We start from the raw sequence: 57,671 nt of genomic DNA on the forward strand, positions 1-57,671 counted from the left end.
CAGAAGTGCACCTACGCATAGCGCGAACGCCGCCGCGGGCGCCCGAAGGTGCAGAAGTGCACCATATGTGAGTGGAAATGACGGGACAGACGCAATAAGGTGCAAAAGTGCACCATATTCGTGTGCGCATGTCGCGCCGGGCACAATAAGGTGCAGAAGTGCACCATATGTGAGTGGAAATGGTGGGACAGACGCAATAAGGTGCAGAAGTGCACCATATTCGTGTGCGCATGCCGCTCCGGGCGCAATATGGTGCAGAAGTGCACCATATTCGCGCAAACATGCCGCTCCGGGCGCCCGAAGGTGCAGAAGTGCACCTATGCATAGCGCGAACGCCGCCGTGAGCACCCGAAGGTGCACTTCTGCACCTACGCACTGCACTGCGAGCGGCACGCCGCGCATCCAGCCTACGGCAAGCACCGCACCCAGCCTACGGCTGGACGCAAAAACACCCCCTGCCAATTCACCTTGGCAGGGGGTGTTCTCACTTACACCGGTTTCACCGTAAACCGCAGGCTGTACGTGCGGTTCGCCGGCAGCGTGTACTCCGCGTGCGTCGGAGCGCCCCAGCTGTCGTCGCCGCCAACGCCCATTTGCTTGTCGTTGACGCGGATGATCGTGTGCTGCGACACTGGCAGCTTGTAGCCGTGGTCAGCCGCTTCGAGCTCTTCCGGCGTCCATGGGAGCGCGCTCCACTCCATGAGACCTGCGCTGTCGAAGAGCAGACCGGCACCGTTCGCACCCGTTACGGAAGCGAAGCGTACGTCCGTCTTGTTGCCGCACTCTTGCGGCTTCAAGTAAGGGACGTACTGCGAACCGACCGTGCCGGCGAAGAGACCGAGACGCGCGCTCTTCTTGCGGTCCCAATGGTTCTCGTGCGGCCCGCGGCCATACCATTCGATCGCATCCAGACCGCCGTCCAGCACGAACAACATGCCGAACTCCGGCAAGTCAGGCAGCTTATCGCTGCCTGGCAGCAGATCCTGCTGCACCACGATAGAACCGTCAGGACGAATATCATATTGAACGGTTACTGTCGATGCCGGCACGGTTGCAACCGTAAGCACGGCCGTCACGACGCAGTGACCGCCATCCATCCGCCAAGCGAACTCGACGAGCTGCTGCGAGTTAGACGCCTCTTTCCATACCGCACAGCGCTCCGGCATTTTGTTGCCGCGGTCGTTGTCCGTCGGCGCACGCCAGAAGTTCGGACGAACTGGCGCGAACAGGCGCTCTTGACCGGCAGCCGAGCGATACGATACGAGCTGCCCCGTCGAGCGATTGAACGCAACGGTCAGCAGCTCGCCAGCTACCGTCAGCAAACCGCCATCTTCCACTACGCGAAGCGCTGCATTTGCATTTCCTGCACTGCCCGCAGCCTCGATGCCAGCACCAGGACGCACAACCGTCGAACGCGGCGCCACAACAAACTGCTCCCAAGCAACTTCATGCCCAGCTTCCGCCCAAGTCGTCGCCGAACGAAGCACGAGCGACACCGTCAATACCGCTTCACGTCCAGCACGCTCTGCAGCATCAATCGCTGCCAATGGAACCACGGCTTCAACCTCTTCACCAGGCGCAGCCGAGACAACGAACTGTCCTTTCTGCACGACTGTGCCCTCCAGCTCAACCTTCCAAGCCAGATCATATACGCCAAGATCGGTGAACAGGTTCTTGTTCTTCAGCCGAATGCGGCCAGAAGCCGGATCAACCGCTGTGAAATCAACGTTCTGGTAGCAGCGCTTCACTTCATCCAGCTTCGGCGTAACCGTCCGGTCACCGAACAGGAGGCCGTTGCCGCTAAAGTTGCCGTCATGCGGCGATTCGCCGAAGTCGCCGCCATACGCGAGGTATTCGACGCCGTCTGCCGTCTTGGTACGGATCGCTTGATCGACCCAGTCCCAGATGAAGCCGCCCTGGATGATCGGATACTTGTCGAACAACTCCGTGTACTTATGCAGTCCGCCGCACGAGTTGCCCATTGCATGGGAGTATTCACACAGAATGTATGGCTTCTTCGGATTGTTTCGTGCGTATCTCTCAACATCAACCGCTCTAACATACATCGTCGATTCGATATCGGATGCCGCTTCCGATGCGCGCCAGTGGAAGATGCCCTCGTAGTGCACCAGACGCGTAGGATCGACCTCGTGCAAATAATCGTGCATCGCGACAAAATTGTCTCCGCCGAACGCTTCATTGCCGAGCGACCAGATAATGACGGAAGGGTGATTCTTATCCCGCTGGAACATCGAGTTGCAGCGATCGATAACGTTCGCTCGCCATTCCGGATGGCTCGCCGGCACGTTGTGCGGCAGCAATTCCTTCTGACCATACGACCAGGAACCATGCGTCTCCAGATTCGTCTCGTCGATGACATACAAACCGTATTCATCGCACAGCTCGTACCAGATCGGCTGGTTCGGATAGTGCGAGGTGCGGACCGCGTTTATGTTGTAGCTCTTCATCAACTTGATGTCGCGAATCATATCCTCGACGCCAAGCGCACGGCCTGTCTCGCAGCTGAACTCGTGGCGGTTCGTACCTTTGAATACGATCCGTTTACCGTTGATGTGCATGATGCCATCCTTGAGCTCGAACGTGCGGAAGCCGACGCGGCAGCTAACGGTTTCAACCAGTTCGCCAGCAGCATCCCTTATCGAAATGACCAGCGTATACAGATTCGGCGTCTCTGCGCTCCATTTCAACGGATTGCTGACCGCGGCAGCAAGCTTCAGTTCAATCTCGCCTGCATCACCGATAACTCCCTCGCTCGAGATCGCCTCTGTCAGTACAGTCGAACCAGCCGCATCATACAGCTGCGCCTCCAGCTTGAAGTCGCCGCCCGCATGCTCCCAGTAGCGCTCGACGCGAACGTCCAGCTCCAGATTAGCGTCCGCATAATCCGCATCCAGCTGCGTGCGCACGAAGAAGTCCGCTACGTGCAGCTGCGGCGTCGAGTACAAATACACATCGCGGAAGATGCCGCTCAGCCGCCAGAAGTCCTGATCCTCCAGCCAGCTGGCGTCGCACCAGCGATACACTTCAACGGCCAGCTTGTTCTCGCCTTCGATCAAGTATGGCGTCAGATCGAACTCCGCCGGCGTGAAGGTATCCTCGCTATAGCCGACGAGTTCGCCGTTCAGCCAGACGTAGAAAGCGGCTTCAACGCCTTGGAAGCTGATGTACACCGGTTGTCCCGCCCATGCCGTCGGAACCGTGAATGTCCGGATGTAAGAGCCAACCGGGTTATAGACAGTCGGGGCAAAAGGAGGCTTGAGGTCCGGCTCGCGCTCTGCCCACGGATAACGTACGTTCGTATATTGCGGGTAGTCGAAGCCTTGGAACTGCCAATGCGACGGCACGGGCATGTCCACCCAGCCGCTGTAATCGAAGTCCGTCTCATAGAAGTTCGCAATCCGCTGCGAAGGCGTCTCGGCGAATGCGAATTTCCACACGCCGTTCAGCGACTTGTAATAAGGCGAGCTTGTATGTTTGCCCTCAAGCGCTTGTTCTAACGAAGGGAAAGGCATCAAGAAAGCATGCGCTTTCATACGATTCAATTCGAAAATTTCCGGGTTATTATTCCATTCCGGGTAGCCATTCGCAGGCGGTTCATATACCCATTTGGGACGCAATATGTATCTCTCCTTGTGTGAATGTTTAGTATTTCATACATACCTTCATTATATGACGTTGTTGTAAACGCGAATATATAAGATTTCAGTGGTTTTCTATCAAAAAATAAACCCAGCGGCGCATGAATCGCCGCTGGGTCATCACCATTATCGTTTCACAAGACGCAAACGCCGCTTCGGACGAGGCGCAATGACCGCAACGTTATTGTCCTGTTGATTAACGGTATACAGCTTGTTGCTCCGCATGTTCACAACGCCTGCAATGACGCCTTGGCCCGGCGACACCGTGTTAATGACGCGGTTCGTCCGTCCATTAATCGCGGTTACCGTCGTCGGCACGGCGTCCGATCCAAGCGTGGCGGAGAAGATCCGGTTCGTCTTGCGATCAATATAGATCTGAATCGGGAATATACCATCTGTAATTCTGGCAACGACCCGATTCGTCTTCGTATTGATAACATTCACAACGCGAGAAGAATCATCAGGTGCATAAATTCTGCTTGTGCGTGGATTGATGCCGAACACACCTACCTCGCCTATGCCCGTGATCGTCGTAACGATGCGATTCGTCTTCCCGTTGATGACAACCAAGCCTCTGCTTGTTGCAACATAGATCCTGTTCGTTCGACTATTCTGCTTAACTACAGTCGGGAAATCGCCAACGGTCAAGTTTTTGATCACCCGATTCGTGGCGCCATTGATGATCGTAACCGTCCTGCCGCCCGTACTAAGCACATAGATCCGGTTCGTCCGTTCATTGACCGCGATCGTGAAGCCGCCGCCGAAGTTCGGATTTTGTGCGCCGACCCGAACGGTCGCAATGACGCGAGCGCCTGCGCCGCTGATGACCGATAACGTATTGTTGTCATGATTCAGTACGTAAATGCGGTTCGTCCGCCGATTGACAGCCAGCCCAATCGGATTGGGGCCGACTTTCACGAGTGCGACCACTCGATTTAATGCTCCATTAATGACAGCGACTTGTTTCGTAAAAGAGGACACATAGATCATATTCGTGCGCGCGTTGACTGCTGCCTGCGCGGAGCCATCGGGAATCTTGATCGTCCGGATCACGCGATCCGTTGCACTGTTAATGACCGACACCGTGCTGGGGATGCTGGGCGTGCCATTGTTTACAACATAGATGCGCCTCGTTCGGACGTTGAAGACAGCATCCGTCGGATTGCGGCCAACGCGTATTTTCTTAATGACGCGATACACTTCTGATGTTTGTTTCGCTGCTATCGTTTTCATCGTGTCGAGTTCCGCACGCTCCTTCGCACTAGGTACACGACACTATATTCGAGGGAGATTGGACAATGAGACGGCACGTCTGCCTATTTCACATCCATAGCGTAACTAAATGAATCCGACATGCGTCTATGAGGTACGAGGTGATCAAGAATGAAACAAACCAAACGATGGACAGGTATAAGTCTGCTGCTAATGCTCGTATTTGCTTTAATGCTAGGGTCATGCGGGGATAAGAAGAAGAGCACGAACGCTGACGGCTCGCAAACACCGGCTAACCTGAATACGGACGCGGTACCGCAAGTCCAAGAAGTGAAGGAAGGCGACTTCGTCTATAGGCTTGTCGCCGAGACGGCAGAGGATCACGCTGCAGACAGCGTGAAGCTGTACGCAGAGCTCGAATATGTAGGGGATCAGGATGAAGTGACGATTACGCATGCGATGTCGCCGTTTTATTTTCCAATGAAAGAAACAACCAGAGGCTACGATATCGGTTATATGATGGAGGAACCGCTGATCACGACCGCCTTGAAGAAAGGCGAGCCGCTTCGGGAGGACTATTACCGTTCCGGCGGGTACTCCGCGGATCAAGATCCGGAGGCGTATATTGCGTTCATGAAAGAGTTCATGGAGAAGGGCTTCCTGCCAGGCCGTTATGAGGTCAACGGGTTCGCTGATTTCAACCTGCTTGTTGGCGAGAAACCTGAGCCTCATAAGCTGTCGGCGACCGTTGCATTCACGGTCAAATAGCAGTTGACTCGCAGGGCGCAATTGCGCTAATGTTACCACATAAGATTGAAGAGGTATTCGAGCCTCTCGAAAGGCCTCATTGCCTGATTAGAATATCGAAACAACAGCGCTGACCAAGGCCAGTCGTTCAATGATCGCAAGTCCAGAGAGGAAGCTCGCCGGCTGCAAGGCTTCCCGCAAGCGATCGAACGATTCTCCTACCTTGCGAGCTGCAGCATCGGCGATCCCGCCGATCAAGCTGCCGGCATTATGCCGTTATGGTAAGAAAGGATTGTAGAGAAGCGGCAGCATTGCTTCACTTACGGTCAAATGAAGGGTGGTACCACGACGCATTCGTCCCTGACGGATGCGTCTTTTTGTTGTTTCCGATCGTACTTTAAGGAGGATCCATTATGCGTCAAAATCAATTACTGCTATCCACTCTGCGCGAATCGCCAGGCGATGCAGAAGCAATCAGCCACCAGCTCATGCTGCGTGCAGGCTATATCCGTCAAGTAGCAGCGGGAATCTACACCTACATGCCGCTTGGGAGACGCGTGCTGCGTAAAGTAGAGGAGATCGTTCGCGAGGAGATGGATCGAGCAGGTGCGCAAGAGCTGCTCATGCCTGCGCTTCAGCCAGCCGAGCTGTGGAAGGAATCAGGCCGCTATGGCGTATACGGCCCAGAGCTGATGCGGCTGCAGGACCGTCATGAACGCGAGTTCGCGCTAGGACCGACGCATGAAGAAGTCATTACGACACTCGTGCGCAATGAGATCAGCAGCTACCGCCGTCTGCCTGTGACGCTGTACCAGATTCAGACGAAATTCCGCGATGAACGCCGCCCTCGTTTCGGGCTGCTGCGCGGACGCGAATTTCTCATGAAGGATGCTTACTCCTTCGACACCGATTGGGAAGGATTGGACGCTTCCTATCAGCAGATGTATAAGGCGTACCACCGCATCTTCGAACGGTGCGGACTGAACTTCCGTGCGGTCGAAGCGGATGCTGGCGCGATCGGCGGCGAAGGCGGCACGCATGAATTCATGGCACTGGCCGACATTGGCGAGGACACGATTGCGGCATGTACGTGCTGCGGTTATGCAGCGAATCTGGAGAAGGCGACATCCAGAGCGTCAGCTGGCGAAGACAGCCACGCTCATGACCAAGCGAAGGCTTCCACCCCAGCAATAGAGAAGTTCCATACGCCAAGCATCCGTACGATCGATCAACTGGTGCAGTCGGTTGGCGCTGCGGCTTCGGATATTTTGAAGACGGTCGTATTCGTTGCTGATGAGCAGGTTGTTGCTGTGGTCGTCCGCGGCGATCACGAAATCAACGAGCTGAAGGTGAAACACTACCTCGGCGCTGAAGACATTGCGATTGCGGATGCCGAGACGGTGCTTCGACTGACCGGCGTACCGACGGGTTTTATCGGACCAGTCGGATTGACGCTGAAAGTGCTTGTCGACCATGCGGCAGCCGCTCTGACGAACGGCATTGCGGGAGCTAACGAAGGCGATTATCACTATCGCAATGTGCAGCCAGGCCGCGACTTCGAGCTGACGCATACAGGCGACTTCCGTAATGCGGCAGAAGGCGACGGCTGTCCGAATTGCGCGGACGGAACGCTGCAATTCTATCGCGGCATCGAGGTCGGACATGTGTTCAAGCTTGGAACGAAGTACAGCGAGAAGCTTGGTGCGCAGTTCTTAGATAGCGCGGGCAAATCGCAGACGATGATTATGGGCTGCTACGGCATCGGCGTATCGCGTGTGCTGTCGGCTGTTGTGGAGCAGCATTACGATGCGAACGGCATCATCTGGCCGATGGGAATTGCGCCTTATCAGGTGCACCTAATTCCAATCGCAGTGAAGGACGAGGCACAGATGCAGGCGGCGCTAGAGCTGTATGAACGGTTGCAGGCGAACGGGGTTGAAGTGCTGCTGGACGATCGCGATGAACGCCCGGGCGTGAAGTTCAAGGATTCGGACCTTATCGGCATTCCGCTCCGCATTGTTGTCGGCCGCGATATCGCATCGGGCCAGGTTGAATATGTCGAGCGCCGAGCTGGCGAGAAGCAAGTGATCGGGACCGAAGAGGCAATCGAGCGCGTCCTGGCGGCAGTTAGAGGTCGGTAAGGTTTAGGCTGGCGTAAGCGGCAGCGTGCATGACGGATTCCATTTCTGGGAAAAATGGTTCCGAAACTTCTTCCGTTCTAATCGACAGATGTTTACAGCAGATCGCGACACAGGTATCATTTGGTACATCGGAGAGCAGAGTGACTTTGAGAAAGCGGAGTAACTTTGAGCCATGCGCTCAAAGATCCTGATGTCTCACTCAAAGATTCTGATGTAAGGAGGTTCACCATGAAATCGCGATATTTGGCTATTATGTCGCTTGTCGTTATGGCATGCGGATTTATCATCACGCTGCTGTTGAAGGAAACGACCCTTGTGAAGATATTGCAAGGCGGGTTCGAAGCGGGTCTCGTCGGCGGGCTTGCGGATTGGTTTGCGGTGACGGCGTTGTTCCGCCATCCGATGGGCATTCCGATTCCGCATACGTCGCTGCTGCTGCGCAATCGGGACAAAATCATCCGCTCGCTTATCTCTGCGCTCGAGAACGAGCTGCTCAACAAAGAGAGCATCGAGAACCGTCTGCGCAAGCTGAAGCCGCTGCAGATGGCCGGTCGGATGCTGACGCGGTTGTTCGCTCGGCGCAAAGTACGGACGATGATCGTCGAAGAGATGATTCCGATCGTGCAGCAGCTGCCGATGGAGAAGGCGGCGGAGCTCGCGCAGTCTGCTGTCGCGTCAGTCGTTCGCAACGTCGATCTGAAGGTGACTGCTGACAAGCTGCTGACGAAGGCGATGGAAGCGGGCTACGATGAGATGGCGCTCGACTATGTGCTGAAGGAAGCGCATAATTGGGCGAAGCGTCCAACGACGAAGCTGATGCTTGGCAAGATAGCTGCCGACAAACTTGCCGAAGTGAAGATGGGCGGGTTCATGGGCTTCGCGGTCCAAGCGTTCGCCGGCTTCATGGACGAGGACAAAATCGGCGGCATGCTGCAAGGCATGCTAGTCAACGGCATCGCCGGTCTGCAGGATCGCGACAATGCGTATCGCGACACGATCATGCGGGAGATTCGCGTCCGTCTGTTCCAATGGGCAGAGGATGAAGAGAGTCTCGACCGTGTGAAGGGTCGCGTGCTTGGCATGATCGAAGGCGGAGAGGGCAAGCTGTTCATGTTGGCTCGTCTCGAAGAACTGCGATCGCTTGCGCTCGAGAAGCTCGAAGAGCAGCGTCAGACCGGCGGCCGCGTGCTGTTCAAGCTGTATGCAAGCCTTGTGCGCAGCCTTAATCGCAATCCAGAGCGGATTGCGAGCTGGGAGAACAAGCTGCTCGCGTACGCGATTCATCTTGTCGAGACGAACCACTACCGCATTGGTCAGCTGGTGAAGGAGAATCTCGACCAGATGGACGATGCTGCACTTGTCCGCATGCTGGAAGAGAAGGTCGGCGGCGACCTGCAATGGATTCGCGTCAACGGTGCATTGTGCGGCTTCTTAGTCGGCATTGTGTTGTCGCTGTTCCAGTTGTAGTTATGATTGAATTAGGAATTGAAAATCAGGAGGGTAATGAACGAACATGTCTAACGAACAAGCGGATTACAATGAAGATGAGCTAATTGCGCATCTGGCGGAGAAAACAAAGGTAGCTGCAGGTACGATCAAGCTCGTGCTGAAGCACGAGCAGACGTTCATCGATAAAGCGAAACCGAACGCACAAGGCGAATACGATATCGACAGCGATGAGCTGGTCGATTACATTTTGGCACAGAAGGATGTTAAGCTGGACGAGCTGACGCTCGAGACGATTCTCGACGCGGAGATGCAGTACCTGCTCGAGAACGGCTACGCGGATTACGAGGACTAGACTCTCTCGGACACATTCGTACACAATGCAAGGAACCGAATAGGCATTATAAAATGACGCTCACCTGACAAAATCGGTGAGCGTCATTTTTCTGTACGATTTTCGTACAACCTCACTCAGGTAAGGAGCGACGCATCAGACAGTGCTGTACACTCACGGAACGCGAAATGCTTGCAGCCCTTGCACGTACCGATGTCAAGACGGGCGATGGCATAATCGATCGCATCACCCGTATGGTCAAAGAAATGCTCCTCTCCAATAACAGTATGCAGCTCGGTCTTCTTGAGAACCTCCAGCGGCTGCGGTTGTATTCCTGCGATCAGAACGGTTCCGCCTGACTTCTTGAAATCGTTGACCAATCGCGCCAGCTTGGACTCGCCCGTCATATCCACATAAGGAACCTTCGCCATACGCAAAATGACAAAATAAAGGCCGGGATGAAGCACGTCACTCATTGATTTCTCGAAAATATTGGCGGTGCCGAAGAACAAGGGGCCTTCCAAGTTGAAAATGCTGATTTGAGGACAATCGTGGTCTGCGCTAACCATATATGCCCTCACCCTCGCTCGTTGATCAGAAGAGTCGGGTAAAACCTTCGTTATCTTCAACAGTTCGCTCATTCGCTTAACGAAAAGAATCACCGATAAGGCTAAGCCAACCTCCACAGCGGTCGGTAAGCTCGTGAGTACAGTTAACGTGAACGTAATCAGCAGCACGATCGAGTCGCTTGTTCTCGTCTTGAGAATGTGTGCAAACTCCTTGCGTTCGCTCATATTCCACGCCACCAGCATCAGAATAGGAGCCATACTGGCCAGCGGGATATTCGTTGCATATGGGGCAAACAGAATAAGTACAAGGAGAACGACTATGCCATGTACGATGCCGGATATCGGTGATGAAGCACCATTCTTAATATTGGTTGCTGTCCGTGCAATGGCGCCAGTCGCCGGGATTCCTCCGAATAGAGGCGTCACGATGTTAGCGATGCCTTGCCCGATCAGCTCCCGATTGCTGTTATGTCGAGTGCCGGTCATGCCATCGGCCACCACTGCCGACAACAAGGATTCGATACTGCCCAGCATAGCGATAATAAATGCAGGTTGAAGAAGCATCTTGAGACGATCCCATGTCATTTGCGGCAAATGAAACTGGGGCAGCTCGCTCGGGATCGCCCCGAATGATGAACCGATCGTTGCAACGTGCCCTTTGAAGAATAAGGCTGCGACGACACTTGAAACGACGAGCCCTGTTAAGGAACCAGGAATTCTTGGTATCAGCTTCGGCGTTAGAAGGGCTGCCGCAAAACAGATCGCTGCGGTGAAGACGCTGTAGCTATTAATAGTTGCCAGATGCACTGCAATTTCTTTCATGTTCGGAATGAAATATTCGTGTTTCTTCATACCGTTCAGACCTAATAAATGCTGTATTTGTCCACTGAAAATGATGACGGCAATCCCGGCTGTGAAACCGATCGTTACAGGGCGAGGGATAAATTTGATCAGTGCCCCCAGCCTGAATAAGCCCATCAATACAAGCATAATCCCTGCTAATATTCCGGCTAGCAGCAAGTTGTCATACCCGTATTGCAGGACGATTGCGTAAAGGACGGGGATAAAAGCGCCTGTCGGACCGCCAATCTGAAATCTTGAGCCTCCGAGCAAAGAGATTAATATGCCGGCGATAATTGTTGTATAGATACCGTATTCGGGCTTGACCCCGGATGCAATGGCAAACGCCATCCCTAATGGTATGGCGATAATGCCAACGATGAGCCCTGAGATGATATCCTTACGAAAGGCAGCTGCGTGATAGCCTTTGTATCTCCCCGTCCATTTCATCAGCACAACCTTCTATTCTCATAATATTTGATTATTTGAATATATGGAAAATGTACCTCTGACCGCTGACATAGTCAAACGGTAGAATTCGGAGCGTTTCCCCGGAAATGCATGATTAAAAGCAAAAAAACAAGGTGTTCCTTGAGATTGCTCACGGATGCCCTTGTTTTTATGGATTATTGTATGGTTTATTGCTCATTGCGAATGACCTCAAGCAATGAAATAGCGTCGACGAGATGATTGTCAAAAATCTGCTTGGCGACGGCCAGTAAATCCTTGATCAGCGGATCCCGCAAGGAATAAATGACCGATGTTCCATCTTTTATGCCGCTCACTACATTTTTATTCCGCAGGACGGACAGCTGCTGCGAAACGGCAGAGCCTTCCGAGCCCAGAATGCTTTGCAATTCATTGACGTTTCGATCGCCTTCGCTTAGCGCTTCAAGTATTCGAATTCGCATGGGATGAGCTAATGCTTTAAAGAAGTCGGCTTTAAATTGCTGAATGGTGTGATGCTGATTCATAGCACATGCTCCTTAACACCAGAACTTTAGAATATAAAGCTATAATAGCACATTTTCGGATCATTCTTCGTGGATAATAGATGTATCAATCAATTGTTATTTGGATGGTTCTGCATTATAATGCTTGTTACATTCATACTTTTGAATATTTGATTTTTTAGTGAAGGCGGTGGACGGATGCCGAGCCTTATTCCCGGCGAACGATCGAAGCCCGGTTCGAAAGCCCGGCCCATGCGCATTCGCATGAGCAGACAAGCGGTCATTGAGATTGGCCTGAATGCACTGAACGAGCTGGGCTCCGACAACATATGCAAGGTCTGTATCAAGTATGGGGGCTCTTGCTGTATCGGCTGCCTCCACCTGGTCAATGGCACGGGATGTACATTACGCAATACGAGCTGCACGGCATGGTTGTGCGGAAATCTCAAATATCTGCTGTATGCAACTGGCCAACTAGAGGAATGGAATGCTTTCTGGAGACAGGTTCCGGGTCAATCCCATCGCGAAGACGATACGCCGGAATATTTTACAGTGGAGAAGCCGCTGCACCTGCAATCCATACGTAAGCTTGGCGAAGCATTGGCTGCGGATCTGCAGGAGCTCGCAACGAAGCACAAGGCAGCGGGATTCATATCTGAGCTGAGGGATAAAATAGACAAAAACATTGATCAATTGAATCACTGTAAGAATGATCCGAAAAGGCGGACGAGAGTAGAGAAGAACATAAAGGCACTGACAAGTCCGTTTCATCGTTTGCAGTTGGAATTACAAGAGTACCGTCTAAGAATAGGAGAGAGCGAATAATGCCCGAAATTCCGAATTGTCCTGCATGCAACTCCGCGTATACATACGAGGACGGAGTTTTGTTTATTTGTCCGGAATGCAGTCATGAGTGGCCCAAAGAATCGGAAGCGAACAAGAGTGAAGACAATGAACAAGTGAAGGATTCTAACGGGAATGTATTAAACGACGGCGACACGGTGTCCATCATCAAAGATCTTAAAGTAAAAGGGTCTTCATCCGTTCTGAAAATAGGCACGAAGGTCAAAAATATCCGCCTAGTTGATGGCGATCATAATATCGATTGCAAAATCGACGGTTTCGGCGCGATGAAATTAAAGTCCGAGTTCGTAAAGAAAGTATAAACCGAATAAGGGGTACGATTCCCCTAATCGAAGAAGGGCACCCAGCGGGGTGCCCTTCTTTGACGTTGTGAGCAAGACAGATGACCATGTACAACAACCACAATTCGGCAGGCTGTACAACTAGGGTTACACAGGTTGCCCGGAGCATGTTATAAGCGCTACACTTAGTCCGACCCGCATGTCAGATGGTTTCTCCAGCCCTCAGTATCCTCACGATAGTACTTCCTACACAACAGACTCTCGCATAAGACCTGCATATTATTCTACTTGTCAGTATCGCAGTATAGCGGTATAGCAGTATCGCATCCCGGATCGCGCTTGTCGAATTCCATATGAAAGGAGGTGGTCGGTGTCCGATTAAGGCGCCGCAGCATTTGGCATGCGCCGTACACAAGGATAAGGATATATACGGATAAGTGTTATACACAAGGCTTTAATCCCTTAATCGTTCGGAAGGAGACATTGACGAGAATGAAAAGAAAGTGGTTATCTCTTCTGTTGACGCTTGTGCTGCTAGTGAGCTTGATCCCTGTATCACCGACATATGCGGAGCAAAATGTAAGCGCTTCGAATAACCCGGTCATTTGGGCGGACGTTCCAGACCCCGATGTGATCCGAGTAGGCAATGCCTATTACATGACGAGCACGACGATGCATATGAATCCCGGCGTGCCGATTATGAAGTCGTACGATCTGATTCATTGGGAGATCGTCAATTATGTCTACGACGTGCTCGGAGACGATGAGAAGCAGACGCTGAGCGGCGGGCAGAACGAATACGGCAAAGGCTCGTGGGCGAGCAGTCTGCGGTACAACAACGGCAAGTATTATGTGACGTTCAGCTCGTCTACAACGGGCCGGACGTACATTTTCCAAACGACGGATATCGAGCATGGGCCTTGGACGAAGTCCGAGCTTGGCTTTCATCATGATATGTCGCTGTTGTTCGATGATGACGGGCGAGTCTATCTTGTTGACGGCAGCGGCGATATTCGAATTACTGAGCTGAATGCGGATGCGACGGCCGTTAAGCCGGGCGGTCTCGATCAGGTCATTATCCCGAATGCAAGCCTTGCTGCAGGAAACAATGTTGGATTGGCGGCAGAAGGCACCCATATTCAGAAAATCAACGGCAAGTACTACGTCTTCCTGATTACGTGGCCGTCGGGCGGTATGCGCACGGAGCTGGTTTTCCGTTCGGACTCGATTACAGGACCATACGAGGGCAGGGTTGCGCTGCAGGATCAAGGCATCGCGCAGGGCGGCATCATCGATACGGTGAAAGGAGATTGGTACGCGCTGCTGTTCGGCGATCGCGGAGCAGTCGGGCGGATTCCGTACCTCGTACCCGTTACATGGACGGACGGCTGGCCGGTGTTCGGCGTAGAAGGCAAAGTGCCAACGACGATCGACACCGGGCTGTCATCGAACGGCATAACGGCTACGAAGGTCGCTGCGTCTGATGAGTTCTATCAGAATGCCAGCCAATCATCGGCCTATCACACGGTTGTGAAGCCGAAGGCAAGCGTGCAGCCTGTTCCATCCAGTTCCACTGGCGGCACGGAAATTCTGGTGAACGGCGGTTTCGAGAATGACCAGGACGCATCATGGGCGGGAAGCTATGGCGCGGCGGTTGCCGCGACGGATACCGAACATAGCAGTGGTTCGAAGGCGCTTCTCATATCGGGAAGAACGGTAACTGGCGACGGTCCGAAGCAGGTGACGACGGGCAAAATCCAAGCAGGCGTTACCTACCGCTTCTCCGCTAAAGTGAAATACACGAGCGGTCCGGACACGAAGCCGTTCAACTTCGATATTCAGCACGGGCCAAGCTGGCAGGGCATCAAGATTCTTGGCTCCAAGACGATCGCCAAGGGAGAATGGGGCACGATCGAGGGGACGTATACGGTGCCTGCCGATGCCGATATTTCGCAAACGTTTATCTTCATCGAGACGCCTTGGGTGCAGACACCGGAGCCTGCGAACGATCTGATGGACTTCTACGTCGATGACGTGTCCATGCTCGACACCTCGGTGTCGGAGTTGATCGATAACGGCAACGCGGAAGCAGGGCTGGCGCCTTGGACGGCGAACGGCGCCGCTGCGGCATCCATGTCCGACGCAGAGCATTACAGCGGAGCTTACAGCATCCTGACGACCGGACGGAAGGCGACGGGCGACGGTGCGAAGCAGGTCATTACGGGAGAAGTAACGGCAGGAGCAACGTATCAATTCTCGGCCAAAGTGAAATATACGAGCGGACCGGATCAGAAGCAATTCAACTTCGATATTCAGAACGGTCCAAGCTGGCAGGGCATCAAGATCCTCGGTTCCAAGACGATCAAGAAGGGCGAATGGGGGACGGTTGAAGGAACCTATACGCTGCCTGCCGATGCGGATATTTCGCAGACGTTTATTTTCCTGGAGACGCCTTGGACGGGGACGCCTGATCCCGTGAACGACCTAATGGATTTCTATGTCGACGACGTCTCGTTCGTTCAGAAAGCACTGCCTGCCGCAGCGGCGGCGAAGAACGGCGAGAACGACGATAATGGTTCCAATCTGGCGCTCGTCTGGCAGTGGAATCATAATCCGGACAATAACAATTGGTCGCTGACGGACCGTCCAGGCTATCTAAGGCTGACGACTGGCCGTAAGAGCACCACGCTTCTAGATGCCCGCAACACGCTTACGCAGCGGTCCTTCGGGCCGGAGAGTTCAGGTGCGATTGCAGTGGATGTCGGCCATATGAAAGATGGCGATTATGCGGGACTTGCTGCGCTTCAAGCCAAGTATGGTTTCGTTGGGGTGAAGATGTCAGGCAGTACGCGTTCGATCGTGATGGTGGATGGCAGCGGAGCAGCGCCTGTAGAGGCGGCGTCGATTCCGCTCACGCAGGACCGTGTTTATTTCAAAATCGATATGGATTTCAAGAATCAAGCAGATAACGCAGCCTTCTACTTCAGTCTGGATGGTTTGACATGGGTGCGGATCGGCAATGCGCTGCACATGCAGTACACGCTTCCGCACTTCATGGGCTATCGGTTCGCGTTGTTCAACTATGCGACCAAGGTGACCGGCGGCTATGCAGATTTCGACTATTTCCGAATCAGCGATAAATTAACAGGCGAGAATGCACCTGCTGCGGTTCTCCAGGCAGACCTTGGCGATGTGAGCGATGTCATCGGCGTGCCGAACGTAGAGCTGGAGGTGCCGATTACGCTGTCAGCGCTTCCGGAAGGAAGCTATAGCGCGATCGATGCATCGTTCAACATTCCGAAGGGACTCTCCGTGTCGAATGTGTCGATCAATACGGCTAATGTAGTAGGCGCTGCATCCTATACGTTTGCAGATCATCGGCTGCAGATCAAAGTGGCCGGCGGTCAAGTCAATGTGAAGGACGGATTGTTTGCGACGATGAAGCTGAAGGTGGAGGCATTCGCGACGTCTGATCATTCGATAACGATCACGACCGATTATGTCCATGTCGAAGGCGGAGACGTCGTATATGATGTAAGGGATGCCGTGTCCAATATAGGGTTGAAGCAGTTGAATACTGGCGCTATCGGCAAGCTGCCGGGTTATTCGAATCCGTTGATGAGCCACAAATACGGGGCCGATCCTTATGCGCTTGTCTTTGACGGACGCGTCTACGTCTACATGACGAACGATGCTTATGAGTATGATTCGAACGGCAATATCAAGGATAATACGTATGGCCAGATCAAGACGATTAATGTCATCTCGTCAGCCGACATGGTCAACTGGACCGATCATGGCGCGATCCCGGTGGCAGGAGCGAACGGCGCTGCCAAGTGGGCAGGATTGTCATGGGCGCCGGCCGCAGCGCATAAGGTGATCGACGGCAAGGATAAGTTCTTCCTGTACTTCGCCAATGGCGCTGGCGGTATCGGCGTATTAACAGCTGACAGCCCGACCGGGCCTTGGACCGATCCGATTGGCGGACCGCTCGTTTCCTTCGCGACAGAAGGTACGGCAGGCGTCGTCTGGTTGTTCGATCCGGCTGTGCTGGTAGACGATGACGGATCGGCTTACCTTTATTTCGGCGGAGGCATTCCGAATAACCCGACTGCGGAACAAGCCGCTCACCCGAATACGGCGAGAGTCATTCGATTGACAGACGATATGGTCCATACAGTAGGCGCAGCATCGACAATCGATGCGCCGTACATGTTCGAAGACTCGGGAATTCACAAATATAACGGCAAGTATTACTACACCTATTGCTCGAACTTCGCAGGCACACATCCTGAAGGCATGCCGCCTGCCGGCGAGATTGCGTACATGGTGAGCGACAGTCCGATGGGGCCGTTCACGTATGTGGGATCGATTCTGAAAAATCCAGGCGCCTTCTTCGGAGTCGGAGGCAATAACCATCACGCGATCTTCGAGTTCAACAACGAATGGTATGTCGTCTACCATGCCCAGACGCTGAGCAAGGCTGCGCTTGGAGAGGGCAAGGGCTATCGTTCCACGCATATCAACAAGGTTCACTTCTATGAGGATGGTGCGATTAAGAGCATTCAAGCGGACATGGAGGGCGTCGGACCAGCTGCGACGTTGAATCCGTATCAACGCACGGAGGCGGAGACGCTTGCTTGGCAGGCGGGCATCGCAACGGAGCCGTCTACGGCGCCTGCGGGCTCACTGTCCGGCATCAATCTGGATGTAACGAATATTAGCAACGGCGACTGGGTGGCGGTGTCCAATGTAGATTTCGGCGACAAGGGCGCTGCATCCTTCGCCGCGAACGTCGCCGGCAGCGCCGGCGGGAAGATCGAGCTTCGACTCGACAGTCCGATTGGTCAAGTCATCGGTACATTGAACGTGACGCCGACCAAGGATGATCAGACGTGGCAGCTGCTGCACACGGATGTTACAGCTACGGCAGGGGTTCATAACCTATTCCTCCTATTCCAAGGCGGGGATGGAAGCAAGCTGTTCAACCTGGACTACTGGCAGTTCACGGAGGCGAAGGGCGGAACGACGCCACCGGAGCCGACAGGACCAAAGTCGCCGATCATCACGACACCTCCAGGCAATAACGGCAGTACTGCAGGTGTGCGCATCAATGGCGAAGAAGGAGCAGGCACGGCGGAGACAACGACGAAGGACGGAAGGACGCAAACCGTTGTAACGCTGGATCAGCAGAAGTTGGAACAGTGGCTGGCTGCGCAGTCGGAGCCTGTCATGTTGTCGATTGAAGTGGATAGCAGCTCGGATGCAATCATCGGTGATCTTAACGTCTCGCTCCTTAAGAGCTTGCAGGACAAACAGGCGGTCATCGAGTTCAAGACGAGGCTTGGGTCTTATCGACTGCATGCGGATCAGATCGATCTGAATGCATTGGCTGGCGTTAACGACGGATCGGTGTCGTTGAAGGACATTCAGCTGCGGATCGAAATTGCTGCATCGAGCGAGTCTATAGTGCAGGTTGTCGAGAACGCCGCTAAGACAGGCGCGTTTACGCTTATTGCTCCGCCGGTAGAATTCACCGTAAGCGTTGTACATGGCGATACGATCATGCTGGTAGATGGTTACACGGGCTATGTGGAACGCAGCATTGCGATCCCGGACGGCGTCGATCCAACAACGATTACAACCGCTATCGTCGTTGAGCCGGATGGAACCGTGCGACATGTGCCGACGAAGGTCGTTACGATGGATGGGAAATCGTATGCGCGAATAAGCAGTGTAACGAACAGCACATATGCAGTGATCGCACATCCGGTTATTTTCGCGGATATGGCGCAGCATTGGGCGAAGGAAGAGGTGGAGGAGCTGGCTTCCCGCATGGTCGTGAATGGTACGGGCAGCGGACAGTTCAGTCCGAATAACGCCATTACGCGCGCAGAATTCGCAGCGATTATCGTGCGGGGACTTGGACTGAAGCTGGAGAGCAGTGCGGCTGTCTTTACGGACGTAGCGGCAACCGCTTGGTACAGCAGTGCGGTGAAGACAGCGCAGACGTACGGCTTGATCGATGGCTTCAAGGATGGCACCTTCCGTCCGAACGATGCCATTACGCGCGAACAGGCGATGACGATTATGGCCAAGGCGATGGTCATTACGGGTCTGATTGACGAGCTTGCAGAACGTTCCGCCGATGATGTGCTTGGCGGATTCGCGGATACAGCGCAAGTATCGAGTTGGGCGAAGACCGGCGTTGCACTGAGCGTTCAGTCGGGAATCGTGTCCGGCAGAAACGGGAATATGCTCGCGCCGAAAGCGACGATTACAAGAGCTGAGGTTGCGAAGATCGTTCAGCTGTTGCTGCATAAATCAGATTTGATTTAGGAGCAGCCGACAGCTAGCCGATAACTAGCAAGTCAGCAAACGAAATGCCCGTTTCCGGAGCTAGCATCGCTTGCCGGAGACGGGCTTTTGTGATGATTATAGTCTGTATGAATGTGGTAAATACATGATGATGAATCCTAATCATGGAGAGGTGAGTTCATGAATCTTGCGAACAAAATAACGGTCATCCGAATCGCAATGATTCCGCTGTTCATGCTCGCGTTCCAGCGCTATCCGTCTTGGATGGAGGAGCGAGTCGGCTTCATTCACTACATTAATCAGTACGGTCTTTATTGGGCGGTCGGTTTGTTCGTTCTTGCATCCGCAACGGACAAGCTGGATGGCTACATTGCGCGCAAATACAACATGATTACGAATCTGGGCAAACTGTTGGACCCGCTCGCGGACAAGCTGCTCGTCTCGGTGGCGCTCATCATGATGGTGCAGCAGAAGATGATTCCATCTTGGATTGCAGTCGTCATCATCGTACGGGAAGTCATGGTGTCCGGTCTGCGTATTCTGGCGGCGGAGAAAGGCGTCGCACTTGCCGCTGATCGACACGGCAAGATTAAGCTGGTTCTTCAGGTCGTCGCGATTACGGCTGTGTTGTTGGACAACTACCCGTTCGCGTTCTTGATCGATTTCCCGATTGATCTGACGATCATGCTCGCAGCGGTCGTGCTGACGGTGTATTCGGGCTATCAGTATGTGAAGAACAATTACCGCGAGCTGCAGCTGGAGATCTGAGAAGCGGAAGACGCTTGAATTGAACGCTTGAACGGGACTGGCGAGCATGAGTGAGACTACCAGACAGCGACAAGACCGAGCAGCAAGCTGCTCGGTCTTATTGTCTTCGGCTAAGCGGTAGGTACGCCGTAAGGTGGGGTTACCTTGTTGCTGCCGTCGTCGGTCGTTATCTTCTTCCGCTCAGGCAGCTGACCGAACAACAACGATGCGAACGGCAGCCAGCGAGCCGCCAGGCCAACGATCAGCCAAGCGCCGCTCAGTGCAAGCACGAAGCCGCCTGCGTACCAGAGATGAACGAGCATCGAATTGCCCGCATGAATCGGACGATGGCGATACGCAAGCAGCAGCATCGGGTGAAGCAGATAGATGCCGAACGATAACGCGCCAAGCCGATTTAGAATACGAACGACCCATCTCGAACCGTGGCGTGCGATGAACACCGCCATTACGAGCAGTAAGATTGCACTGATGATCGTATAGGCATTCCACAGCGCTTCGTAAAGCAGGGAGTTGTATAACGCAACATTCAAGCGAGTTTCATACCAGATCCAGACGTGCGCGAGTCCTGTCGCCAGCCAAGCTCCGAACAGAGCGACGCATGCCAGCAGCGGGATTGGACCCGCTTGACGGCTGCTGCTTGACGTCAGCCGCTGCTTGATGCGTGGGTATTGAATGCCAATTAATGCTCCTAACATATAATAAGAGAAGTAGGATGGCGCCCAGCTGCCCTTGTTCGCGATCTGCAGGCCGTATTTGTTCAACAGGACGAATCCCCACTGCACGGCCAATCCGATTGGCAGGGCCCACTTGATCAGTTGCGGACGTTTCTGGAACAGCCACAGCGTCAGCGGGAACAGGATATAGAACTGCACGTTAATGAACACGAAGTACAAGTGCGTATAGGCTTTGCCTGTCAGCACATTGGTCGCGAAGCTGTGCAGCGCGTCGCCAAGCGGTTGATCCGGGTAATACAACACATGCGTTGCAATGGCATACACAATCGAGAAGAGCAGATAAGGGATTAGAATGCCGACCGCTCTTTTGCGATAAAACGACTTCAGCATCCCTGCTCCGATCGGACGGTCGATATAGTTGTAGAACAGCACGAAGCTGCTTAGAAAAATAAACGTCGGCGTCCCGAATTTTGCCATAATATTGATGAAATTATACAACCAATAAATGCCTGAATTCGTCATTTCGACAGTGGCATTCGAGGTGGAGTGTACGCAAAGTACGCCGACAATGGCAATCGCACGCACGAGCGGGATCTCGGGAAGTCGGTCCCTGCGATCGAGCTGTGCGGCGGTATTCGCAGGTTGTGCGGACATAAGCAAGCTCCTTTGTGTGTACTTGTTGTCGAGCAGGATGGAAGACTGCTCGTTGTTTCTCGGATGAGCCTAGTCTGAACCCTCAATCTGAATTGCCGCTGAGCGTTGTCTGAATAGATACGGAAATGTCGATTTTTTTCAAAATTGTTTGCACGATTGTGCGGGCGGAACGTATAATTACGCTAATGACTTTGGGCGCGGGAAGGCGCACATGAATCGGCACAGACCTGTATTGGTGTCGATATTAGTAGGAGGGAAATTAGCATGCAGTACATGAGCACGAGAGGCAATGTAAGTGGGATCGGCTTTGTTGATGCTTTTCTGATGGGATTGGCGACTGACGGCGGTCTGCTTGTTCCCGAGCAAATTCCGACTGTATCCGATGAGACGTTGAAGGCGTGGTCGAAGCTGTCATACCAAGAGCTGACGCTGGCCATTCTCGATTTGTATACGAATAACGAAATTCCAGCGGGCGATCTGAAGAAACTCGTGGAAGACAGCTACGCGACGTTCCGCCATCCGGAAGTAACGCCGGTAACGAAGCTGAAGGACAAGCTGTACTTGCTGGAGCTGTTCCACGGTCCAACGTTTGCTTTCAAAGATATCGCGCTTCAATTCATGGGTCAGCTGTACACGTACGTAGCGCGTACGCGTAACCTGAAGATCAACATCCTCGGCGCGACGTCCGGCGACACGGGCGCATCGTCCATCGAGGGCGTTCGCGGCAAAGAAGGCATCAACATCTGTATCCTTCACCCGCATGGCAAAGTAAGTAAGGTGCAAGAGCTGCAAATGACGACAGTCGCAGAGGACAACGTCCTGAACCTGTCCGTTCATGGCAACTTCGACGATTGCCAACGCATCATTAAGGATCTGTTCGCAGACCTCGACTTCAAGGCGAAGAACAACCTGTGCGCGATCAACTCGATCAACATCGTCCGCATCATCGCACAGACGGTTTACTACTTCTACGCTTACTTCCGCGTTCAAGAGCAGGAAGCCGGCGGCGCGGAGAAAGTCAGCTTCAGCGTTCCTTCGGGCAACTTCGGCGACATCTTCGCAGGTTACCTGGCGAAGCGTATGGGCTTGCCGGTTGACCGTCTCATCGTTGCGACGAATGCGAACAACATCTTGGAGCGCTTCGTGGATACGGGCGTCTACAAGCCGGACAATTTCCGCATGACGCACAGCCCATCGATGGACATTCAAGTTGCGAGCAACTTCGAGCGGTACCTGTACTATGTACTAGGCGAAGATACGGCAGCAATTGAATCGCTGATGAATGCGTTCCGCAGCGAAGGCAGCTTGTCCGTGAACGAGGAGACGCTCGCGAAGGTCCGCACGGAGTTCGGCGCTTACGGCGTTGATAACGACGAGTGCCTCGATACGATCAAACGTTTCGAGTCGGCCGGCGGCTATATTCTCGATCCGCACTCGGCTTGCGGCGTTGCAGCAGCTGAGCAGCGCGGTACGGGCGGCGTTATCGTATCGCTCGCTACGGCGCATCCGGCGAAGTTCGACGAAGCGGTTCAGCTGACTGGCATCAAGCAGACGTTCCCGGCGCAGATCGAAGCGTTGTTCAACAAACCGCAAAGCATGAAAATCGTCGACGGCGAAACGTCGATTATCGCAAACGAGCTTGTCGAGTTTTTCGGCAGCCGCTAATCGATCAGGTTGGTTAAGGAAGCCCGCGTCTTGGACGCGGGCTTTTTATTTTGCACATTACGAGTAATGATGCTTTCGACAAAATCTCTTTTTTTTTCAGGAAAAATATAACAAGCGCCATTGATGTATGCTATGATGCGTAGATGTGTAAATCAACATCCATGATTGGGGAGACGGGAGAGAGAAATAGAGATGAAGAGATGGATTAGCAGCGCAGCAATCGCAAGCTTGTTAATGGGGGACAGCCTGGCTTATGGCGCTTCGACGTCAACGGCTCAGCAGCCGAAGTGGAAGGACGCGTACAAGAAGTATATTGCGAACTATTTGAAGTCGGAAGACTTGATGATTGGCGATTGCGTTATCACGCTGGTCGATATCGACCGCGACGGCGTGCCGGAGCTGTTCGGAGGGTTAAGCTACCGTACAGAGAACGTGATCGATATCGCCTATACATATAAGAACGGCAAGGTACAGAAGCTTACGCAGAAGGGACCAGGTGCTGGAGACAGCGGATCCATTGGCTTCAACCTTGGCATGACCGCATTCGTGAAAGGCCATATTCTCGTCTACAAAGAGAAGAAAACAGGCAAGTACGTTGTCATTGGCAAGGACAGCGGAGGCGGCGCTGTCAGTGTGAGCGGTGGAGATTATTCGCTGACGCTGAACGGGACCGTGCTGACGACGAAGGAGATCAACGGGTTCTACGAGGAGCAGACAGAAGGCGGCAATTGGGAGGGGATCTATTATTCCAGCGGCAAAAAAGTAAGCAAAAAGCAATACGATGCAAGCCGCAGCAATTATTATGCGCAGCTGACGGCATTGACGAAGCAGTCTTCGACAATAGCAGGATCATCTAACGCAAATAGTTTCAGCGACCCCGATCTCCGTTATGACATGACGGATTCCGAGATTAATGAGGCGATCTACAAACTGTACCAGTCCTATTCGCCTTCCAAATAGGAAGTTCGATATTATATAGCGCTAGAGCCGCACGCTCTTATCCCTGTTGGATGAGCAGCATGCGGTTTTTTAATATAAGAATAACAAGGTAAAGTTTACAGATACAGGTTTACATGAGAACGTATGTACGCTAAAATTTGGTTGTTGTAGAATACTTTAATTACTTGAATTAGATGTGAGAGGGGAACCGCAATGAGCGAGCAAGTTGTCGAGAAGAAGCAGCCTTACCTCATGGACATTGAGACATTGTATCTTCCAGCTAAGGACCCTTACACCACCGCGAAGTGGTATGTTGACATCTTTGGATTCGATCCGAATGCATCGCATCATTCACCGCTCCAAGAAGGAGCAGGTTTAGTCGTTCTCCATACGGCATCTAGTTTGACATTGTTTTTCGTACAATCCGAGGACAAGCTGTCGCTTAGCTTCAATAACCTTGAAGGCTATAACCACGCTGTTCTGCTGTTCAGAGTGAAGGATTCCGAGATCGAAGAGCTCTACTCGCGAATGATTGAATACGGTGTGGAACTGGCGACTGACGGAATCGTGGATCGCGGAGGCTGCGGCCGCGAGATCGCATTCTATGATCCGGACGGCCGCAAGGTTGAACTGAACACGTACGGCACTTGGTAAATGATGATACTAAACCAGCCCTGCATTGTTGATGGGCTGGTTTTTGTATGTACGGGCAAGTATGCTGCTGCATTTTGTACAACGGAATGCTCGGTATGAACGTCTTTGGCTGCTCTCAATTGTATTCTGTACAACAGATATAGACCCGAATGTGCTTGATCGGGGTAATTTACGCGTTACAGGTCATTTCCTGCTGTACGAAATACAACGGAGTAGAGCGAAGAGGGCGAACGTATGTGATTCTATTGTACAGCGTGCAATGGAGCAAATGTGGAGCAGTTGAAGTGTAACGATATGCGAAGCGAACAACGATGAGCGGGGGACGGTAGACGTAGGCGATGGCGAGCGAATGAGTTCCAATTGAACGACGTGCAATGTAGCATCCGCATGCAGGGATATATTGCTTCATACTAACCAACATCGGAAGTAAGGGGTCATCAACGGTGCGCAGCACCATTGATGACCCTTCATTCAATCTGCTTCCTCCGCTGCTCGATTAAGCGTATCGATCGTCACATCGGTCATCCCTGTGTCCGAGAAGGAGGGGAGCTTATGGCCGCCAGCCGCTTGCAGCAGCCGCGATACGATCTGAGTGCCCCATTCCTGCTCGTATTGCGACACGGTGGCGGTCAGCTGACCGTTGCGGATGGCGTCCTCGATCTCGGGCATCATGCCGAACGTAAGCGCGTGGCGGCTGAGCCCCATCGCCTTCCACACGAGTACAGCAGCCGATACGGACAGCGGATCCAGCGCGACGAAGGCGTCAAAATGCGGATGGTCATCTATCATCTGCTCCAGATCGGTCTGCGCGGCCGCTTCGCTGCCCTCGTTGTAGCGAACATCTAGGATTTGAATTTCGGTATAGCTCTCAAGATAGTGGCGCAGCCCTTCGAGCCGTTTATTCAAGCTGTCCATATGCGAGGCGCCTGTCTCGACGAGGATCATGCCGCGGCCGCCAAGCAGTCCGTCGATCAGACCGCCCATCCGCTGTCCGGCGAGACGGTTGTCCGCGCCGATGAAGGATAGCCGCTTGCTGCCGGGAGCATCGGATTCGAAGCAGATGACGGGAATGCCCGCGGCAATTGCCTTGTCGATAACGGGCTGCATGGCTTCGGCATCGATCGGATCGACGGCAATGCCGTCAACATGACGGTTGATCATATTCTCCATCATCCGGATCTGCTGCTCCGCGTTCGCTTCATCCGGCGCCTGCACGAGCAGCGTCACATGCTGGGGACCAGCAGCTTGCTGCGCCTGCTTCGTGATCGTCTCGTAGAACGGATGAGCGAACGGGTACAAAATGCCGAAGGTAAGCGCTATGTCATTGTTACTGTTACTGTTACTAGCTGTCTTATCCGCAGTTGCAGATTTCACTTCTGTTCCGGCAATCGCAGTAACGTCGCTTCCATCATCCTCGCTCTTGCCACCCCAGCATCCTGTCGTTAACAGCGCGATGAGCATGACCGTTAGCGCAGTTTGCAAGCACCGCCGCAGAGTGAGTCGCAGCCGGCGAGACCTATGTCGCTGCTGACCAGTCTGCCGCCCGCTTTTATCGATCAACATGCTGCTCACGCCCCGTCACGCCTCTCTTGCGGAAATCGCGCGGCGTCATGCCGGTTGCCTTGCGGAACACGTTGGAGAAGTAGTGGGCATCGTTGTACCCCACCTTGAACGCCACTTCATACGTCTTATCGTTCGTTGCCAGCAGCAGCTCCATCGCTTTGCGAATGCGCATCTGCATGACGTATTCGATGAACGTCTCGCCGGTTTCCTGCGCGAAAATTTTGCTAAGATGCGAGGGACTCATGCGAACATGCGCCGCCGCATCTTGAAGCGAGAGTTTATCATCGCCGATGTGCGCATCGATGAACGATTTCACATCCCGCAGCTGATCATTATAGCGGCCTGCCGCCTGCGCACGCCACGTCCAGAATTGCTCCGCTACAAGGAGCAGATAACGGACAGCATCCTCCGATGACCGTACTTCCGCGATTGCCTGCGTGAAGCGCTGATGCTCCTCCGCCGATAGTTCAGGGCTTCGCAGCAGCTCGCGCGCTGCCTGCCAGCACTCAACGGTCAGATCGTTCAGCGCGTACCGCCCATAGCCGGCAGCCGACCAGTCCATGCCATGAAGCGGCGCAAGGTACTCTCGAACGAACGACTCTGTTTCTGCCGGGACGCCGACTTTCAGGAACGAGATGAATCGCTGACGATCCAGATGCACATGGGAGGGAGCCACTGCTGCACTGGACATTCCAACCGCTCCAGCTGCACCGACCATACCGCCGATGCCATCCATCCCAAGTCCAGCAGTGCCGCCTCGCTCAGCTGTACCCCCAGGTACATCGCGCTGCGCCGCAAGCCGATTCGCAAGCTTCTCCAGCCGTTCGCGCTCTTGGCGCTGGCGGTCAATCTTGCAGCTGACCTCTTGCAGGAGCTTCACGATATCCGCGGCGCTAACCGGCTTCAAGCAGTAGTCCTCGACGCCAAGGCGAAGCGCCTCGCGTGCATATTGGAACTCATCGTGACCGCTCAGGATGATGATCTTCATCTCCGGGTATTTGTCCCGTACGATTCGGCTTAGCTCCAAGCCATTCATGAATGGCATCTTAATATCGGTAATGAGAATGTCAGGCACATGCTGATCGATCAGCGGCAGCGCGACCTCGCCATCCGGCGCATCCCCGCAGTAGGTGAACCCTTCCTGCGTCCATGGAATGCAATCGCGGATATTCTCGCGGATCAATATTTCGTCGTCAACCAGCATCACTTTTTTCATAGATCGTTCCTCCCATGCGGTGCGGAATCTTCAGGATGACGCGTGTGCCGGCCTGCGGTTCGCTGTACAGCTCGACGCCGTACGCCTCGCCATAATACAGCCGGATGCGCTGATGAACGTTGTGGAGCCCGAAGCCTCCCGACACTTCGTCGCCGGTTTTCTCCGGCAGACGCCCCTTCGCCAGCAGCTCGCGAAGCTCGGTGAGCCGCTGCTCGGTCATGCCGATGCCGTCGTCCTCGACGGCCAGCATCAGGCATCCGCCTGCATCGACGGTTGCGGCGATCGTTATCATGCCGCGTCCGCGCTTGTTCTTGATGCCGTGATACAGCGCGTTCTCGACGAGCGGCTGGAGCGTCATTTTGAGCAGATGAATGTTGAGCAGCGAATCCGGCACGATAATCTCGTAGTCGAGAATATCGCGGTATCGCATCTGTTGGATGACGAGATAGCTGCGCACATGCTCGAGCTCCTCCTTCAGCGTCACCCATTCCATCCCTTTGTTCAAGCCGATTCGGAAAAATCTTGCCAACGCCTGCACGAGCCGGATGACCTGCTCATTCTTGCCGGCTTCGGCCATCCAGATGATCGAGTCGAGCGTGTTGTAGAGGAAGTGCGGATTAATCTGCGCCTGCAGGGCGCGAAGCTCCGCCTTCTGAATGTTCTCGCGTTCCTTGATGCTCTGATCGAGCAGCTCGCGGATTTTGCCAAGCATTATATTGAAGCTGTTGCCGAGGTCAGCGATTTCATCGGACCCGGTCGGCTTGACCTTCGCTTCGAGGTAACCGCCTGCCGCCTGCCGCATTTTGTTCATGAGCACTTGAACAGGGCGGGTGAGACGAGTCGTTACGAAGAAGTACAACGAGATCGTAAACACAAGACTGAGCGTAACGCTTATGATGATCAGCTGCCGAATCTCATCGGCGTCCCTCATCAGCTCCTGCAGCGGAACGAGGCCGACGATTTTCCAGCCGGTTAGCTGTGATGTGGAATACATAACGAATAAGGGCTTGCCTACGGAACGTTCAACGAAGCCTTCTCGATCCTCAGCGAGCCGCGGCCCGAGATCAGCGGGTTGGAACGGGAGTGCATCTGACTTAACCGCGGACGGCATGAAGATGGGATTACCGCCCGAGCTAGCAACATAGAAGTAGCCAGTCTTACCGATCAGGCTGTCATCGCAGAACTGCCTTACGATGCTGTCATCCAAGTCGATGACGATGAAGCCGATCACTTCCTTCGTAATGCGCTGCTTGATTGTAGCCATAATCGAGATGACGTTGCGGCCTTCATATTGAAAGCCGTCGACCCGATCAAGCTCCAACGCTTCTGACGGCGGTACGTTCAGCACCAAATCCGGCTCGCCGAGCAGCTTGACGAAATGCGGATTGCGCAGCGGGTTGCGCTCCAGCTGGAACACGCCTCGGCGTTCGCTGATGCCCCGCCCATATAAATTCACCATCGAAATATTCAATACGTCTTCGTATTTGTACGTTTCGCGGTACAGCTCGAACGTGCGCAGTATCGCCTTGGCATCCTCGTACGTGTCGCTCTGGGAGAAGAGGAAGCTCAGCACTTGCGGATTTTCTTCCAGTTCGAGCAGCTTGCCCGTATCCTGGAACAAACCGTCGATATCCCGGGCGAGCCGATCTGCTTCAAGCAGAGCGGACGCTTTGCCGTGGCCGGATATGGTCGCGAACGATTTCTGATAAGAGACGAGGCCGACGACGATCATCGGAACCGACGAGATCAGAACGAACATGACGAGCAGCTTCGCGCGAAGACTGGACCATCGCCATCGGATCATCTTCATAGATGGTGTCGTCCTTTCTGTCTGTATAGATCAGCCTAATGATAACAAATTTGGGTGGGGTATACGATGTAAACGCAACCATTTTGACCTAAAATCACAAAAAAAACCTACCTTTCACCCTATTGACCGAAAGCATGAACAAGAAATTCAGGTTATCGCACAAAAAAGTCGGATTTTCCTCTCCGGGCCTCAGGTTCAAATCGATAAAAAAACGAACGAAACTCGCGTATTGCTCCGTATAACCTGGCAATGTAAGCGTTTTATAATGAACTCACACCGAACAGGTGACCGATATCTAAGGGGGATTTGAACGTGAAGAGAAAAACCAAAATGTGGGGACTGCTCACGCTGACGCTGCTCATGCTGGTCGCTACGGCTTGCGGCAAAAGTGAAGACAAGAAAACGTCGGGGAGCACAAGCGACATCTCGCTCGGCTTCGCACAAGTAGGCGCAGAGAGCGGCTGGCGTACGGCGAACACGAACTCGGTCAAGGATTCGGCTGCTGAAGCGGGCTTCGATCTGAAGTTCTCCGATGCGCAGCAGAAGCAAGAGAACCAAATCAAAGCCATTCGTACATTCATTCAGCAAAAGGTTGACGTTATCGCATTCTCGCCAGTCGTTGAATCCGGTTGGGATACGGTATTGAAAGAAGCGAAGGACGCTGGCATTCCGGTTATCCTGACGGACCGTGCGGTAGATTCGGCTGACACGTCGCTGTACGTAACGTTCATCGGCTCCGACTTCGTTGAAGAAGGCAAGAAAGCAGGCCAATGGCTGGCTGACCAATACAAAGACGCTTCGGCTGACGTGAACATCGTCGAGCTGCAAGGCACGACGGGCTCCGCTCCGGCAATCGACCGCAAATCGGGCTTCGAAGAAGCGATCAAAGGCAACTCCCACCTGAAAATCATCGCTTCGCAAACAGGCGACTTCACGCGTGCTAAAGGTAAAGAAGTTATGCAAGCGTTCCTGAAAGCGAATCCGAAGATCGACGTGCTGTACGCTCACAATGACGACATGGCGCTCGGCGCAATCCAAGCAATCGAAGCAGCTGGTCTGAAGCCGGGCGTTGATATCAAAATCATCTCCGTCGACGCAGTAAAAGACGGCATGACGGCAGCAAGCGAAGGCAAAATCAACTTCATCGTCGAGTGCAATCCGCTCCTCGGACCACAGCTTATGGACGCTGTACGCGATGTTGTTGCTGGCAAAACGCTTGAGAAACGGATCGTAACGAAGGAAGGCACGTTCACTTCCGAAGAAGCGAAAGCAGCGCTGCCTGACCGCAAATATTAATCGTAACAGCCACTTGCGTAAGCCGCTTCGGTACGATTTATCGGACGAAGCGGTTTTTCGCTTGCGGCAGAGAGGAGGAGCAACGATGGCACAGCATACGGGGGCAGAGCCTGTACTGAAGCTGACGAACATTCATAAGCGGTTTCCCGGCGTAAGGGCGTTGTCCGGCGTTGATTTTCGATTATTTCCCGGGGAAGTACATGCGCTGATGGGCGAGAATGGCGCCGGCAAGTCGACGCTTATTAAGGTGTTGACGGGCGTCTATTCGATCGACGAGGGCACGGTTGAGATGGAAGGAAAACGGCTCGTCGTGCACAGCCCGCAGGAGGCGCAGGCGGCCGGCATTAGCACCGTGTATCAAGAGGTCAATCTATGTACGAACCTGTCCGTTGCGGAAAATATTTATATCGGCCGCGAGCCGCGCCGCTTCGGCCGAATCCAGTGGAAAGAAATGAACCGCCGCGCCGCGCAGCTGCTCGAAGAGCGGCTCCATCTTCGCGTCGACGTGACGCTGCCGCTCAGCGAATACCCGGTCGCGATTCAGCAGCTGGTCGCTATCGCGCGAGCGATTGATATTCAGGCGAGAGTGTTGATCCTCGATGAGCCAACCTCCAGCTTGGACCGGGGTGAGGTAGCGCGTCTGTTCGAGGTCGTACGCAAGCTGCGCAGCGAAGGAATGGCGATTCTGTTCGTTACGCACTTCATCGATCAAGTGTATGAAATATCCGATCGGATCACGATTCTGCGAGGCGGGGAACTGATTGCAGAGTACAAGGCTTCCGAGCTGCCGCGGCTTGAGCTTGTATCCCGCATGATCGGCAAGGAGCTGACCATGCTGGACGAACTGCCGAAGACGGCAGGCGAATTGCGTGCATCGGATGCTCAGACTGCGATTGTAGAAGCAAGCGGACTTGGTCGCAAAGGCGCGATCGAGCCGTTCGATCTGTCGATCGGGCGCGGCGAAGTGATTGGTCTTGCCGGTCTTCTCGGCTCTGGCCGAACGGAGCTTGCGCGTCTGTTGTATGGCGCGGATCGGGCCGATCAAGGCAAGCTGCATATTGAAGGCGCCGGCAAGGGTGGCGTGCAGTCGCCGCGCGGCGCTATTGATGCGGGCTTGGCTTTCTGTCCTGAGAACCGGAAGACGGAAGGGATTATTGAAGATCTGACTGTGCGGGAGAACATTGTCGTGGCGCTGCAGGCGACGCGCGGATGGTTCAAGACGATTTCGCGCAAGCGGCAGAATGAGATCGCAGAAGAGTATATCAAGACGCTTAACATTCATCCGCCGAACCCGGAACAACTGGTGAAGAATCTAAGCGGCGGCAACCAGCAGAAGGTCATTCTCGGCAGATGGCTGCTGACGCAGCCGAAGCTGCTCATATTGGATGAACCAACGCGAGGGATTGATATCGGTGCCAAGGCGGAGATTCAGCGTCTCGTGCTGACGTTGTCCCGCGAGGAAGGCATGTCAGTGCTGTATGTATCGTCCGAGCTTGAGGAAGTGCTGCGCGTCAGCGATCGAATCGCTGTCCTGCGCGATCGGGTGAAGGTGGAAGAAATCGGAAAAGACGAGATGGATGAGCAGCGCATCATGAAAGCAATCGCAGGAGGTGAAGGCGCATGACCGCGGAACCGAAAGAACGTTATTCGTCAGGCAGCAAGTCGAGCTGGATGAACCGAGTATACAAGCATCATTTGTTCTGGCCGATGGCATTATGGATCGCACTGTTGTTATTCAATTTGTTCTACTCGCCGTCGTTCTTCAAGATCGTTGTCCGAGAAGGGCATCTGTACGGCAGCCTCATTGATATTCTGAACTTCGGAGCGCCGCTTATGATCGTCGCGGTCGGCATGACGACGGTTATCGCCACGCGCGGCATCGATCTGTCGGTCGGTTCGGTGGTGGCGATCGCAGGAGCGCTCGCATGCCAGATGATCAGCCAAGGAAGTGATCAGAACGCGCTATCCCTCGTCATCTACGCCGTTGTAATGGCGCTCGTGTTGTCGCTGCTGCTTGGCATATGGAACGGATTGCTCGTATCCTTAACTGGCATTCAGCCGATTATTGCGACGCTCATTCTGATGGTAGCGGGACGCGGCATCGCGCAGCTTATTACAGACGGGCAAATCATTACGGTGTCGAGTACGCCGTATCAATATATCGGAGCGGGCTCGCTCGCGGGACTGCCATTCTCGATCTTCCTCGTAGCGATCGTATTCGCGATCTCAGCGCTGCTGACCCGCCGTACGGCGCTTGGCTTGTACATTGAATCGGTCGGCTGCAACCCGGAAGCAAGCCGCTTAGCCGGCATTCGGGCGAAAACGGTTATGATCATCGTGTACATGTTCTGCGGTTTGTGCGCAGGCGTCGCAGGATTGATTCTGAGCGGCAACGTAGCGAGCGCGGACGGCAACAATGCGGGCTTGTGGATTGAGTTGGATGCGATTCTTGCCGTCGTTATCGGCGGTACATCGCTGGTTGGAGGGCGGTTTTATTTGACCGGCACCATCGTCGGCGCTCTCATGATTCAGACGTTGACGACGACGATCTACTCGGTTGGCGTCAAGCCTGAGGTAACGCTCGTCGTGAAGGCGGTCGTTGTGCTCGCGGTGTGCCTTATTCAGTCGGAACCATTCCGTAAAGCTATAATCAGTCGTTGGAAGACACGTCGTTATCCAGCAGAGCGGGAGGTAACGCGCCATGCTTAAGCGACAGCATCTGCCGGTGGCGGCCACAATCGCGCTGTTCATTCTCATGTTCATGATGGGCTCGTTCCGTTATACCGGCTTTTTCTCCGTGCAAGTATTGTTCAATCTGCTCATCGATAACGCGTTCCTGCTGATCGTTGCGATCGGGATGACGTTCGTCATCATCTCTGGAGGCATCGACTTATCGGTCGGATCGATGGTCGCGCTGACGACGATGATGTCTGCAGGCTTGCTGCAGCAGGGCGGATGGCCTGCCTGGGCGGTCATTCCGTTCGTGCTGGCAGTCGGTTCGCTGTTCGGCGCAGCAATGGGAGCGCTCATTCATTATTTCAAAATTCAACCGTTCATCGTTACCCTTGCGGGGATGTTCCTTGCGCGGGGCCTGTGCTACGTGATCAGCATCAATACGATTACGATCGATAACGGGTTCTATACCAAGATGGCGCAGACGAAAATCAGCTTCGGCGATTACTTCATTTCGCCAAGCGTCATTATTGCGCTCGTCGTGCTCGTGCTCGCGATTTATATTGCGCATTATACGCGGTTCGGCCGGTCGACTTATGCGATTGGCGGCAGCGAACAGTCGGCTCTCCTGATGGGATTGCCAGTCGCTCGTACGAAGATCATGGTGTACATGTTCAGCGGCTTCTGCTCCGCGATGGGCGGTGTCGTCTTCACGTTCTACATGCTGTCCGGTTATGGCCTGCATGCGGTAGGACTGGAGCTGGATGCAATTGCCGCAGCCGTCATCGGCGGCACGCTGCTGACCGGTGGTGTCGGCTACGTGTTCGGCACCTTCGCAGGCGTCATGATCTATGGCGTCATTCAGACGCTCATCGTGTTCCAAGGCACGCTCAGCTCGTGGTGGACGCGCATCATTATCGGCATTCTGCTGTTTGCTTTCATCGTGCTGCAGCGCTTGTTCACGATGCGCAGCGATCGCAAGAGCGGCAGCGTGGAGAAGATGGCTTAAATCCGAAAACCGAACTATTTTAACTTGTAATAGAAGTGCAGGAATTAATAGAGAGAGAAGCGAACGATATAGGCAGTGGTTTACACGGCGGACGGTGCCCAGCATCGTCCGCCGCTGGAATGTAAAGACATATGCTTACGAAGCGAGCAATTTGCTTGCAGGTGGTAATTTCAAAGAAGAAAGCAAATTGCTAAGTATGTGCTTACGTAGTAAGCAATTTGCTTGTAAGGATTAATATCGAAGAAGAAAGCAAATTGCTTTTTGGAGGATTCATCATGAGAAACATGGCGTTGCCTGCGCTGCGTGCGCGTTTTCCGTTCATGATGCTTGCTGCGTTGTTTATATTGCTGCCCGTGCTTGCAGGCTGTCAGAGCAGCGATTCCAAGTCAAGCGGGATCGAGACTGCAGATAAGGTTGCAGATACAGCCGTGCTGCAGCCGAGCGGTCTCTCGGACACGGGTGATCCGACTCCGCCTGCCGCGCAGCGGCCGCTTGTGCTTGGCTTCTCGCAGCTTGGCACGGAGAGCGACTGGCGAAATGCGAATACAAGATCGATTCAGGAAGCTGCCGCCGAAGCGGGCATCGAGCTTTTATTCGACAATGCCGAGCAGTCGCAGCAGAAGCAGATTGAAGCGGTGCGCTCATTCATCAAGCGCAAGGTAGACGTCATTGCGATTGCGCCGGTCATCGAGACGGGTTGGGAGCCGGTGCTGAAGGAAGCGAAGGATGCGGGCATTCCTGTTATCATCTCCGACCGGAATGCGAATGTAAGCGACCCTTCTCTGTATGTATCGTTCATTGGCTCGGACTTCTACGAGGAAGGGCAGAAGGCGGGCAAATATCTCGTGGACAAAATACGCGGCATGTCCGGTCCCGTCGGACTAGTCGAGCTGAGAGGGACGGAGGGCTCGTCGCCGTCGATCGAACGGGGCAAGGGCTTCCGAGATCAACTGGACAAGAAGGATGCGAACGTTGTGCTGCTTCGGAGCGAAGCGGCAGACTTCACGTTCGAGAAGGGCAAGGAGACGATGCGCCGTTTCCTCGAGGAGGAAGGCGCGAACATCAAAGTGCTCTACGCGCACAATGACGACATGGCGCTGGGTGCGGTCGAAGCGATTGAAGAGTATGGGCTGCGCCCTGGGAAGGACATCATTATTATATCGGTGGACGGCACGAAGGCGGGCTTCGAGCAGATGGCCTTAGGTAAAATCAACTGCATCGTCGAGTGCAATCCGCTGCTTGGTCCGATTCTGATGCAGGCGGTCAAGGAGCTGGCCGAAGGCCGGCAGCTGCCGAAGCGGATCTCGACGCCGGAGAGCGTCTTCACCGAGACGATGGCCAAGGATGAAGTGGACAATCGGCAGTACTGATGGCTGGAGGCGGGGGCGAATACACGCTGAGAAGGCAGATTCATCCTAATAGAGGAGCAGCGCTCGGTCGTGCGGACTGAGGCGTTTTGTCTGAGGACTGAGACGGTTCCCGACTTAGGTCGGGTTTTGGTCCAGAGTCATTTACACGGCCAAGTGTCGGTGGTACGCTAGCGTCAGTGAGGTTCCATTTCATTTACATTTAGGAGGATAACCTAATGACAATGCGGCGCAACTACGGTGTGATAGCCGTTGCAGCGGGCATCATCTGGCTGCTCATTCAGGCGCAGTCGACGGACGGGCGTTCGTATGCCAATGGCGGCAGCATTATCACTTACTTCTGGCCGACGCTGTTCATTCTGCCGCTGGGCATCTTCTTCCACGTGGCGTATTTGTACAAAAGATCGAAGCCTGCAGCAGGCCTGCTCATTCCAGGCGGCGTCCTGCTCGTCACCGGCTTGACGTGCCAAGCGGGCATGCTGTTCGACGCATGGGCGACCGTATGGCCGGGCTTCTTGCTCGCCGTTGCCTTCGGTTTGTTCGAGTTCTACCTGTTCGGGTATCGCGGCTTCTGGCTGCTGCTTCCGGTATTCGTGCTCGGCGGCGCGGCAGTTATCTTCTTCGCATTGCTGTCGATTACTGCAATTGCGCCATTCAATGGGCTGCAAGGACTGACCGCTTCGCTTATCGTGCTGGGCGGACTGATGGTGCTGCTGCAGAAGTCAACGGGCGACGAGGACGACTATCGCAAATACTAATCTTCACTTATCGTGAAGAAACGAAATCCCTGATGCTGCGAGGACGCGGCGTCAGGGATTGTTGTCTTTCAGCGAGCTGAGACTTCTCATCTTGCCAGCTTACAGTCACTTCCGCTCCTATAACTTCTACCACGAGCTCCGTCAAACGATTCCTGCAATTCCGCCGGAATCGCTTAATGATAAGTTACTCTTTTTGAGAAGACTGCAGAAGTACAGCCTTTTGTGCTCGCAATAGACGTTAGAGCGGCGTAGTTGAGCTGATTGCTGCACATTTGCAGGTAATCGGCTGAATTTGGCAGCTTCATATGTAAATGCCTGCACGATTGCAGGTATCCTCAAATGGTCAGTTTCAAAACACCACGAAAGAATAGCAATGCGGCAGTCGATACAAATTCGATTGATAAGCCCCTCTACTTCACCATACCCCGCCGCAACGCCGTCACGACGACCTGCGTTCGATCCTCGCAGCCGAATTTGTGCAGGATGCGGTGAACATGCGACTTAACTGTGCCTTCGCTAATGAACAGCTTCTGAGCGATGCGGTCGTTGCGCAGACCATACTCCATTTCCTGCAGAATCTCTTGCTCGCGCTCCGTCAGCGGCTCCAGCAGCGGCGCGTCGCCGCCAACCGCATTGGGGATCAAATAAGAGGATGAGATTGCGCGAGACAGCGCATCTGCCGCCAGATCCGTCCGATACACCGCTTCGCCGCGATAGGCGGAGCGTACCGCCTCCAGCATATCCTCTACGTCCGCATCCTTGAGCAGATAACCGACTGCGCCAGATCGGATGACCTCATAAATATAGTCCGGATCGTTGAACGTCGTCAGGATGACGATTCGGACGCTGGGCAGCTGCTTAATGATCGCTTGCGACGCCTCGATGCCTGTCATGTTCGGCATCTGGATATCCATCAGAATGATGTCGGGGCGAAGCGCCAGCGCCTGCTCGACGGCCTCCTTGCCGTCGGCTGCTTCGCCGACAATCTCCATATCGTCCTGGAGATTGATAATATAGCTGAACCCTTGGCGGATCATCGTCTGATCGTCGACCAGGAGCACTTTGATTTTACGACCCGTTGTCATAGGTGTGTCGAGCCTCCGTTTCGATTGCGATGTGACTGCTAGGCAGCAGCGCGATAATCTCGAATCCATGCGGTTCCACGGCACCGACCGTTAAGCATCCGCCGCCTTCCTCGAGTCTTGCCCGCATCATTTTCAAACCGAAGCCCTCTTGTACGTCTTCTCCTGCAAGCGCCTGACCATTATCTCGAATATGAAGCGCAATATGCTCGGCTTCCTGCCCGATATGCACATCGACATGGGTCGCCTTCGCGTGGCGCACCATATTGGTGACGGCCTCCTGCATAATGCTGAAGAGCAGCGTGGCATCAGCTGCCGCGATCTCTTCCTCTAGTCCTTCAGTATGAAAATGATACGTTATCCCCGTCGTCGCCTCCATACGAACGAGCAGTGCACGAAGCGGTGCAAGTCCGGATACCGATCGGTCATCGGCAAGCGAATGGACGGAAGTTCGGATGTCCTGCAAGCCTTGGCGCGCGACCTCTAACATGCCTGACAGCGATTGCTCTGCTTGCGCAGGATCTTTGGCGATCATATAGCGGAGCGCCTGCATTTGTACGATCAAGGAAGTTAGGCTGTGTCCAACCGCATCGTGTATGTCGCGGGCAATGCGTGTGCGTTCGTCCAACACGGCGTTGCGCATGGATGTCACCGAAGCCTCCTGCAGATGGGTATAAGCTTCCTGCAGCTCGATCAAGTTGCGTTTGTTCTCCTCGAAGATCGCGTCGCGCTGTCGTCGGCTCTGGACGTTGATATAGAAGAATATGGTGATAATAACGAAGGAGGAGAAGCTCAACACATTGACATGACCAAATGCGGCATATACCCCCGCGACCGCAACCATCGTGGCGAGCAGCGGAACACGCTTGGGCGCGAGGGACAGTCTGACGGCAGTTGTAACGATAATGACAGCAAGAAAATATATAAGGACGTTCTCGTCGAACCAGATGATGCCGGCCCCAGTTTCTAGAAGCGCCAGTACGACGAACAAGACCGACATGCGAGTCGTCCGCCAGAAATCCCGCAGCAGGAAGCGGCTGATGAACGTTGCGTAGATGAGAAGGTTTAGCGCGATCTTGAGTGGAGAGCCACTGAAGAAATCGTTCATATGCATTAATATCCCGATCATTATCGCGCCCGCTGCGGCGCGGATATTATAACGTCGATCCATGTTAACCATAGCTGTATCCTCCGAAACGTGGTGCCTTTATGTACGTTTATTGTAGCGGTGTGAGATGGCCCTGTGCAATTCAGTTGAGGAGAGGGCGGTTCATATCTATCTGGAGATATAGAGAGTGAATCTTCAGGTTCTATCTGCCGTTGGTCGATCGGACAAGCCGCTTCGCGATATGATGGATACGTGCTCGATGTCGATGACAATCTTAAGGGAGGCAATATAGATGCAGCAAATTATTATTTTGTTAATTGTATGTCTGGTCGGGTTTCGGATTGTTCGGCGGGTGCGCAGAAACTTCTCGTGGAGCGAGATTCGAGTGAAGAGGATGACTGTCCGCATCGTTCTGCTGGCGGTGGTCGGCGTTATTTTCATGACCGGGAGCGGGTTCAATACGGTAAGCATCGTCTCGGATATTCTAGGTATTCTAGTTGGCGCGGCGTTGGGGGTTGCAGGGGCTTCGATGACTGTGTTCGAGCGGCGAGGCAATGAGCTATATTACAAAGCGAACGCTTGGAACGGCGGTGTTGTGACGGTGCTGTTCGTTGGCCGTTTTGCCTATCGATTGTACGAAATGATGACCATGTCGGACGTCGATCGACAGAGCTTTAATTTTGCCGCAGGGAACAGTCATTGGGCATCTGGTCTTATGCTTATCATGTTCGCTTATTATGTCGTTTATTATGCACTGCTTATGAGCAAGAGCAAGCGAGTGCCCGCACATTCTTAGTCAAAATAAAACAGCCCCGTCCTTTCCTGTCGATGTGCAGGAGGGGCGGGGCTTTGTTGTCCGTCGGGATAGACGGTATGAAAGGATGATTACTCGTCGAATACGAGCGCAAGCGCTGCGTATGGTTCGATCTCTGCTGTGCCGACAGCGAAGCGGTTCCCGGTCAATAAATCGGTTGCGCCGCAGTGAACGGTAATTGCTGCTGGTCGATTGCTGTAGTTCAGCAGGAAATGGATGCGCAGTCCGTTCGACTGACCTTCGAACATCGGCTTGTCTTGGCTGCGTACCGTGAGCTCGATTTCTTCTGGCAGCTCCAGCAGGCTGGCAGCAGGTGAAGCGATGTTGAGCCGATCGATCAATTGATCGACGAGCGCATCCGAGAAGACGCCGCCGAAGTAGATGGTACGGCCTTCGCCGGTGCGGTTCTCGACGAGTGCAGGTTCGCCTGACATGTAGCTGCTGTCGTCGTAACGACCGAGCACCTCTGCGTTCGCCGAGGTGACAGCGAGCGTCTCGGCAAAACCGTTCGAGGAGAAGGCCGCGAACGTATCGAACGCCTCAGTCGACAGCGTGAAGCTAGGGCTGCTGCCATCCGGCTCCGCGCGGGTGAAGTCTTCTACCGTAACGCCGCACAACGGAGCGAGCGGTCCAGGCATCGGCGTCATCCGGCAGCGTCCGGTCTCGTCCTTGTAGCCGCTGCGACAGCCGATGATGAGACTGCCGCCGCCCTGCACGTAAGCTTCAAGCAGCTTAGCGGTTTCCTCCCGCATAATCGTTGGATGCGGGTAGACCAGCGTCTCATATCGGTTCAATTGCTCCAGCGTCGTCTGCTCATTCAGGAACAGCATGTCGCTAGGGATGTGGCGGCGCTGCAGCCGTTTGAACCAAGCGAGTGTACTCGTCCAATCATAGCCGCCATGCCACTTGTCGAACTCGCCGTCCCATTCGTTATCGTAGTCGCGCAGAATGGCGACATCCGCCTCATAACGGCTGCCCGCAATCGCTTGTCCAGCGCGTCGCAGCTCCTCGGCGATCCGTTCGACCTCGCGCGTGCGGCGATTCGGACGGTTGTCCCAGTTGTGCAGGCCGTGCCAGTACATCTCCGTGCCGAAGGTAGCTGTGCGCCAGCGGAAGTAGACGACCAGATCAGCGCCGTTCGCGATCGATTGGTACGTCCACAGTCGGAGCTGGCCAGGCTTCGGCGATGGCTGCTCGATTCGGTTCACCCAGCCTCCGGGGCCGGACTGCTGCTCCATGATGCAAAAGTTCGGCGAGATGGAGCGTACGTTAGAGAGCGACATGCTGAAACGTCGATCGAGCAGCGGATTGTCTCCGCCATCGGGAAACGTGCGTCCGAACATCGGATAGCTGTCGTACGAGAAGAAATCCAGCATGTCGTCCGTGAGCTTGTGCGAATCGAGATGACCGAACAGGCCGTTCGTCGTTACCCAATGCCGCGGTGCTGCTGCTCGAACGATGTCGGCCTGCATTTGCGCGTAGGAGATGACGCTGTCGGAGAAGAAGCGCTTCTCATCCAGCTTCAAATGCGGGTTCGGGCTGTCGCTCGGCACGTTGCGCGTCAGATGCACCTGCTCCCATGCGGTATAGGTCTGGCTCCAGAACACGGTGCCCCAAGCCTCGTTGAGTGCGGCCAGCGTGCCGTACTTGGCTTGCAGCCACTCGCGGAAAGCCGCATGATCGGCCGCCGAGTAGAACTCGCTCACTTCGCAGTTGAACTCGTTGTCGAGCTGCCATCCGACGATGCCGGGATGGTCTGCGAAGTGCTCCGCCATCCGTTGAACGATTCGCGCGGAGAGCTCACGGAATTTGGACGAATTATACGTATAATGGCGGCGCGATCCATGCTCATAGGAAATACCATTCGCCTGCGCATTCAGCGTATCGGGGTAACGGTGGGTCAGCCATGCAGGCGGCGTCGCCGTCGGCGTACCGACAATGATGTTCAAGCCATGTCGGTGCGCAAGGTCGAAAGCACGGTCAAACACCGAGAAATCAAATACACCTTCTTCGGGCTCCATCAATGCCCAGCCGAATTCGGCCATACGAACGTATTGGAGTCCAAGCTCCTTCATGCGGCGGAAGTCGTCTTCCCACATCGTCTGCGGCCAATGCTCAGGATAGTAGCAGACGCCAAGCAGTACATTGCGGGTATGCAGCGCTTTCTCCATGTTGTGTCATCCTCCTAAAAGTAAGTTGCGTTCCTCTTCGATAATGCTGCTTGTAAGCAAAATGCTTGCATCGTAAGCATACAATTGGGTCGATATTATTATTTTGCTATTGAGATGCGTTTAACTTTATTATAGAAATTGAGTAAAGACGATGAAATAGTACGATTTTGATATTTGTATAACGAAGTTGATTTGTAATGCGCAATCTTCGGTTATCGCTAACGCAGTTATAATAGCAGCGAATAATAAGGACATCGAGAAGGAGAGGAGAGACGAGGCGGTCATGATCTGGGAGCATCTGTTTATGCGCCGGCCGTTCCAGCCGAGTTATGTGTGTTATCCGGAATCGGTCGGACATTTTGCGGAGGCGCCGCATCATGTATGCGAGCGTCAGAGCGGACAATTCGGTTATTATAATCTGCATCTTATCTTCAACGGCGAAGGTTGGCTCGACTATCGGGGCAAGCGATATACGCTGCGTGAAGGAGAGGGATTTCTGTACCGTCCGGGCGCCGCTCAACAATATGGAGCCGCTGCTGCGAATCCATGGGATATCCATTGGGTGCATTATGAGGCGATGCCTTGGGCGGAGCTGCTGCGGGACGGGGAGGACGTATGGCTGTTCTCGTTCACTGCGGTGGACAAGCTGAAGCGTCTGTTCGAACAGCTGAAGGAAGCATGCAAGGAATCGACCAAGGAGGACGAGGCGCATATATCGGCGCTGCTGTATGAGCTGCTGCTCACGATACGGGAGCATGGCGTCGGCCTCGATAATCCGCTGCTGCGAAGCGCGCAGGAGCGCATTCGTGCCGCAGCGGAGCTGATCCGCACACGATGCGTCGAGCCGCTGACGATTGCGGAGCTGGCGGAATCGTCCGGCTATAGCACGGCACACTTCTGCAGGCTGTTTCGGCAGACGACGGGAAAGACGCCGGTGGAGTTCCTTACCGAGAGCCGAGTGACCGAGGCGAAGCGGATGCTGTTGTCCACGAGCCGACCGGTCAAGCAGATTGCGATCGAGGCAGGTTTTGGACAGAGCAGCTATTTCATACGCAAATTTCGTGAAGCGGAAGGGATGACGCCGGACCAGTACCGACGTTTGTTCGATAGCGGTCGGTAGTTGAACATAAGGCAGTAGTTAGCTGAAGATGAAGATAAAGATAAAGATAAAAGAGAAAGATAAAGATAAAGATAAAGATGAAGATGAAGATGAAGATTACTCGACCGCTCCGATGGCAGATCATTCTTACGATTGCTGTTGTCCTCGGATTGTTCTGATTATATAAATTCAGAAGTGGTAACAATCCGAGTGACAAAGGCAAACGCTGACGCTTCTCCAGAATGATTCTGCCCTCTCCGCTGAAGCAGGCGCTGATCTGTCCCCCTTTTTTTAGGGGAATGATCGCTCGCGTCAGAAATCCTCCGCTCACGGAACTTTCATAGAAACAGAAACAAGCGTTGCCAGAGCAACGCTTGTTTCTGTTTGAACCCACATACTTAAATGCTCGCACAAAGCCCGAAGGGCTATCTTAACCTCTGAAGTATTGCAGATAATCAAATGTGCCTTGAATGGGCGGTGACTTGTGCTGCGAACGAAATGGTATGCGGACGATAGACCGTATCTAGATACATTCGAACAATAGCTTTGTCGCTGGAGCGGCAAATGCGGGCATACGAGCTGTCCAGTCCTAGAAAGCGTCCTTGTGAGGAGTCCAGAGGGCACAAGCCCTTTGGGGCCCTCCCTAGCAGGGAGGGTTTGGGTGGGTAGAAAAGCTGGTTTTAAAGGTGTGTGAATTAGGTTTTGGCTAAAAAAAATGGGGTCCAAGGGGCCTCCTTTGAAACCTCCCTATAGGGAGGTATTAGGCGGGTGCCCTCAGTATCCGCGTTCGTACGCCTTCGGCGGCGCCGGCTTCATGCCGGTTGCCTGCAAGGCATGCAGCGCCCAGTATGGGTCGCGGAGCATTCCGCGTCCGACTGCGACCAGGTCGCAGTCGCCGTTCACAAGGGCGGCGTGCGCAAGCTTCGGTTCGTCGAGCAGACCGACGGCGATGATCGGAACGTCTACCGCTTGTTTGACCGCACGGGCGACCGGAAGCTGGTAGCCTGGGCCGATGTTCGGTGGGAGCGCATTGACGGACACGCCGCCTCCGGTCGAGATATCTAGCAGGTCGACGCCTGCTGCGGCATATTTGCGGCAAACCTCGATGCCATAATCCACATCATATCCGCCAACGCCGTAATCGACTGCGGATACACGGATTTGCAGGTTCATGCCCGATGGAATGGCGCTGCGTACGGCTTGGATGACTTCAACGCCGAAGCGGGTTGGATCATCGCCGTATTCATCCGTCCGGTTGTTAATGCTCGGCGAGTGGAACTGGTGAATGAGATAGCCGTGCGCGCCGTGCAGTTGAATCGAGTCTACGCCGGCTTGGACGGCGCGGACAGCGGCATCGCGGTATTTCTCAACCATTCGCTTAACCTCATCCGTCGTCAACGCGCGCGGCTGCTTGTATTGCTCGCTGAAAGCTTGATTGGAAGAGCTGACCGGCACTTCTGCACAGGTCGATTTACGTCCGGCATGGGCAATCTGAATGGATACCTTCGAGCCATGCTTCTGCATGCCCTCGATCATACGAGCGAAAGCCGGAATATGCTCGTCCGACCAGAGGCCGAGGCATTGATCGCTAATGCGGCCGTCCGGCTCGATATTGGTCATTTCGATAATAATAAGGCCTGTGCCGCCGACAGCGCGGGATACGTAATGAACATAGTGCCAATCGGTCGGCATGCCATCTTTGCCTACTGCGGAATATTGGCACATGGGCGGCATAACAATACGATTGTTCAGCTTCAGTCCGCCCAGCTCAAAAGGTGTTGCAAGGGAAAGCGTCATTGTATGGAATACCTCCATATATTGTTTGTTTTGGGAGTGACAATTTTATCTTAATCCGTTCAACCATCTCCGAGAAGCCTCGGATAAGGTATTCTCAATTCCATTATGACCGATAAATTTTTAGGTGTATAGATCTTTACGTTAGCTTTGCTTGGCTTATAATGGTTGTCAGCGCCTCGTACCTGTGCTATTGTCCATAGAAAGCAAAGGGATCGTACGAACGTACCTAATCTTGCAGCCTATAGGACTGACAAACAAGGAGATGTTGCACATGGCACATACCGCCGATGCCGGCCGAATACGGTCGATTGGCACTGCCACGGTTTATTCGATTTTGCTCGCGATCAGCGCGTCCCATCTGTTGAACGATGCGATGCAGGCGGTTGTAACGGCATTATTCCCTGTTATTAAAGATTCACTGACACTCAATGATATCCAGCTAGGATGGATCGTGTTCACGCTTAATATGACATCGTCCGTCATGCAACCGCTGGTCGGCCAGTTCTCGGATCGCAGGCCGATGCCGTTCATGCTGCCGATCGCAATGGGGCTTAGCTTTGTCGGCATGATTATTCTTGCTTACGCGCCAAGTTTCTGGACGCTGCTCGGCGGCGTTGTATTGATAGGTCTTGGCTCTGCCGTATTCCATCCGGAAGGTTCGCGGGTGGTGCATTTTGCCGCAGGCGGACGCAAGGGATTGGCGCAGTCGATCTATCAGGTCGGGGGCAACTTCGGCCAAATGCTTGCGCCTCTTATGACGATCTTCATCTTCATACCGCTCGGACAGCACGGGGCGATATGGGGGACGGTCATAGCTGCAATCGCCATTGTGCTTCTAGCGCGCGTAGCGCCCTGGTATCGAACGCAGTTGAATCTGCACGGCAGACCGCAGCGCAGGACTGGCGGCGGGGCTCCGGCTTCCGTTGTTTCCTCGCTTGCTCCAACGAAACAAAAGGTAATCATTGCGCTGACGCTGCTTGTGTTGATCGTGTTCGCACGGTCGTGGTACTTCTCAGGCATTACGACTTTTTATCAATTCTTCGCCGAGGATGAATACGGTCTGTCCAAGAAAGCGGCTCAGATCCCAGTCTTCTTGTATATGGCGGCTGGCGTTATCGGTACGTTCTTCGGCGGGGTGCTGGCAGATAAGATCGGTCTGAAGAAAATGATCGTGTTGTCCGTAGCCGGCGCTGCGCCATTCGCACTTATTTTGCCGCATCTTCCGCAATTCTGGATTTATCCGGTAATATTCATAACGGGTCTCATTCTTCAATCCGGTTTCTCCGTCACCGTTGTCTACGCGCAACAGCTGCTGCCAGGCAATATCGGCATGGCTTCAGGATTGATCACGGGCCTTGCCTTCGGCATGGGGGCGGTCGGCGCTGTCGCACTTGGTAAGCTGTCGCTTATGATGGGCCGCGCCGATATGATGAACTTCGCAAGCTTCCTGCCGCTGCTTGGATTCCTAGCGTTCCTGCTGCCGCGTGACCGTGGTAGAGCTTAATCATAGGTTTTAAAAATAATAAAACGTCCGCATAGAGCTCTCGAAGAGCCATATGCGGACGTTTTAATTTGCGTTCCATTCGGCCCCATTGCACTTTATACAATGGGAGACCCTATGGAACGACGTTAAACCTAACTTCATTGCACTTCGTACAACAGAAAACCGCTACAGTGGATGGGAACAGCCTATTTTCGATAAAATACCTAGTTCCTGTTGTACAAAATGCAGCTGGAGCATCGGCCAACAACCCCAGCCGCTGATTCTGTTGCACAGAATACAATGGCACACATTGAGGTAGATCATAGCAGTGTCGATTTCGAACCCGGACGGGAACGATTCGTTACGCAACCTTTCACTGCACTGTCTTCGGCTTCGCGAACGTATGAATGGTGCTGAACTTTTTGCCGCCGTCGGCTGTTGTGTACAGGACAGACGACGAAGTATAGTCATTCGTGATCAGCCATGCATGCTTGGCGTCTGCAGCAGCAATCAGCTGCTGGCCGTAGCCTGCGAATTCCGTCTTGCGCACCGACCAGCTCTTGCCGCCATCGGTCGTCTCCATAATGGAGTTCGCGTTGTCGCAAGCCATGCATCGTCCGCCCATGAACGCCGTCTGCGAATTGACAACGTACAGCTCGCCAGGCCCGCCACTCGTACCGCCGAAGTAGCTCGTATCCTCATTCGTGAAGCCTGGAGCCGGACCGGCGCCAGCCGTATTATGGACAATGGCAGGCAGCCATTTCGCGCCGCCGTCTGTCGTATGGAACAGCGCATATGAGGTCTGCGTCATGCCGGAGGCGCCGATCAGCTCGATCCAAGCGTCATTCTTGCCTGCGGAACGGATAACGCTGCCCGTTGGCGTAACTTCGCTCTTGCGCGACATGACCGTCTTCCACGTTGCGCCGCCGTCTGACGTACGGAGGAAGTTGTATTTGCCATTCGCGGACTGCACAGCCCAGCCGTTAGCGGCGTCATGATAATAAACCTCGCCGATGAGCGAGCTTGGTACGCCAAGCTTCGTCCAAGTCGCGCCGCCATCCTTCGTCATATACCTGCCGGCAAATCCTACTTTATCGCTCGTAAAATGAAGGAAAGATCCGCTTGGAACGGTGCCCGCGTCTTTCCAATGCGCGCCGCCATCCGCCGAGCGGATGATGCGCCATGATTTGTTCTCGTCAGCGCCAAGCACAGCCCACACTTTGGAAGCGTTCAGCGCGAAGATTTGCTTCACTTTAGCCGAACCGCGATATTGCAGCTGCCAATGCGAACCGCCATCTTTGGTCCAAGCAATCTGTCCGCTGCCGCCGATCCAACCCGTCTTCGCGTCCGCAAGCCGCAACGCGGTTACTTCAGTAATCGAAGCGGCTGTGGAGACGGGAGTAGCTGTCTTGTCAGGCGAAGTGCTGTTCCCCGTTCCGGATGATTCCGATGGGGTAGAGGGGTTCGTTGTACCTGACGGATGACCTTCCGTTGCGCCATTCGATGAACCTTCGTCATCAATGGCATTGGAAGAGCCATCTCCGTTTGTTGTGCCATCCGACTGTCCGTTGGACGGCTGCTCCTGCACCGTACCTGGCGAGTTGGAGTCGGGAGCAGAAGGATTAGCAGCTCCTCCATTATTGGAGCAAGCCGATACAATTAGCGACAGGGCGATGGTCAATGACAACAGCGATGTGCGGAATGCTCGTTTCATTTTCATCATGCGTACCACCTTTTTCACAAGCCGTAATAAAAAGCTATTTACGCACATAGACGACAATGCGCAGTGAAGGGTTGCGCCTGTGACAGCAAAATAGGTCAAAAGCATGCATCCAGTTTACGGAAGCATGAGAAAAGGAGCAGCGCGGCTGCTCCTATGGTGAACCAATTGTATGAAATTCATTAAATGAACAAGTTCGTGCCTGCCTTATTCGCTTGTCCGAGGTAATAGCCGACGCCGCCGACCGTGATGCCGTCGATCAATTCCTCTTGCTTGATGCCCATAACGTCCATCGACATCTGACATGCGACGATTTCGACGCCTTGGCGCTTCGCGGATTCCATCAGCTCTTCAAGCGAGGCGATGTTTTTGCTCTTCATAACGGCACGGATCATCTTCGGTCCGATGCCCATCATTTGCATGGTGGAGAGCGGGAGCTTCTTCGAGCCGCGCGGCATCATCCAGCCGAACATCCGCTCCACGATCGTCTTCTTCACCGATGGCGGCGACGATTTGCGCAGCATGTTCAGCCCCCAGAACGTAAAGAACATCGTCACGCGTTTGCCTGCCGCGGCTGCTCCGTTCGCGAGAATGAAGGAGGCGATCGCTTTATCGAGACTGCCGTCGAATACGATGAACGTTGCGCCGTCCTTGTCTGCAGCTGCTGGGATCCCCGCCGATACTGCTCCTCCAGCGCCTGTTCCTTTGCGAATCGCAGCATGGATTGTACCAGCTTCTTTCCGAATGTCCACAAGCTTGTTGCCCGTCATTTCGGACCACGCGCGAATATCCTCATAAAAGCCGGGATCTGTGGCCGTCACTTCTAGCGTACTGCCTTCGGCAAGCCGGTCGATGCGTTCTTTCACCTGAATGAGCGGACCAGGGCAGCACAGCCCGCATGCGTCCAGCTTCTCGATAGCAGCAGTCGTGACTGCCGGCTTCGCAGCAGCCGAAGTTCCGTTCACCATGATGAGTCCTGCACCTTTCTCTGTTGAATTGCTCTTGCTGTTGAGTTGTGTATTTCCGCTGCTGCTTGTCGTGTTGGAAGCCTTAACGATGCCCGGCTTCTGCGGCTTGAACAGCGTCGCCTTGTACGTCCGATAGCCGCCAGACAGATTGCGTACGCGGAAGCCGTGTTGCGCGAGAATGCGCGAAGCTGTATAACCACGCAGACCTACTTGGCAAAATACCCATATCGTCTTGCTCGCATCGAGCTCGCCGAGTCGATCGCGAAGCTCGTCCACCGGAATGTTGAGCGCTCCCGGAATCGTGCCGTTGCCGAATTCGAGAGGCGTTCGTACGTCAATCAGCATCGTCGATGCAGGATCACGTTGTGTCAGGTGCTCGGTATGATAGACGTCTGTCATGCCGTTCAGTACATTTTCCGCCATATAGCCAGCCATATTGACAGGGTCCTTCGCAGAAGAGTATGGCGGTGCATACGCCAGCTCCAGCTCGGTCAGATCCGATACGGAACCGCCGAGACGAATGATCGTTGCGATGACATCGATCCGCTTATCGACGCCGCTGTAGCCGACAGCTTGCGCGCCAAGCACGCGCCCGTCCTGCCGGAACAACAGCTTCAGCGACATCGGCGAGCCGCCAGGGTAGTAGGACGCATGAGGCTGCGGATGCAGATGTACCGCATGGAACGGAATGCCGAGCCGATTCAGCTCGCGTGCATTCAGGCCGGTCGATGCGCCTGTCAGCTCGAACACTTTGATGATGGACGTGCCTTGCGTACCTTTATAAGTCGTCGGCAATCCGCTAATGACGTCCGCTACGATGCGGCCTTGTTTGTTCGCAGGGCCTGCAAGCGGAATGGCAGTATGCTGTCCGGTAATTCGATGAGTCGTCATCACGGCATCGCCTACTGCATACACATTCGCAACGTTCGTCCGCATCTGATGATCGACCAGGATATGTCCGTCCGCGCCAAGGTTAATGCCGCTTCCTGCAAGGAAGCTTGTATCAGGTTTCACGCCTGCTGCGAGCAGCACGATGCCTGCGCGAAGTTCGGTGCCGTCGGTTAACGTCAGCACGATTTCTTCATTGTCTTGTTCGCGCATGCGTGCTACGGATGCGTTCAATTCGAGCGCAATGCCGCGATGCTCCATTTCCTGCTCAAGCAGTACGGCCATCTCCGAGTCAAAAGGTGCAAGGATATGGGGTCCGGATTGCACAAGCGTCACGTCGATTCCGCGATCGCGAAGATTCTCGGCCGTTTCTACGCCAATGAAGCCGCCGCCGATGACAACCGCACGCTGTTGCGGATTCGAATCCAGATGGAGCATAATTCGATCCATGTCGCGCAGGCTGCGGAGCGAATAGACGCTGCGGCAATTGTCTAGTCCTTCAATTGACGGGCGGCGCGGCTTGGCACCTGGTGACAGCACGAGCGAATCGTAGCTCAGTGCATAAGTCGATCCGTCCGCTTGGCGTACCGTGACTTCGCTTTTCGCCGTATTGATTGCCGTTGCTTCACTTTCGGTGCGTACGTCGATGCCGAACCGCTGGCGCATCGCCTTCGGCGTCTGTACGAGCAGTTTATTGCGATCTTGAATCGTACCGCCGATATGATAGGGCAGGCCGCAGTTCGCGAACGAGATATGCTCGCCCTTCTCCAACATAATAATCTCGGCTTGCTCATCCAATCGGCGCAGCCGGGCAGCAGCTGAAGCGCCTCCTGCAACGCCGCCAACGATAACAACACGTTGCGTTTTAGTCATGATGTCCTCCTGATGGTTGTGTGTTTGGGTTCGAGGCGCATGCATTCGACCGTCTGATCGAGCTTGCCTCATTCGTTATGCTTCAGCCGAAGGGACGGCGAGCGCCTGAATCAGCTTCCGGATCCGTTCATTCTTAATGCGATAGTGAACTTCAAGTCCTGCGCGTTCCGCCTCGATGATCCCTGCTGTACGCAGCTTGGCTAGATGCTGTGAAACCGTGGACTGCGGCAGTGACAAGCATTGCTGCATATAGGACACATTGCATAGCCCCTTGTCGAGCAATCCGTTCACAATGCACAGTCTAACGGGGTGTGCGAGCGCCTTAAGCAGCTCAGCCGTTTCGTAGTACTGCTGAAATTCCGGTTCCAATAGAAGCTGCACCTCCAGATGGATTGTTTTACTGTTGTGTCAGATCTTCCGAAAATCGTTATATCGTAATATTAAGATATAACGATTTGTATAACAACTTTTTTCGTTGAGTGTTTAATAACACTTTTATCCGCAGGAGGTTGATGCAGGCGGACAGCTTGACTTGTCCAAAATGTTGTAAAACACATTACACTTCACTTAATCGTGTGAAATCGTGCCATAATCGTTTATTTAAAGCTGAGGAAGCGTTCATACGGGCGGATATGCGGCTATATGCCCCGCTGCAGCTCTCCGCAGCCATTTACAGCGAGCATCGTTTCCCATACGATTAGTTCTGGTTTCTTAACTGGGATTAATGTGCATGTACATCCAGGCCATGTACAGAGGAAAGGATAGATGCAGCATGAGCAAACTTGCGGCAGCCAATCCGTTAGCGCCAACCGTCGATTATGAGCATACGTTCGAAGCTGCGGCGAAGGAGCAGAGCCAGAGTCCGCTCCGATTTTTATTCACCTTGTACAAAGGCAATCTGCGCTACCTGGCGATCTCGCTCGTGTTCTTCATGATCAAGCATTCGCCGGTATTCGTACTGCCGATCGTTACGGCGAACATGATCAATATTGCGACGACTCCATCGGCGCACTCGACGAAGGAGCTGTGGATCAACTTTATTGTGCTCGGCATATCGATCATCCAGAACATTCCGACCCAACATTACTACATATCGTTCATGAGCCGCGCTGTCCGGCATGTAGAGGCTGGACTGCGGAGCGCGCTCGTGCGCAAGCTGCAGCAGCTGTCGATTAACTACCACCGCGAGCTTCAGGCGGGGAAGCTGCAATCCAAGGTGCTTCGCGATGCGGAAGCGATCGAAGGGTTGTCGAAGCAGTTGATGCTTTCTTTTCTGCCTTCGATCATTAACGTCATCATCGCCTTCGTGCTGACTGCGCGCAACAGCTGGACGGTGTCGATGTTCTTCCTGATGACCATTCCGGCATCGGTTCTGATCATTTACTTATTCCGCCGCAAAATCCGCAGCACGAACAAAGATTTCCGCCGCGAAATCGAACAAATGTCCTCGCGCGTATCGGAGATGGTGGAGATGATCCCGGTTACGCGTGCGCACGGGTTGGAGAAGGTCGAGATCGACCGTATGGACTCTACGCTCCGCAAGCTGCAGGGCAAGGGCTACCGGCTCGACATCATGGAGGCGTTCTTCGGTTCTTCGAACTGGGTGCTGTTTCAGCTGTTCCAAGTGTGCTGCTTGTTGTTCACGATTTATCTCGCTTACAAAGGCGATATTCCAGTCGGCGACGTCGTGATGTATCAGGGCTTCTTCAGTATGATTCTCGGCTCGATTACAGCGCTGTTGAATGTGTACCCGAACATTGCGAAGGGCTTTGAGTCGATTCACTCCATTCGTGAAATTCTTCGTTCGCCTGAGATCGAGGACAATACGGGCAAGCTGAAGCTACCCGACGTAGCAGGCTCCTTCACATTCCGAGACGTGAAGCTTGCTTATCCGGGCAATGAGCATCATGTGCTTGATGGCGTTACGCTTGATGTTCGCGAAGGCGAATGCATAGCATTCGTAGGGGAGTCAGGTGCAGGCAAGTCGACGGTCCTCAATCTGGTGACGGGCTTCTTAATGCCAACATCGGGTCAAGTGCTAGTTGATGGGTTGGACCTGACGGCGATTGATCTAACGACTTATCGGAAGCGTCTGTCGGTCGTGCCGCAGACGACGATCCTCTTCTCCGGCTCGATTCGGGACAATATTACGTACGGTCTGCGCGATATTACAGACGAACAAGTACGGCACGTCGTCGAAATGGCGAACCTGACCGAAATGATCGAACGACTGCCGGACGGCCTCGATACGATGGTCGGCGAGCACGGCGGCAAGTTGTCCGGCGGCCAGCGCCAACGCATTGCGATTGCTCGCGCGCTGATCCGCGATCCGCGCGTCATCATTCTGGACGAAGCGACCTCTGCGCTCGACAACCAGTCGGAGCATCATGTGCAGAAGGCGATGCAGCAGCTCATTAAGGGCCGGACGACGTTCATCGTCGCACACCGGCTCTCGACGATCCGCGATGCCGACCGTATCGCCGTCATGAAGCAGGGCCGCATCGTCGAGGTCGGCAGCTTCGACGAGCTTATGGCAAGCAAGGGCGAATTCTACAACTTGAAGCAGCTTCAGTTGTAGAACCACGTTGTTCGACGACTTCCATCCATCCCAACTAAATCAGCCCGCGCATTCTCTGCGCGGGCTGTTAGGCTTGCTTCGATTCCAACAAACATTCAAGATTGAAATCAAGAACAATAAGACTCAACTTTACGGGACCCCTGGGTCCTTTTCTCTTGCGCTTCATGAAATCTACACACCAAATCAAGCAACAAATCCCATGTATAATTCGTCTAATTTTGGTACCATGTAGGGACGTTGTTGACGCTGTTATTATCGCGTGTGCCAACGCTTTGTTTGGGAAAAGATAACAATGAAGAGAACGCTAGGGAGTGAGTTATTGATGTTTACGTTGTCCGACACGCCGGTAGCAGTAAGGCGGACACTCCATGGCGTCGCAATCGCTGTGCTGCTTATCTCGGTCGCTATCGTACTTGCTTACGGTAATTATTTTTTACTTGGAGATTTGCAGAAGCCGAATAACGACGATGTGAAGTACGTCCGCAGTGCACAAATTTTGTTGGAGCAAGGCACGCTAGCTTATAACAGCGGCACCGATCCGACCCTGTTCATCATGCCTGGCATCGTGCTTATTCTGTCCGGCTTCATGTGGCTGTTCGGCCACGACGGCGGCATGATCGCATTCCGCCTATTTCAATGCTTGCAGCAAGCAGGATCGATCTATCTGGTCTTCTTCATCGTCCGCTACATGTTCAACCAACGCGCCGCTATTATTGCATGCATCATTAGCGCGCTCTACTGGCCGGACTACTTCTCGTCTGGCGAGATTCTGACAGAAACAACGTTCAAGACCATCTTATTGCTGCTCATCTGCGCCACGATTGCTGCCGTTGAACGCAAGCGATGGGGAATGTATGCTGCTGTCGGGGTGCTCGTTGCGGCCGCAGCTTATTTCAAGCCGCATGCATCGTTGTATCCGGGGATTTTCCTGCTGCTATGGCTCAAGCGCCAATATACCTTCAAGCAAATGCTGCAATTCGGCGCGATCATGGCAGGGGCGTACGTCGTGCTCCTGCTGCCTTGGTGGATTCGCAATATGATCACGTTCGACCGTTTTGTCCTGTTTACGAACTCGGCGGGCAGCCCTTTCCTGCTCGGCACGCGCATTCGCGGCGCCTTGCCGCCTGCAGGCTTCTTCGAGGCTTACCCTGAATATACGCCTAAGACGGTATTCCAAGGCTCCGACAGCACCGCGATACATAAGGGGCTCGACATCATCCGTTATGGTTTCACGCATCAACCGTTGAAATACACCTATTGGTTCACCCTTGGCAAAATGGCAGAGCTCTACTTGAATCCTTACTACTGGCGTCCGGTCTGGCCGATCGGCCGCGATGCGATGAAATGGATTCAGCACGCGCTCGTTTATGTCAGCCTTGCTGGTCTAGTATGGGCGCTCATCCGCCGTCCTATTGTCCGTCAGCTGCCGGTGCTGCTGACACTCGTTTATTTTACCGCGATCTATCTGCCGTTCGTCGCTTTCTCCCGTTACGGGTATCCGAACATGGTGCTGTTCACCTTGTTCGCAGCTTTCCTGATCGAACGGATCTACACTTTCGTAAGCGAACGTCTTCGCAATCGGAACGCTGCCAACGGCAAGCAGCATTCGCTGCATAAGGGGGAGACGCTTTAATGAGAACGCTCATTATTATCCCGGCCTACAATGAAGAAGGAAGCATCGCGCAAGTCATTGGCGATATTCGCGAGCATGCGCCTTCGGTCGATATCGTCGTCGTGAACGATGGCTCGAAGGATCGCACCGAAGACATCGCTCGGGCGGCAGGCGCCGAGGTCATCACTATGCCGTTCAATGTCGGAATCGGCGGCGGCATGCAGACAGGATATCTGTATGCGTATCAGAATGACTACGATGTTGCGGTCCAGATGGATGCGGACGGTCAGCACCGCGCGGAAGATTTGCCGAGACTGCTGGCGGCTGTCGAGATGAGCGATCTTGTCATCGGTTCGCGTTATGTGGAGCTGACGGCTTATCGTTCATCGGCAACACGGCGCGTCGGCATTCTCTTCTTCTCGCGGCTCGTCAGCATCGTGACCGGCCAGCGGTTCACCGATACGACAAGCGGCTTCCGCGCTGCGAATCGGAAGGTGATTGCGCTTTATGCCAGCTACTATCCGTCTGATTACCCGGAAGTAGAATCGATTGTTTATTTGAAGCGCAGAGGCTGTCGCCTGACAGAGGTGCCGGCGCAGATGCGCAGCCGCGAGGCGGGACGCTCGTCCATTACGCCGCTCAAGTCGGTTTATTACATGCTGAAGGTGACGCTGTCCGTGTTGATGAGCGCATCTCGTGTGCGGGTTCGCGGGGTGAAGACGAGCGGATGAGCATTTACATTGTTTCAATTGCGTTCTCGGTGTTATTCCTTGTCGCTGTGTTGGAACTCGTACGCCGCCAGCGGCTGAAGGAGCAGTATTCGCTGCTGTGGATCTTGTTCGGCGTGCTGCTGCTGGTCGTGTCGTTCAACGTGCGCTTCCTAGAGCGGACAGCCGAGTGGCTTGATGTCAAATATGCGCCTGCGCTGCTGTTCCTCTTCGGACTGCTGTTCTGCTTCGCGTTCATTCTTCACCTGACGCTCGTCATCTCGAAGCTGACGGGTCAAGTGCTGAGGCTCACGCAAGAGCTCGCGATCATGAAGGGCAAGCATCGGGAAGGCGAGGGTGGTACACTGTGAGCAAGACGATTAGCTGCTTGCTGCTATTCGGCAATGTGTTGCTGCTGGTGGCGGGACAGATTTTGTTCAAAATCGGACTGCAGCGCACAGACGGTCTGCACTGGCTCCGCATCGCGCAATCGCTCCCAATCTGGTCGGGGCTGGTGCTGTACGGCATTGCGACGCTGCTCTGGTTCGCCGTACTGACGCGGCTTCCGCTCAGCGTCGCCTATCCAATGCAGAGCATGGCCTATGTACTGGGCCTGCTCGCAGCCTGGTTCATATTCGATGAGACGCTGTCAGCGACGAAGATTGCTGGCTGCGTTATTATACTGTTCGGCGTATACTTAATAGCAAAGTAGAGAGGAGACTGTGCCATTGAGTAGAATCATAGACTTAACGCATTTGATACATAACGGATTGCCGCCATTCCCAGGCGATTCCGAGACGGTGTTGGAGCAGAGCCGCTTCTATGCAGTGGATGAGTTTAACAACCATCAGCTGACAATCAATATGCACGCGGGAACGCATATCGACGGCCCCATGCATCTGCTCGATATTCAGAAGCATCTGCATGAGATTCCGATTGAGCGCTTCATCGGTGACGCCTGTCTTCTCGATGTATCCGGACAAGACGCGATTGATTATAAGGAACAATACGAAACTCAGATTCAGGAAGGGCAGATCGTCGTCCTCCATACGGGCTGGGGCAAGTCGTTCGGGCAGCCGGACTATTTTACCGAATATCCGGTGCTGACGTTGGCGTTCGGCGAACTGTTGGTGAAGAAGCGGGTTCCGATGGTGTGCATGGACATGCCGTCGCCGGACAAAGCGCCGCATGCGGTCCATAAGCTGCTGTTCAGCCACGAGATTCTGATCGCGGAGAACTTGAACAACGTCGATCAGCTGCTGGACGCGGGCTCGTTCGAGATCATCGCGCTGCCGCTGCGCATTCAGGCGGATTCGTCGATCGCTCGCATCGTGGCGAGAGTGAGAGAGTAGAACCGGATATCGAATCATAGAGAAGGTTGAAATAGCTGCAAGATTTACGAATAACGAACACGCTAGGAAGCGCTGCCCAGCAGCGCTTTTTTCCATTACGCTAGGTTTTATTCAAAATTTAATTGAACTCTACTAGATCCAAACATAAAATGGATAATGATTACAAATGAATATAGGGGTCGATCGAGATGATAACGATGCGTAGTCGAACGAATCGGGCAGCGGCGGCGGTTATGCTGATTCTGGCGCTGCTGGTAGGCGCAATGAGCGAGGCGGCAGTTGCGGAAGCTGCTTCTGGACAAGCTGTGCAAACGGATCTGAAGCTGGTCATCGATGGGAAAGCGGCAGCCGAGAAAGCTTATGTGCTTGAAGGGAGAACGATGGTTCCGCTGGCGCCTGTAGCGAAGGCGCTCGGGGCGAAGCTGGAGACGACAACGAGAGGCGTGAAGGTGACGCTCGGCACGACAGTCATCGTTCTGACGGCAGGCTTGAAGCAAGCATCGATCAACGATAAGACGATCGTGCTGCCGGCCGCTCCGCTGAAGAAGGGCAGCGGTCTCAATCTCCCATTCGCGCTGCTTGGGAATTTGTTCGGATTGGACGCTGTCTATAATGCAAGCAAGAAATCGGTCGAGATCAAGACGACGAGCAGCAATGCGACGGTGTATGGCTATGTGGTCGACAAATATGGTAAGCCCGTGAAGAAGGGTGTCGTGGATTTCTACTACGATTCCGGCATGGTTACGGCACCGATTACGAACGGCTTCTATCGAATCAGTCTGCCTGCGGGCAAATATGAACAGAAGAGCATTCACAGCTTGGGCGAGTCCATCTGGCAGGACGATGTAAGCGGCGAGAGTCTGGAGCTTAAGAAAGGGGATCGCCGATATTTGTATATTGCACAGTCGCAGCCGAACTTGACGCTCCAGGTGCAATACGAGGACGGCACACCTGTGAAGAGCGGTCAGATGTTGGTCATGGGCAGATACTCGATGGGATATGTACAGAT

The 57,671-nt window shown here is 54.0% G+C and carries 43 protein-coding genes (1 of these 43 running past the window's edge); 28 read left to right on the top strand and 15 right to left on the bottom strand.

What is annotated here, in order from left to right; translation table 11 throughout:
• Positions 1-488 precede the first annotated feature (488 nt).
• Positions 489-3,638 carry a beta-galactosidase, LacZ type gene (gene lacZ / locus SBI19_RS17250; protein ID WP_317970377.1) on the bottom strand — a complete coding sequence of 1,050 codons (3,150 nt, stop codon included), beginning with the start codon at positions 3,636-3,638 and terminating at the stop codon, positions 489-491.
• A gap of 147 nt (positions 3,639-3,785) precedes the next feature.
• Positions 3,786-4,892: a YncE family protein gene (locus tag SBI19_RS17255; protein WP_317970379.1), complete on the bottom strand. Its 1,107-nt coding sequence runs from the start codon at positions 4,890-4,892 to the stop codon at positions 3,786-3,788.
• Between the two features lie 150 nt (positions 4,893-5,042).
• Between SBI19_RS17255 and SBI19_RS17260 the strand changes: the two genes are divergently transcribed.
• The 5 genes from SBI19_RS17260 to SBI19_RS17280 all read left to right on the top strand — a co-directional run bounded on the left by SBI19_RS17260 (position 5,043) and on the right by SBI19_RS17280 (position 9,560).
• Positions 5,043-5,639: a hypothetical protein gene (locus tag SBI19_RS17260; RefSeq protein ID WP_317970381.1), complete on the top strand. Its 597-nt coding sequence runs from the start codon at positions 5,043-5,045 to the stop codon at positions 5,637-5,639.
• 130 nt (positions 5,640-5,769) lie between these two features.
• Positions 5,770-5,916 (top strand): hypothetical protein, encoded by a 147-nt coding sequence (locus SBI19_RS17265; RefSeq protein WP_317970383.1) that lies wholly within the window; start codon positions 5,770-5,772, stop codon positions 5,914-5,916.
• A 115-nt stretch (positions 5,917-6,031) separates the two neighbouring features.
• The gene (locus tag SBI19_RS17270; RefSeq protein WP_317970385.1) at positions 6,032-7,759 is read left to right on the top strand and encodes a proline--tRNA ligase; all 1,728 of its coding nucleotides are present in this window, start codon (positions 6,032-6,034) and stop codon (positions 7,757-7,759) included.
• Between the two features lie 228 nt (positions 7,760-7,987).
• Positions 7,988-9,226, top strand: a complete 1,239-nt coding sequence (locus SBI19_RS17275) for a DUF445 domain-containing protein (RefSeq protein WP_317970387.1) — start codon at positions 7,988-7,990, stop codon at positions 9,224-9,226.
• 46 nt (positions 9,227-9,272) lie between these two features.
• Complete coding sequence (locus SBI19_RS17280; RefSeq protein WP_317970389.1) at positions 9,273-9,560, top strand: hypothetical protein; 288 nt, start codon at positions 9,273-9,275, stop codon at positions 9,558-9,560.
• Positions 9,561-9,676: 116 nt separating this feature from the next.
• Here the strand turns inward: SBI19_RS17280 and SBI19_RS17285 are convergent, their stop codons facing one another.
• Positions 9,677-11,398, bottom strand: coding sequence for a SulP family inorganic anion transporter (locus SBI19_RS17285; protein ID WP_317970391.1), 1,722 nt, complete (start codon positions 11,396-11,398; stop codon positions 9,677-9,679).
• Between the two features lie 188 nt (positions 11,399-11,586).
• Positions 11,587-11,922 carry an ArsR/SmtB family transcription factor gene (locus tag SBI19_RS17290; protein ID WP_317970393.1) on the bottom strand — a complete coding sequence of 112 codons (336 nt, stop codon included), beginning with the start codon at positions 11,920-11,922 and terminating at the stop codon, positions 11,587-11,589.
• Between the two features lie 177 nt (positions 11,923-12,099).
• Here SBI19_RS17290 and SBI19_RS17295 point away from each other — a divergent pair, with 177 nt between their 5' ends.
• The 4 genes from SBI19_RS17295 (at position 12,100) to pgsA (ending at position 20,132) form a co-directional block, all read left to right on the top strand.
• Positions 12,100-12,726 carry a hypothetical protein gene (locus SBI19_RS17295; RefSeq protein ID WP_317970395.1) on the top strand — a complete coding sequence of 209 codons (627 nt, stop codon included), beginning with the start codon at positions 12,100-12,102 and terminating at the stop codon, positions 12,724-12,726.
• Positions 12,726-13,067, top strand: a complete 342-nt coding sequence (locus tag SBI19_RS17300; protein ID WP_317970397.1) for a zinc ribbon domain-containing protein YjdM — start codon at positions 12,726-12,728, stop codon at positions 13,065-13,067. The genes SBI19_RS17295 and SBI19_RS17300 overlap by 1 nt, the downstream gene beginning before the upstream one ends.
• A gap of 471 nt (positions 13,068-13,538) precedes the next feature.
• Complete coding sequence (locus SBI19_RS17305) at positions 13,539-19,385, top strand: family 43 glycosylhydrolase (protein WP_317970399.1); 5,847 nt, start codon at positions 13,539-13,541, stop codon at positions 19,383-19,385.
• A gap of 159 nt (positions 19,386-19,544) precedes the next feature.
• Positions 19,545-20,132 (top strand): CDP-diacylglycerol--glycerol-3-phosphate 3-phosphatidyltransferase, encoded by a 588-nt coding sequence (gene pgsA, locus SBI19_RS17310; RefSeq protein WP_317970401.1) that lies wholly within the window; start codon positions 19,545-19,547, stop codon positions 20,130-20,132.
• 110 nt (positions 20,133-20,242) lie between these two features.
• Here pgsA and SBI19_RS17315 read toward each other — a convergent pair whose 3' ends face one another.
• Complete coding sequence (locus SBI19_RS17315; RefSeq protein ID WP_317970403.1) at positions 20,243-21,460, bottom strand: acyltransferase; 1,218 nt, start codon at positions 21,458-21,460, stop codon at positions 20,243-20,245.
• Positions 21,461-21,724: 264 nt separating this feature from the next.
• Here SBI19_RS17315 and thrC point away from each other — a divergent pair, with 264 nt between their 5' ends.
• The 3 genes from thrC to SBI19_RS17330 all read left to right on the top strand — a co-directional run bounded on the left by thrC (position 21,725) and on the right by SBI19_RS17330 (position 24,718).
• Positions 21,725-23,125, top strand: a complete 1,401-nt coding sequence (gene thrC, locus SBI19_RS17320; protein ID WP_317970405.1) for a threonine synthase — start codon at positions 21,725-21,727, stop codon at positions 23,123-23,125.
• Between the two features lie 192 nt (positions 23,126-23,317).
• Positions 23,318-24,085 carry a hypothetical protein gene (locus tag SBI19_RS17325; protein WP_317970407.1) on the top strand — a complete coding sequence of 256 codons (768 nt, stop codon included), beginning with the start codon at positions 23,318-23,320 and terminating at the stop codon, positions 24,083-24,085.
• A 192-nt stretch (positions 24,086-24,277) separates the two neighbouring features.
• Positions 24,278-24,718: a VOC family protein gene (locus tag SBI19_RS17330; protein ID WP_317970409.1), complete on the top strand. Its 441-nt coding sequence runs from the start codon at positions 24,278-24,280 to the stop codon at positions 24,716-24,718.
• A gap of 471 nt (positions 24,719-25,189) precedes the next feature.
• Here SBI19_RS17330 and SBI19_RS17335 read toward each other — a convergent pair whose 3' ends face one another.
• From SBI19_RS17335 to SBI19_RS17345, 3 genes are read right to left on the bottom strand one after another with little or no spacing between them, the layout of a single operon-like run.
• Positions 25,190-26,281, bottom strand: a complete 1,092-nt coding sequence (locus SBI19_RS17335) for a sugar ABC transporter substrate-binding protein (RefSeq protein WP_317970411.1) — start codon at positions 26,279-26,281, stop codon at positions 25,190-25,192.
• Positions 26,268-27,497, bottom strand: coding sequence for a response regulator (locus SBI19_RS17340; RefSeq protein WP_317970413.1), 1,230 nt, complete (start codon positions 27,495-27,497; stop codon positions 26,268-26,270). Before SBI19_RS17340 ends, SBI19_RS17335 begins: the two co-directional genes overlap by 14 nt.
• Positions 27,475-29,307, bottom strand: coding sequence for a cache domain-containing sensor histidine kinase (locus SBI19_RS17345; RefSeq protein ID WP_317970415.1), 1,833 nt, complete (start codon positions 29,305-29,307; stop codon positions 27,475-27,477). The genes SBI19_RS17340 and SBI19_RS17345 overlap by 23 nt, the downstream gene beginning before the upstream one ends.
• A 312-nt stretch (positions 29,308-29,619) precedes the next feature.
• Between SBI19_RS17345 and SBI19_RS17350 the strand changes: the two genes are divergently transcribed.
• The 6 genes from SBI19_RS17350 (at position 29,620) to SBI19_RS17375 (ending at position 36,410) form a co-directional block, all read left to right on the top strand.
• The gene (locus SBI19_RS17350; RefSeq protein WP_317970417.1) at positions 29,620-30,603 is read left to right on the top strand and encodes an ABC transporter substrate-binding protein; all 984 of its coding nucleotides are present in this window, start codon (positions 29,620-29,622) and stop codon (positions 30,601-30,603) included.
• Positions 30,604-30,688: 85 nt separating this feature from the next.
• Entirely contained in the window at positions 30,689-32,227 is a 1,539-nt protein-coding gene (locus tag SBI19_RS17355) for a sugar ABC transporter ATP-binding protein (protein WP_317970419.1), read from the top strand.
• Positions 32,224-33,312: an ABC transporter permease gene (locus SBI19_RS17360; protein WP_317970421.1), complete on the top strand. Its 1,089-nt coding sequence runs from the start codon at positions 32,224-32,226 to the stop codon at positions 33,310-33,312. Before SBI19_RS17355 ends, SBI19_RS17360 begins: the two co-directional genes overlap by 4 nt.
• Positions 33,305-34,285 carry a galactofuranose ABC transporter, permease protein YjfF gene (gene yjfF, locus SBI19_RS17365; protein ID WP_317970423.1) on the top strand — a complete coding sequence of 327 codons (981 nt, stop codon included), beginning with the start codon at positions 33,305-33,307 and terminating at the stop codon, positions 34,283-34,285. The genes SBI19_RS17360 and yjfF overlap by 8 nt, the downstream gene beginning before the upstream one ends.
• Before the next feature lie 275 nt (positions 34,286-34,560).
• The gene (locus SBI19_RS17370) at positions 34,561-35,655 is read left to right on the top strand and encodes an ABC transporter substrate-binding protein (protein WP_317970425.1); all 1,095 of its coding nucleotides are present in this window, start codon (positions 34,561-34,563) and stop codon (positions 35,653-35,655) included.
• A 215-nt stretch (positions 35,656-35,870) separates the two neighbouring features.
• Entirely contained in the window at positions 35,871-36,410 is a 540-nt protein-coding gene (locus SBI19_RS17375) for a hypothetical protein (RefSeq protein WP_317970427.1), read from the top strand.
• Positions 36,411-36,820: 410 nt separating this feature from the next.
• On the opposite strand, the gene SBI19_RS17380 is transcribed toward SBI19_RS17375, so the two are convergent.
• Positions 36,821-37,495: a response regulator gene (locus SBI19_RS17380; RefSeq protein WP_317970429.1), complete on the bottom strand. Its 675-nt coding sequence runs from the start codon at positions 37,493-37,495 to the stop codon at positions 36,821-36,823.
• Complete coding sequence (locus SBI19_RS17385) at positions 37,479-38,672, bottom strand: sensor histidine kinase (protein WP_317970431.1); 1,194 nt, start codon at positions 38,670-38,672, stop codon at positions 37,479-37,481. Before SBI19_RS17385 ends, SBI19_RS17380 begins: the two co-directional genes overlap by 17 nt.
• Positions 38,673-38,892: 220 nt before the next feature.
• Between SBI19_RS17385 and SBI19_RS17390 the strand changes: the two genes are divergently transcribed.
• Complete coding sequence (locus tag SBI19_RS17390) at positions 38,893-39,396, top strand: CcdC protein domain-containing protein (protein WP_317970433.1); 504 nt, start codon at positions 38,893-38,895, stop codon at positions 39,394-39,396.
• 89 nt (positions 39,397-39,485) lie between these two features.
• On the opposite strand, the gene SBI19_RS17395 is transcribed toward SBI19_RS17390, so the two are convergent.
• Positions 39,486-41,585: a beta-galactosidase gene (locus SBI19_RS17395; RefSeq protein WP_317970435.1), complete on the bottom strand. Its 2,100-nt coding sequence runs from the start codon at positions 41,583-41,585 to the stop codon at positions 39,486-39,488.
• 283 nt (positions 41,586-41,868) lie between these two features.
• On the opposite strand from SBI19_RS17395, the gene SBI19_RS17400 reads away from it, so the two are divergent.
• The gene (locus tag SBI19_RS17400; protein WP_317970437.1) at positions 41,869-42,705 is read left to right on the top strand and encodes an AraC family transcriptional regulator; all 837 of its coding nucleotides are present in this window, start codon (positions 41,869-41,871) and stop codon (positions 42,703-42,705) included.
• Positions 42,706-43,458: 753 nt separating this feature from the next.
• Here the strand turns inward: SBI19_RS17400 and SBI19_RS17405 are convergent.
• On the bottom strand, positions 43,459-44,481 hold the full coding sequence (locus tag SBI19_RS17405) for an NADH:flavin oxidoreductase/NADH oxidase (protein ID WP_317970439.1): 1,023 nt from the start codon (positions 44,479-44,481) through the stop codon (positions 43,459-43,461).
• Between the two features lie 271 nt (positions 44,482-44,752).
• Here SBI19_RS17405 and SBI19_RS17410 point away from each other — a divergent pair, with 271 nt between their 5' ends.
• Entirely contained in the window at positions 44,753-45,985 is a 1,233-nt protein-coding gene (locus SBI19_RS17410; RefSeq protein WP_317970441.1) for an MFS transporter, read from the top strand.
• Positions 45,986-46,337: 352 nt separating this feature from the next.
• Here the strand turns inward: SBI19_RS17410 and SBI19_RS17415 are convergent, their stop codons facing one another.
• The 3 genes from SBI19_RS17415 to SBI19_RS17425 all read right to left on the bottom strand — a co-directional run bounded on the left by SBI19_RS17415 (position 46,338) and on the right by SBI19_RS17425 (position 50,782).
• The gene (locus SBI19_RS17415; protein WP_317970443.1) at positions 46,338-47,687 is read right to left on the bottom strand and encodes a WD40/YVTN/BNR-like repeat-containing protein; all 1,350 of its coding nucleotides are present in this window, start codon (positions 47,685-47,687) and stop codon (positions 46,338-46,340) included.
• 179 nt (positions 47,688-47,866) lie between these two features.
• Complete coding sequence (locus SBI19_RS17420) at positions 47,867-50,413, bottom strand: FAD-dependent oxidoreductase (protein ID WP_317970445.1); 2,547 nt, start codon at positions 50,411-50,413, stop codon at positions 47,867-47,869.
• A 75-nt stretch (positions 50,414-50,488) separates the two neighbouring features.
• Entirely contained in the window at positions 50,489-50,782 is a 294-nt protein-coding gene (locus SBI19_RS17425) for an ArsR/SmtB family transcription factor (protein ID WP_317970447.1), read from the bottom strand.
• A gap of 403 nt (positions 50,783-51,185) precedes the next feature.
• Between SBI19_RS17425 and SBI19_RS17430 the strand changes: the two genes are divergently transcribed.
• The 7 genes from SBI19_RS17430 to SBI19_RS17460 all read left to right on the top strand — a co-directional run.
• Positions 51,186-52,991, top strand: a complete 1,806-nt coding sequence (locus SBI19_RS17430; RefSeq protein ID WP_317970449.1) for an ABC transporter ATP-binding protein — start codon at positions 51,186-51,188, stop codon at positions 52,989-52,991.
• Positions 52,992-53,313: 322 nt separating this feature from the next.
• Positions 53,314-54,624, top strand: a complete 1,311-nt coding sequence (locus tag SBI19_RS17435) for a glycosyltransferase family 39 protein (RefSeq protein WP_317970451.1) — start codon at positions 53,314-53,316, stop codon at positions 54,622-54,624.
• Positions 54,624-55,334, top strand: coding sequence for a glycosyltransferase family 2 protein (locus SBI19_RS17440; RefSeq protein WP_317970453.1), 711 nt, complete (start codon positions 54,624-54,626; stop codon positions 55,332-55,334). The genes SBI19_RS17435 and SBI19_RS17440 overlap by 1 nt, the downstream gene beginning before the upstream one ends.
• A complete protein-coding gene (locus tag SBI19_RS17445; protein ID WP_317970455.1) occupies positions 55,331-55,681 on the top strand; it encodes a DUF2304 domain-containing protein in 351 nt (116 codons plus the stop codon). Before SBI19_RS17440 ends, SBI19_RS17445 begins: the two co-directional genes overlap by 4 nt.
• On the top strand, positions 55,678-56,022 hold the full coding sequence (locus tag SBI19_RS17450) for an EamA family transporter (RefSeq protein ID WP_317970457.1): 345 nt from the start codon (positions 55,678-55,680) through the stop codon (positions 56,020-56,022). Before SBI19_RS17445 ends, SBI19_RS17450 begins: the two co-directional genes overlap by 4 nt.
• 16 nt (positions 56,023-56,038) lie before the next feature.
• On the top strand, positions 56,039-56,662 hold the full coding sequence (locus SBI19_RS17455) for a cyclase family protein (protein ID WP_317970459.1): 624 nt from the start codon (positions 56,039-56,041) through the stop codon (positions 56,660-56,662).
• Positions 56,663-56,850: 188 nt separating this feature from the next.
• Positions 56,851-57,671: the 5' portion of a copper amine oxidase N-terminal domain-containing protein gene (locus SBI19_RS17460; RefSeq protein WP_317970462.1), read on the top strand. It continues 685 nt past the right edge of the window; the window shows 821 of its 1,506 coding nt (coding positions 1-821); its start codon is at positions 56,851-56,853; its stop codon lies beyond the right edge, outside the window.

The organism is Paenibacillus sp. CCS19 (assembly GCF_033239625.1).
Taxonomy (GTDB): domain Bacteria; phylum Bacillota; class Bacilli; order Paenibacillales; family Paenibacillaceae; genus Paenibacillus_T.

Coding starts and splice junctions, on each gene's coding strand:
- SBI19_RS17375 (WP_317970427.1), top strand. CDS start 35,871: ATGACAATGCGGCGCAACTACGGTGTGATAGCCGTTGCAGCGGGCATC.
- SBI19_RS17315 (WP_317970403.1), bottom strand. CDS start 21,460: ATGTCCGCACAACCTGCGAATACCGCCGCACAGCTCGATCGCAGGGAC.
- SBI19_RS17415 (WP_317970443.1), bottom strand. CDS start 47,687: ATGATGAAAATGAAACGAGCATTCCGCACATCGCTGTTGTCATTGACC.
- yjfF (WP_317970423.1), top strand. CDS start 33,305: ATGCTTAAGCGACAGCATCTGCCGGTGGCGGCCACAATCGCGCTGTTC.
- SBI19_RS17405 (WP_317970439.1), bottom strand. CDS start 44,481: ATGACGCTTTCCCTTGCAACACCTTTTGAGCTGGGCGGACTGAAGCTG.
- SBI19_RS17400 (WP_317970437.1), top strand. CDS start 41,869: ATGATCTGGGAGCATCTGTTTATGCGCCGGCCGTTCCAGCCGAGTTAT.
- SBI19_RS17285 (WP_317970391.1), bottom strand. CDS start 11,398: ATGAAATGGACGGGGAGATACAAAGGCTATCACGCAGCTGCCTTTCGT.
- SBI19_RS17275 (WP_317970387.1), top strand. CDS start 7,988: ATGAAATCGCGATATTTGGCTATTATGTCGCTTGTCGTTATGGCATGC.
- SBI19_RS17295 (WP_317970395.1), top strand. CDS start 12,100: ATGCCGAGCCTTATTCCCGGCGAACGATCGAAGCCCGGTTCGAAAGCC.
- SBI19_RS17325 (WP_317970407.1), top strand. CDS start 23,318: ATGAAGAGATGGATTAGCAGCGCAGCAATCGCAAGCTTGTTAATGGGG.
- SBI19_RS17395 (WP_317970435.1), bottom strand. CDS start 41,585: ATGGAGAAAGCGCTGCATACCCGCAATGTACTGCTTGGCGTCTGCTAC.
- SBI19_RS17335 (WP_317970411.1), bottom strand. CDS start 26,281: ATGTTGATCGATAAAAGCGGGCGGCAGACTGGTCAGCAGCGACATAGG.
- SBI19_RS17330 (WP_317970409.1), top strand. CDS start 24,278: ATGAGCGAGCAAGTTGTCGAGAAGAAGCAGCCTTACCTCATGGACATT.
- SBI19_RS17265 (WP_317970383.1), top strand. CDS start 5,770: ATGATCGCAAGTCCAGAGAGGAAGCTCGCCGGCTGCAAGGCTTCCCGC.
- SBI19_RS17340 (WP_317970413.1), bottom strand. CDS start 27,497: ATGAAAAAAGTGATGCTGGTTGACGACGAAATATTGATCCGCGAGAAT.
- thrC (WP_317970405.1), top strand. CDS start 21,725: ATGCAGTACATGAGCACGAGAGGCAATGTAAGTGGGATCGGCTTTGTT.
- SBI19_RS17305 (WP_317970399.1), top strand. CDS start 13,539: ATGAAAAGAAAGTGGTTATCTCTTCTGTTGACGCTTGTGCTGCTAGTG.
- SBI19_RS17300 (WP_317970397.1), top strand. CDS start 12,726: ATGCCCGAAATTCCGAATTGTCCTGCATGCAACTCCGCGTATACATAC.
- SBI19_RS17430 (WP_317970449.1), top strand. CDS start 51,186: ATGAGCAAACTTGCGGCAGCCAATCCGTTAGCGCCAACCGTCGATTAT.
- SBI19_RS17280 (WP_317970389.1), top strand. CDS start 9,273: ATGTCTAACGAACAAGCGGATTACAATGAAGATGAGCTAATTGCGCAT.
- SBI19_RS17345 (WP_317970415.1), bottom strand. CDS start 29,307: ATGAAGATGATCCGATGGCGATGGTCCAGTCTTCGCGCGAAGCTGCTC.
- SBI19_RS17385 (WP_317970431.1), bottom strand. CDS start 38,672: ATGGTTAACATGGATCGACGTTATAATATCCGCGCCGCAGCGGGCGCG.
- SBI19_RS17380 (WP_317970429.1), bottom strand. CDS start 37,495: ATGACAACGGGTCGTAAAATCAAAGTGCTCCTGGTCGACGATCAGACG.
- SBI19_RS17370 (WP_317970425.1), top strand. CDS start 34,561: ATGAGAAACATGGCGTTGCCTGCGCTGCGTGCGCGTTTTCCGTTCATG.
- SBI19_RS17440 (WP_317970453.1), top strand. CDS start 54,624: ATGAGAACGCTCATTATTATCCCGGCCTACAATGAAGAAGGAAGCATC.
- SBI19_RS17260 (WP_317970381.1), top strand. CDS start 5,043: ATGAAACAAACCAAACGATGGACAGGTATAAGTCTGCTGCTAATGCTC.
- pgsA (WP_317970401.1), top strand. CDS start 19,545: ATGAATCTTGCGAACAAAATAACGGTCATCCGAATCGCAATGATTCCG.
- SBI19_RS17390 (WP_317970433.1), top strand. CDS start 38,893: ATGCAGCAAATTATTATTTTGTTAATTGTATGTCTGGTCGGGTTTCGG.
- SBI19_RS17435 (WP_317970451.1), top strand. CDS start 53,314: ATGTTTACGTTGTCCGACACGCCGGTAGCAGTAAGGCGGACACTCCAT.
- SBI19_RS17290 (WP_317970393.1), bottom strand. CDS start 11,922: ATGAATCAGCATCACACCATTCAGCAATTTAAAGCCGACTTCTTTAAA.
- SBI19_RS17445 (WP_317970455.1), top strand. CDS start 55,331: ATGAGCATTTACATTGTTTCAATTGCGTTCTCGGTGTTATTCCTTGTC.
- SBI19_RS17255 (WP_317970379.1), bottom strand. CDS start 4,892: ATGAAAACGATAGCAGCGAAACAAACATCAGAAGTGTATCGCGTCATT.
- SBI19_RS17355 (WP_317970419.1), top strand. CDS start 30,689: ATGGCACAGCATACGGGGGCAGAGCCTGTACTGAAGCTGACGAACATT.
- SBI19_RS17420 (WP_317970445.1), bottom strand. CDS start 50,413: ATGACTAAAACGCAACGTGTTGTTATCGTTGGCGGCGTTGCAGGAGGC.
- SBI19_RS17270 (WP_317970385.1), top strand. CDS start 6,032: ATGCGTCAAAATCAATTACTGCTATCCACTCTGCGCGAATCGCCAGGC.
- SBI19_RS17410 (WP_317970441.1), top strand. CDS start 44,753: ATGGCACATACCGCCGATGCCGGCCGAATACGGTCGATTGGCACTGCC.
- SBI19_RS17360 (WP_317970421.1), top strand. CDS start 32,224: ATGACCGCGGAACCGAAAGAACGTTATTCGTCAGGCAGCAAGTCGAGC.